Here is a 56,883-nt window from a genome sequence, read left to right as displayed (position 1 = left end):
GCGAGGTGCACCCGGCCCTGTCCTCGGGCGCACAGATCGAGCTGCACGCCGACGACGGTCCCGGAGTCTACGCGTTCGCCCGCGTGGACCGGACCGAGAAGACCGAGTACCTGGTCGCCGTGAACAACAGCACCGAGGAGCGCAGCGTCGAGCTGACCACCCTCACCCGCGACGCCTCCTACGCTCCGCTCCACGGCACCGACACCACCGTCGCCTCCGACGCCGCAGGGAAGGCGACGGTCACCGTCCCGGCCCTCGGCGCCGTCGTCCTCAAAGCGGACGCCGCCGTGACCGCGCAGGCCCTTGCCCCCGAGGTCGGCGTCCCCGCCGCCGGGGCCGGCGTCGAAGGGATGACCCCGGTCGCCGTCGATCTGGACGGTGCCGAGGAGTCCGCCGAGGCCGCAGGAGAGGGCTGGGCAGAGACCAGCTTCGCCTGGCGCGTGGCCGGCTCCACCGAGTGGGCGCCGCTGGGTACCGCCGAGGACACCACCCCGCGTGTCTTCCAGGACACCAGCGCGCTCGCCGACGGCACGCTCCTGGAGTACCGGGCCGTCGCCGTCAACGCGGCGGGGGAGCGGTACGCCGCCTCCACCTACGCCTCCGTCGGGAACAGCGTCTCCGGCACCGTGCCGGAGACGCCCGCCCCCGAGATCGACCTGGTCACCGTCCCGGGCAGCCACAACGCGGCGATGGGCTGCGCCGGCGACTGGGACCCCGCCTGCCAGGACGCCGCCCTGACCGAGCAGCCCGGCGGCGTCTACGCCGGCACGTTCGACCTGCCCGCCGGCGACTACGAGTACAAGGTCGCCGTCAACGGCTCCTGGGAGACCAACTACGGCGCCGACGGCGCCCCCGGCGGGGCGAACATCGCCTACTCGCACAGCGGGGGCCCGGTCACCTTCTACTTCGACCCGCGCACCAGCATCGCGCAGTCGGACGCAGAGGGGCCGATCGTCACCCTGTCCGGCAGCCTGCAGGACGAGCTCGGCTGCCCGGCCGACTGGGCGCCGGACTGCCTCGGGACCCTGATGGCAGACGGCGACCGCGACGGCGTCTACGAGTTCACCGCGAAGGGGTTGCCCGCCGGCTCCTATGAGGCGAAGGTTGCCCATGGGCTCTCCTGGGCGGAGAACTACGGGGTGGACGGCGCGCGTGACGGTGCGAACCACACCTTCACCGCCGCCGAGGGCACGCCCGTGACGTTCGCCTACACGCTGGAGACCCACATGCTGCAGATCTCCTCCGGGGACGACGCCGCCGATGAGCTCGCCGGGGTCGGCGAGGAGCGCGCCCACTGGATCGACGCGTCCACCCTGGCCGTCCCGGCGGACCTGGGCGGCGGCGACACGTTCGTGCTCCTCGCCTCCGCAGACGCCGCGCTCCGGCTGGAGGGCGGTGCCGTCACCGGGGCCGACCCCATCCCGCTGGCACCCGTCGAGGGCGGCCTGACCGAGGAGCAGCGCGAGCGCTTCCCGCACCTCGCCGACGCCCTGGCCCTCCGTCTCGAGACGGACGACGCCGCCACCCTCCTGCGCGGCCAGCTCGCCCTGGCGCGCTACGCCACCACCGAGGAGGCTGCGGGTGACGCCGCGGCGCAGCCGACCCTGACCGCCTTCACCGGGGTCCAGATCCCGGGCGCGGTGGACGACCTCTACGCGGAGGCGCTCGCCGACGTCGAACTCGGCGCCACGTTCACCGGCAAGAAGCCGACGTTCCGGCTCTGGGCGCCGACCGCCCAGACCGCCACCCTTCTCACCTGGCCGGCCGGCACCAGCGAGGGCGACGACTCCGCCGGGGTCGACCCGACCCGGCACGAGGCCGAGCTCGATCCCGCCAGCGGCACCTGGACCGTCCCCGGCCACCCGCGCCTCGCGGATGCCGAGTACCAGTGGGAGGTGCGCGTCTACGCGCCCGAGACCGGGCGGATCGAGACCAACCTGGTCACCGACCCGTACTCTGTGGCCCTGACCCTGAACTCCCAGCGGTCCGTCGCCGTCAGCGTGCAAAGCCCGCACCACCAGCCCAAGCAGTGGCGCAAGGAACGCGCGGAGCCGATCGAGAAGGACGTGGACAGGGCGATCTACGAGCTGCACATCCGCGACTTCTCCATTGGCGACGAGACCGTCGCCGAGGAACTGCGCGGCACCTACGGCGCCTTCGCTGCCGACAGCGCCGGCACCGACCAGCTCAAGCAGCTCGCGGACGCCGGCATCACCACCGTCCACCTGCTGCCAAGCTTCGATATCGCCACCATCGAGGAGGACCGCGCCGCCCAGGCCGTGCCGGACTGCGACCTCGAGACCTTCGGACCCGCCTCCAGCGAGCAGCAGGCCTGCATCGCCGCTGCGGCCGCCGGGGACGGTTTCAACTGGGGCTACGATCCGTACCACTTCATGGCCCCCGAGGGCTCCTACGCGGTGGAACCGGACGGGGCGAGCCGGGTCGAGGAGTTCCGGACCATGGTGGGTGCGCTGCACGGCATGGGACTTGAGGTCGTGCTGGACCAGGTCTTCAACCACACCGCCGCCTCCGGGCAGGCGGAGCGGAGCGTGCTGGACAAGATCGTTCCCGGCTACTACCACCGGCTCGACGCGGCCGGCGAGGTCGAGACCTCCACGTGCTGCCAGAACATCGCCACCGAGCACGCCGCGGCCGAGAAGCTCATGGTCGACGCCGTCGTCCACTGGGCGCGGGCGTACAAGGTCGACGGCTTCCGGTTCGATCTGATGGGACACCACTCCCGGGCCAACATGGAGGCCGTGCGCGCCGCACTCGATGAGCTCACCCTCGACGCCGACGGCGTCGAAGGATCGGCGATCTACTTCTACGGCGAAGGCTGGAACTTCGGCGAGGTCGCGGACAATGCGCTCTTCCACCAGGCTGCGCAGGGCCAGCTCGACGGCACCGGGATCGGCACCTTCAACGACCGGCTGCGCGACGCCGTGCACGGCGGCAGCCCCGTCGACTCGTCGTCGACCCTCAAGCAGGGCTTCGGCACCGGCCTCGGCACGGACCCGAACGGGAACCCGGTCAACGGCACCACCGAGGAGGCGCTCGCCGACCTCGCGCACCAGTCCGACCTGGTCCGGCTCGGCCTGGCCGGGAACCTGCGCGACTTCGAACTCCGCGCCTCCGACGGCGAGATCAGGAGTGGGGAAGACCTGGACTACCGCGGTTCCCCCGCCGGTTACGCGTCCCAGCCGGGCGAGGTCGTGAACTACGTGGACGCCCACGACAACGAGACCCTCTACGACCTGACGGCTCTCAAACTCCCGCGGGACACCAGCATGGCGGACCGCGTGCGCATGAACACGCTCTCGCAGGCGACTGTGATGTTCTCCCAGGGTGTGCCGTTCTGGCACGCCGGCACCGAGCTGCTGCGCTCCAAGTCCCTGGACCGCAACAGCTACGACTCCGGCGACTGGTTCAACCGCATCGACTGGACGGGCCGGGAGAACACCTTCGGCTCCGGCCTGCCGCCGGCGCCGGACAACGCGGACAAGTGGGGGCTCATGGCCCCGCTCCTCGAGGACCCGGCGCTCAAGCCGGACGCCGAGGCCATGGCCGACGCCGAGGCCGCCGCACTCGACCTGCTGACGGTGCGCCGGGACGTGGCGCTGCTCCGCCTCGGTTCCGCCGAGCTCATCCGCGAGAAGGTCGCGTTCCCGCTGAGCGGCCCGGAGGCGACGCCGGGGGTGATCGTCATGCACATCGACGACCTCGCCGGCGACGACGTCGACCCGGATCTCGACGGAGCGCTCGTGGTCTTCAACGCCTCGCCGCGGGAGTCGACGCAGACCGTCGACGCGCTCGCCGGCAGGGACTACGTCCTGGCGACCGCCCAGGCCGACGGAGCGGACGGCGTCGTCAAGGAGACCGCGTGGGACGCGGGGACCGGGTCCGTGACGATCCCGGCGCGCACCGCGGCGGTCCTCGTCGAGGGGCAGGGCTGACCCGCCCCGGCCGCGGGGCGCGCCTGACGTACATTGGTGGCGATGGGACCCGAAGATCAGGAGTGGGATATGACCGGGGCGACAGCCGCTGAAAGCACTACCGAGGACGACGTCGTCGCCCGCCTGGCCGGACGCGTCGCCGTGCGCGACGACGTCGTGCCGGGTCGCCACGGAGACATCCCCGTCCGGCGGTACTGCCCCGCGGGCAGCGAGTTCGGCGGGGCCGGGCACGCCCTCGTGTGGGCGCACGGGGGCGCCTTCTGCCGCGGCGGGCTCGACCAGTTCGAGTCGCACGCGGTGGCGGCCGCGCTCGCAGCGCACGGAATCGACGTCGTGGCACTCGACTACCGTCTCGTGCCCGCCTGGGACGGTCCCGACGCCGGCGGTGACGGGGGAGTCCGCTACCCGGTGCCCGTCGACGACGTCGTGGACGCCTACCGGCACGTGCGCGCCGAGCTCGGCCGCGCGACCGCTCTGGGCGGAGCCAGCGCCGGTGCGTGTCTCGCAGCGGCCGCGACGTGGTCGATGTCGCGGGGCTCCGGCCCCGGGCCGAGCGCCCTCGCGCTCGTCTACCCGACGCTGCACGCTCAGCTGCCGCCGCTCGGCGACGAGCTCGCCGCAGCGCTGCTCGGCCCCTGGGCCGAGGGCCAGTTCACGCCGGCGCGGGTGCACGCGATGAACAGGAACTACGCCGGCCGCGACGACGCTCTGGACGAGGCCTACGCCTTCCCAGGCGGACACGACGTGACGGGGTTTCCCCCGACGCTCGTGCTCGACGCCGAGCACGACTCCCTCCGTGCCTCCGGGGCGGCCTTCGTCGGCGAACTGCGGGCGGCCGGGGTCGCCACCGCGTACCGTGTGCAGGCCGGGGCGTCGCACGGATTCATGAACCATCCGGCGGAGACGGCATTCGGCGCGGGGGCGGACTGGATCGGGGGGTGGCTGGCCGACCGCTCAGCCGGGGGAGGAGGGCCGGGTGCCGGGGCCCGCGCAGATGACCGCCAGCTGTGAATTTCACCCGGTCTCCCACATTCGGGCGTGCATCAAGTGATAACGACATGATTAACTTGGGTTAGTCTGGAGGGACCAAACCTGACAGTTGGCGCGGAGCAGTGTTGCGGCGTTGAACTGAGGTTTTACAGTGTGATTGAGGAGGAGACGCCATGGGTGCTCAAGAGGGTCTGGGAGAGCCGACACAGACGCCAGCCGAGCGGGCGGCGCAAACGACGAACATCAGCCTGCCGCCGTCGCCGGAGGCTCCTGCGATCGATCACACCCTGTCGGCGGAAGAGCGTGATGCTGTCGCAGCGCTCCCCAGCGGATCTGCGCTGCTCATCGCGCACGAGGGACCGAACCGGGGCGCCCGCTTCCTGCTCGACGAGGAGGTGACGACCGCCGGTCGCCACCCGGAGGCAGACATCTTCCTCGACGACGTCACGGTCTCACGACGCCACGCCGAGTTCCGCCGCACGGAAGCGGGTTTCGACGTTGCCGACGCGGGAAGCCTCAACGGCACCTACGTCAACCACGACCGGGTCGACGCCGTAGCGCTGCGAACCGGTGCGGAGGTGCGGATCGGCAAGTTCCGGCTCACCTTCTACGCAGGCACTCAGGCTTCCCAGGGACTTTAGGACTTTCCACGTTGGTTTCATCCGCAAACGCACGCCGGCAGACCGCCGCCGGTGAGGCGGTGCGCCCGCAGGTGCTCAACATCGGCGAAGTGCTCTCCGAACTATCGGACGATTTCCCGCAGATCACCGCCTCCAAGATTCGCTTCCTGGAGGAGAAGGGGCTCATCACCCCGCAGCGCACGGCCGCCGGCTATCGCAAGTACAGCCCCGGCGACATCGACCGGCTCCGCTTCATCCTGGCCCTCCAGCGGGACCAGTACCTCCCGCTGAAGGTCATCAAGGACTACCTCGACGCCGTCGACCGGGGCGAGCGGCCGGAGCAGCTGCCCGGCGGCCTCAAGCTGGCGCCGCGCAGCGTCAGCGAGCAGCTGGCCCAGGAGCTCTCGGGCCACACACGCGACCTGACGCGCTCCGAGCTCATCGGCAGCAGTGGCGCCAGCGACGAGCTCATCGAGGAGCTGCTGGGCTTCGGACTGATCGAGGCGGACGACGACCGGTTCGACGAGCACGGCGCGCGCGTCGTCGCCTCCGCAGTGAAGCTCTCGGGCTTCGGCATCGAGCCGAGGCACCTGCGCGCGTTCCGGACGGCCGCCGACCGCGAGCTCGGCCTCGTCGAGCGGGCCATCGTGCCGGTGAGCTCCCGCAAGACCGTCTCGTCCCGCGCCCACGCCGCGGAGACGGCCCGGGAGATCAGCGACGCGTGCCTGGCGCTGCACACCGCTCTCGTGCAGGGTGCCATTTCGAAGCTGGATCACTAGTCTGGTAGTACCGGTCCGGCTCGCACCGGGCCGGTGCCGGGACATCGGCCACTGGACCGCTTCAGGGAGGCACGCATGATGGACATCGACGTCGTGGGGGTACGCATCGAGCTGCCCTCGAACCAACCGCTGATCCTCCTGAAGGAACACGAGGGCGAACGGCACCTCCCCATCTGGATCGGGGCCCCGGAAGCCTCGGCGATCGCCATGAGCCTGCAGGGGATCACGACGCCGCGGCCGATGACCCACGACCTGCTGGCCAAGGTCGTCGAGGCGGCGGGCCAGGAGGTCACGGAGATCAAGATCGTGGACGTCCGCGACGCCGTCTTCTACGCACGCATCGTCCTCTCCAACGGTGCGGAGGTGGATTCCAGAGCGTCCGACGCGGTCGCACTCGCCCTCCGCACGGGCTCGCCTCTGCGCTGCGCCGATCAGGTGATCGAGGAGGCGGGCGTCCTCATCTCCGGTGACGAGGGAGACGGCTCAGGCGACCAGAACGAGGAGCAGGTGCGGGAATTCCGCGAGTTCCTGGCCGACATAGAACCCGAGGATTTCGACAAGTAGCCGGAGGCCGCGACACGCCCTCAAGTTAAACTTGAAGGTCATTGACCGGACCCCCCTCGCCCCGTAGCGTCAGAGCTAAGGTTCTCATTGCCTCGGGCGGCGAAACGTCGGCACAATGGATGGAGGCGTCCACTGTGCCGGTGCCGTGCGAGCACTTCCCCACGGGGAGCCACGACAAGGAGGGTTCACGTGAGTCCGACCAGCGATCACCGCGCCGAGCCGGGCAGCCAGGCTGCTTCGGCAGCCAGCCATGCCCAAGGACTACTGTTCACGGAAGACCTGCCGGTTCTCGACGAGGACGCGGGCTACCGCGGGCCGATCGTCTGCAAGGCGGCCGGAATCACGTACCGTCAGCTCGACTACTGGGCCCGCACGGGCCTGGTCGAACCCGCTGTCCGCGGAGCACAGGGCTCCGGCAGCCAGCGGCTGTACAGTTTCCGCGACATTCTCGTGCTCAAGGTGGTCAAGCGCCTGCTCGACACGGGCGTCTCCCTGCAGCAGATCCGCACCGCCGTCGGACACCTGCGCGAACGCGGCGTCGAGGACCTGGCGCAGATCACCCTGATGTCCGACGGCGCCTCCGTCTACGAGTGCACCTCCGCCGACGAGGTCATCGACCTCGTCCAGGGCGGTCAGGGCGTCTTCGGGATCGCCGTCGGCCGCGTCTGGCGCGAGGTCGAGGGCAGCCTGTCGGAACTGCCCAGCGAGCATGCCGCGGAGGAGCACGAGTACCCCGAAGACGAGCTCAGCCGCCGTCGCGCCGCCAAGAAGCGCACCGCCAGCTAGAGAGCGCACGCCACGAAACGACGACGCCGGCACCCGGGTGGGTGCCGGCGTCGAATGTTTAAGGTCCGCCGGGTGCCGCGCGGCGGCACCGTGCCACGGGGCTAGGGAGCGGCTGCGCGGACCCGCGGGCGCTTGGCCGCGCCGGAAGTCCCGGTCAGGCTCTGGACGAGCTGGTCGAAATGACGGGCCGTGCTCCGCGCGGATTCGCCCGGCCACTGGTGCACGGAGTACGCGGCGCCCTGGATCTGCTGCCAGTCGGGCTGCTCCGGCAGGACCGGGTTCAGTAGTTGTGCACCGAACATGCGGCGCATCTCGGAGAGCCGGAAGCGCTGCTCGGTCGACGAGTCGCGGAACCGGTTGGCCACGACGCTGGTCGTGTTCAGGCTGGTGTTGAACTCGTTGCGGAACATCTCGAGGGCGCGCATCGTGCGCTCGGTTCCCGCAACGGAGAAGAGACTCGGCTCGGCGACCAGAACGGCCTGATTGCTGGCCGTCCAGGCCATCCGGGTCAGCCCGTTGAGCGAGGGTGGGCAGTCGATGAGGACCAGCTGGTACTTCGTAGTCTTCTCGAGCAGCGTCTTGAGGCGCCGGAGGTCGCGCGGACGCAGATCCGGACGATCGTAGACCGTGCCGAACGAACCGCCGACCGCGACGTCGAGGACCGGCCCCTGGGCCGATTTGTCCCGCTGCGTCCACGGGCTCACGGCCGCGTTGGCCTGGAGGTCTCCGCGGCGGCCCGCCTTGATCTGGCGGCCGACTTCCTGCTGGGGTCCGGAGAGGGCGACGCCGAGGCCGGTGCTGGCGTCCGCATGGGGGTCCAGATCAACGATGAGAGTGGGAATGCCGGCGGCCAGCGCCGCGGACGCCAGACCCAATGTTACGGACGTTTTCCCGACTCCGCCCTTGAGACTGCTGATGCTCACAACCTGCACGGAACCGACCACTTCCCCTTCTGTGTCTTGATGTCCGCAACCTACCCGGTCAATCATACGGGGCTTTGCCCGGCAGACCCCAACGCCACCCTGAGGCGCGGGCGGAGACTTCGGGAGACAACAATTGTGGCAGGTGCGATGCGTCACGGTAGCCTTGTCGAAGTTGTCAGACACGATGATGTGTCTGAGGCCGAGGTGCGTCGCCGACCCCGGCGCTCTCGTGTCTTGCCCCGATGGAATCAGGAGCATTATGTTCAAGAAGGTATTGGTCGCCAACCGCGGCGAGATCGCGATCCGGGCCTTCCGTGCCGGCTACGAGCTGGGCGCGAAGACCGTCGCCGTCTACCCGTACGAGGATCGCGGTTCGATCCACCGCCAGAAGGCGGACGAGGCTTACCAGATCGGCGAGGAGGGGCACCCGGTCCGGGCCTACCTCGACGTCGACGAAGTCATCCGCGTGGCGACCGAGTCGGGTGTGGATGCCATCTACCCGGGGTACGGATTCATGTCCGAGAACCCGGATCTGGCTCGCGCCGCACGCGACGCCGGGATCACGTTCGTGGGCCCGCCGCCCGAGGTCCTGGAACTGGCCGGCAACAAGGTCGAGGCCCTGCGCGCGGCTCGCAGTGCGGGCATCCCAGTGCTGGAGTCCTCTGAGCCGAGCAACGACGAGGACTACCTGTTCGCCGAGGCCGACCGGATCGGATTCCCGATCTTCGTCAAGGCGGTCGCCGGAGGCGGCGGTCGCGGCATGCGCCGCGTGGACAAGCGCGAGGACCTGGCGGAGCTCCTCGGCGCGGCGATGCGTGAGGCGGGAACCGCCTTCGGCGATTCGACCGTGTTCCTCGAGCAGGCCGTGCTGCGCCCGCGCCACATCGAGGTGCAGATCCTGGCCGACGGCGAGGGCAACGTCGTCCACCTCTTCGAGCGTGACTGCTCGCTCCAGCGCCGGCACCAGAAGGTCATCGAGATGGCCCCTGCCCCCAACCTGGACGAGGACATCCGTCAGGCCCTGTACGCGGACGCCGTGAAGTTCGCGAAGGCCCTGAACTACCAGAACGCGGGCACGGTCGAGTTCCTCGTCGACACGGTCGGCGACCGGGCCGGCGAGCACGTGTTCATCGAAATGAACCCGCGCATCCAGGTCGAGCACACGGTCACCGAGGAGATCACCGACGTCGACCTGGTCTCGGCCCAGATGCGGATCGCGGCGGGGGAGACCCTGGAGCAGCTGGAGATCCGCCAGGAGGAGCTGGCGATCCGCGGCGCGGCGATGCAGTGCCGGATCACCACCGAGGACCCGTCCAACGGTTTCCGCCCCGACGTCGGCACGATCAGCGTCTACCGGTCGGCGGGCGGGTCGGGGGTCAGGCTCGACGGCGGCACGATCTACACCGGCGCCGAGGTGTCCCCGCACTTCGACTCGATGCTGGTGAAGCTCACCTGCCGCGGCCGGGACTACGAGATGGCCGTGCGCCGTGCCCGGCGCGCCCTGGCCGAGTTCCGCATCCGCGGCGTGGCCACGAACATCCCCTTCCTCATGAACGTACTGGACGATCCGCAGTTCATCGCGGGCGACGTCGCCACCGACTTCATCGATTCGCGACCGGACCTCCTGGTCGGCAACCGGAGCCAGGACCGCGGCACGAAGGCACTCACGTACCTGGCCGACACGACCGTGAACAAGCCCAACGGCGAACGCGTCGACGGGATCGACCCGCGGGCGAAGCTGCCCTACTACCCGGGGGACAAGTCGGAACAGCCCGAGCGCAGCCCGTTCGACGGGCCGGCCCCCGGCGTGACGCCGCCGGACGGCTGGCGGCAGGTGCTGCTCGAGAAGGGCCCGGAGGGCTTCGCCGCCGAACTGCGCTCGCGTACGGCCGTCGGCATCACCGACACCACCTTCCGGGACGCGCACCAGTCGCTCCTGGCAACGCGCGTCCGGACCCGGGACCTCCTTGCCGCGGCCCCGGCCATGGCGCACACCCTGCCGCAGCTGTTCTCCATGGAGGTCTGGGGCGGGGCGACCTACGACGTCTCCCTGCGCTTCCTCGGCGAGGACCCGTGGAAGCGGCTCGAACTGCTGCGGGCCGAGCTGCCGAACATCCCGCTGCAGATGCTGCTGCGCGGGCGGAACACGGTCGGCTACACGCCGTACCCGACCGAGGTGACGGACGCGTTCGTCGCGGAGGCCGCCGCGACGGGCATCGACATCTTCCGCATCTTCGACGCACTGAACGACGTCTCGCAGATGGCCCCGGCCATCGAGGCCGTGCGCAAGACTGGGACGGCCGTCGCCGAGGTGGCCCTGTGCTACACGGGCAACCTGCTGGACCCGGCCGAGGATCTCTACACGCTGGAGTACTACCTCGAGCTCGCCGGCCGGATCGTCGACGCCGGTGCGCACATCCTGGCCATCAAGGACATGGCGGGCCTGCTGCGCCCGGCCGCGGCCGCGAAACTCGTCCGTGCTCTGCGCGAACGATTCGACGTGCCGGTGCACCTGCACACGCACGACACCGCGGGAGGCCAGCTGGCCACCATCATGGCCGCAGTCGAGGCGGGCGTCGACGCGGTCGACGTCGCGGTCGCGTCCATGGCCGGCACCACGAGCCAGCCGGCGATGTCGGCGACCGTCGCCGCTCTGGCCCACACCGAGCGCGACACCGGGATCGACTTGGAGGCCGCCGCCGGCATGGAGCCGTACTGGGAGGCCGTGCGCACCATGTACGCGCCGTTCGAGTCGGGTCTCTCCGGGCCGACAGGCCGGGTCTACCGGCACGAGATCCCGGGCGGACAGCTGTCCAACCTGCGCCAGCAGGCCATCGCCCTGGGGCTCGGCGAGCGTTTCGAGGCCATCGAAGACATGTACACGGCGGCCAACGCGATGCTCGGCCGCCTCGTCAAGGTGACCCCGTCGTCGAAGGTCGTCGGCGACCTGGCCCTGCAGCTCGTCGGCATGGGCGTCGATCCGGCGGAGTTCGAGGCGAACCCCAACGCGTTCGACATCCCGGAATCGGTCATCCAGTTCCTCTCCGGCGAGCTGGGCGACCCGCCCGGTGGCTGGCCCGAGCCCTTCCGTTCCAAGGCGCTCGAGGGCCGCACGGTCAAGACCCGCGTGGAGTCCTTGTCGGAGGAGGAGCAGGCGGGGCTCGACGCGGATTCGGCGACCCGCCGGTCGACCCTGAACCGGCTGCTGTTCCCGGGCCCGACGCGCGACTTCGAGGCCACTATCGCCTCGTACGGCAATGTGTCCGTGCTCGGCACGCGCGACTACCTATACGGCCTCAAGCCGGGGGCCGAGCACGTGATCTCGCTCGGCAAGGGCGTCCGCCTGCTCGCCACGCTGCAGGCGATCAGCGAACCCGACGAGAAGGGCATGCGCACGGTGATGTGCACGCTGAACGGCCAGATGCGCCAGATCGTCGTCCGCGACCGCTCCGTGGAATCCACGGTCAAGGCCGCGGAGAAGGCGGACACGGGCAACTCCGGCCACGTGCCGGCTCCCTTCGCCGGCGCGGTCACGGCGGCGGTCGCCGCCGGCGACGTCGTCGAGGCCGGGGACACGGTGGCGACCATCGAGGCCATGAAGATGGAGGCGGCCATCACGACGACGGTGGGCGGCAAGGTCTCCCGCGTCGCCATCAGCGGGACCGCCCAGGTCGACGGCGGCGACCTGCTGCTCGTCATCGATCCGGCCTGATCCGACCGGGCGCAGGGGAGATCACGCCCGGGCGCCCGCCGGGCCGGCACCACCACGGTGCCGGCCCGGCGGGCGCTCCCGTCTGTGGGTTAGGGTGTGTGCTGAGTGTGTGGCCGACAGGGCGACGACCCATGAGTGAGAGGGCGACATGAGCCAGAAGTCGCAGAATCAGCGTCCCGACGAACAGCCGGAGGAGCCGAAGGCGGACGACGTCGCCGATTCGTCCGGGACGCGGGCAGCAGAGCCGGCACCCGCGCAGGATGAGGCGGCCGACGAGGTCGCGCCCGCAGACGCGGCGACAGTGCCGACCGGGACGGACGGGCCCGTGGAAGGACCCGGAACAGCGGATGGCGCCCCGGGCGACCGGGACCCGGCGGGCCGGGACGCGCTGGACCGCGCGTTGACGGACGACATGAACTTCCGCACACCGGACGAGATCCGCTCCGGCGACGCGACGCAGTACCCGGCGCACGAGGCATCGGCAGCCCCCGAGGACGACCGGCCCTCCGCGGAGGCGCCGCCGGAACCGGATGCCGCACGCGACCGGGAGCCGGAGACCGCGGCGTCCCTGACGGCCGACCGCCTGCTCGATGCGCGCGACCGAGCCCCCGTCGCCGGGTGGCGGCGCTGGCTCTACCGGGCGACCCTCGGACGGGTGAACGTGGGGGACTCGGACGCGGTGCGGCTGCGGCGCCTCCGTGAGAACTCCATCAAGACCCCGCTGACCGGCGGCACCCGGTATGTCACCGTGCTCTCCCGGAAAGGAGGCGTCGGCAAGACGACGGCGACCACGCTGTTGGGAATGGCCCTGGCCGAGGTTCGTGAGGACCGGGTCGCCGCCCTCGACGCGAACCCGGACCGGGGCACGCTGAGCGACCGTTCCCCGGGGCAGACGCGGTACACGGCGCGGCAGCTGGTGCAGAACCGGTACCTCGTGGATTCATTCGCCAAGATCTCGCAGTACGCCTCTCGGCAGGGTTCGCGCCTGCACGTGCTCGCCTCGGACACCGATCCGCACGTGGCCGAAGCGTTCGACGACGCGGACTACCGTGCCGTCACGGACCTGATGGGCAAGTTCTACTCGATCGTGCTCACGGATTCGGGCACGGGCATGGTTCACTCGGTGATGCAGGGGTCGCTGGAGAAGTCGGACGTCGTCGTCCTGGTCTCGGGTGCGAGCGTCGACGAGGCACGGTTGGCGTCCGAGACGCTGTCGTGGCTCGAGGCCCACGGGCGCCAGGATCTGGCCCGAAACGCCATCGTCGTGATCAACCAGTCCGCCGGGCTGGCCCGCGGCGTGAACGTCGACGAGATCGAAGCGCACTTCTCGAGCCGGGTCGATTCGGTGGTGCGCCTGCCCTACGACGCCCACCTGGCGGAGGGCTCCGAGGTGTCTCTCGACCGGCTGCGGCCGGCGACCCGCGAAGCCGTCATGGAACTGGCCTCACTCGTCGTGGACGAGCTGCGCGGCACCCGGTAGGAGGTGCCGCGCGGCCCGCGCTACGCCGAGTAGATGTCGTCGATGATGCCGGCGAAGTCCTTGATCACCTGGGCGCGCTTGATCTTCATCGACGGCGTCAGGTGGCCGGAATCCTCCGTGAAGTCGGAGGGGACGATCCGGAACTGCTTGATGGCCTCCGCCTTGGAGACCTGCTCGTTGGCCTGTTCGACGATCTGCTCGATCTCCGCGCGCAACTGGGGCAGTTCCGCCGCCTCCGCCACCGTGGCCGACCCCAAGTGGTGGCGTTGGAGCCAGCCCGGAAGCGCCTCCTCGTCGATCGTGACGAGGGCGGAGATGAATGGGCGCTGATCGCCGATCACGACGCACTGCGAGACGATCGCATGCGAGCGGATCCGGTCCTCGAGCTGCGCCGGGATGACGTTCTTCCCGCCGGCGGTCACGAGGATCTCCTTCTTGCGGCCCGTGATCTTGAGGCAGCCGTCCTCGTCGAGTGCGCCGATGTCCCCGGTGTGGAACCAGCCGTCGCGGATGGCCTCGGCGGTGAGGTCGTCCCGCTTGTAGTAGCCGCGCATGACGCAGACTCCCTTCGCGAGGATCTCGCCGTCGTCCGCGATCTTCACGGCGTTGCCGGGCAGCGGCGGCCCGACGGTTCCGACCTTGTTCGTGGTGGGGGTGTTCACCGTGATCGGCGCCGTCGTCTCCGTCAGGCCGTAGCCTTCGAGGATGGTCACGCCCATGCCGCGGAAGAAGTGGCCGAGGCGGTCGCCGAGCGGCGCGCCGCCCGAGACGGCGTGGGTCACCTTGCCGCCCATCGCCGCGCGGATCTTGCTGTAGAGGAGCTTGTCGAACAGCTTGTGCTTGAGGTTGAGCGGCAGTGATGGACCGCCGTTCTCCTGAGCCTCCGACCAGGCGATCGCGGTGTCGGCAGCAGCGTGGAAGATCTTGCCTTTGCCGGCGTCCTCCGCCTTCAGCATCGAGTTGTTGTAGACCTTCTCGAACACCCGCGGCACGGCCAGCAGGAACGTCGGCGCGAAGCTCTGCAGGTCCGGCAGCAGGTTCTTGACGTCGGGAGTGTGCCCGACGCGCGATCCGGCGGCGACGGCCAGGACCGAGATGAAGCGGGCGAAAACGTGGGCCAGCGGCAGGAACATGACGGTCGACGATCCCGGGTAGACGACCGATTTCAGCGAGGCGACGCCGTTCTCGGCCAACTCGACGAAGTTCGAGTGGGTCAGTTCGCATCCCTTGGGGCGCCCAGTGGTCCCCGACGTGTAGATGATGGTCGCCAGCGACTCCAGGCCCAGGGACGAGCGCCGGGCCTCCAGGTCGTCGTCGGAGACGTCTGCGCCGGCTTCGCGCAGGGCGTCCAGACCGTCGCCCTCGAGCTGCCACACGTGCTCGACGGCCAGCTGCTCCTGTTGCGCGGCCGACCGGACGACGTTCTCGTGCCGCCCGGACTCCACGAACGCGGCCGTGGCCTCGGAGTCGCCGAGGATCCATCCGACCTGGGACGGGGACGAGGTCTCGTAGACGGGTACCGAGACGCACCCGGCGAACCAGATCGCGAAGTCGACCAGTACCCACTCGTAGCGCGTGCGCGACATGATGCCGATGCGGGCTCCCGGTTCGAGGCCGGAGCCGATCAGGCCCTTGGCGATGCTGCGGACGTCTGCACCGAAGTCGCGGGCGGAGACGTCGCGCCATGCCTCCGTCTCCGTGGGTACGGAGAACAGGGGCAGGTTCTCGGGATTCTCCTCCTGCCGCAAGACGAAATCGGTGGCGTTGGTGTCCGTCGGGCTGACGATCAGTGGGGCGACGCTCTTCTCGCGCACGGGACCCTCCCTAGAGTTGTCGTGTTCTCGATGATACGCCACGAGCGTGGCCCGCATCACAGTTCTACTGAATAGTAACAAGTTTCCCGGCAGGTCAGACGCCGCTGGTCGTTGCCGGGTCGAAGAACCGCAGCGTCTCGGTGAAGATCGTGTCGGCGTCGTGGTCCAACGTCGCCACGTGGAAGCTGTTCTCCAGGCTCACGAAGCGCCGGAGGCCCGCCGGCGTCCCGAGTCGGCGGTCCAGGACGGCGATGCTCGTGTCCGGGACCACGTGGTCCGTGGTCGACCGGAAGACGATCGTCGGCGCGCTCACGCCGGGCAGTGACGCGGCGGCCTGCCTCATGATGCGTCCCAGCTGTTCGACCGCCGCCACGGGTGTGCGCGTGTAGGCGTGCTCGTCCTGTCCCTGCCGCGAGATGTCGTTGGCAATGGCGGCGACCGACGGCACGGCCAGCTTGAGGGCGCCGGCGACATGCGCCGTCGGATTCGCGAAGGTCAGGGCCGGATTCACCAGGGCCAGCGCGGCCGGCGCCCGGCGTGCGGCCAGGTCGAGGGCCAGCGCGCCTCCCATCGACAGACCGCAGACGTAGACCCGCGCGTGGTTGCGCTGGAGCTCGTCGTAGGCGGTCGTCACGGCGGTGCGCCATGCGGTCCACGGCGTGCGGGCCAGGTCCTGCCAGCTGGTGCAGTGCCCGGGCAGCACCGGCAGGCTCACCGTGTAGCCGTCCTCCAGCAGAGCTTCGGCCCATGGCCGCATGCTGGCCGGTGACGAGGTGAAACCGTGGATGACGAGGACGGCCGCCCCGGGGCGTCGCGAAGACACCGCCGCGGGGCGGGACAGGAAGCCGGCGGCCGGCGACGAGGGCAGGCGCGGGAGACGACGGCGGGGCGGGGTGCCGTCGTCGTGTCCGGTGCTTGCGGGCGCGGGGTCCGAAGTTGCACTCATGAGGCTCCTGGTACGGAAGCAGATCGACCGCAGGAGGCACCTGCGGCCCGGTTGTGCCTAAAGTAGAGCGTAGACGACTGCCGCTCGTCACCCGGTCTGCGCCGGGCCGAGGGCCACACGAATATCAGGTGGAAGGCGACCCCCGTGTTCTATTGGGTGATGAAGCGGCTCTTGATCGGACCGTTGGTGAAGATGCTGTTCAGGCCTTGGGTGAAGGGGCTCGACAACATCCCGACTGATGGCGGTGCGATCCTCGCCAGCAATCACATGTCCGTCTCGGACTCCGTCTTCCTCCCGGTCGAGGTGGACCGGCCGGTCGTGTTCCTCGCGAAGAGCGAGTACTTCACGGGGCGAGGACTGAAGGGAAAGGTCACTGCGGCCTTCTTCCGCATGACGAACCAGCTGCCGATGGACCGGTCCGGCGGGCGGGCTTCGGAGCAGTCGCTGGGCGCCGGGGAGAAGACGCTGCTCGACGGCAATCTCCTGGGCATCTACCCGGAGGGCACGCGCAGCCCGGACGGGCGGCTCTACCGGGGAAAGCTCGGCGTCGCCAAGCTTTCCCTGGCGACGGGAGTGCCCGTGGTGCCGGTGGCGATGATCGGCACGGACAAGGTGCAGCCGATCGGGAAGACCGTCCCCAACATCCGGCGCGTCGGCATGATCATCGGCGAGCCCCTGGACTTCTCGCGATACGCCGGCCTGGAGGAAGACCGGTTCGTTCAGCGTTCCGTGACGGACGAGATCATGTACGCGATCATGCGGCTGTCGGGGCAGGAGTACGCGGACGTCTACGCCGCCACGGTCAAAGACCAGCTCGTGGCCGAGCGGAAAGCGGCCGGGGCGAAGGGGGCCAGAGCCGCCGGTGGTTCCGACGAAAGCGGTCCTGCGCCGGATGGGCGCTGACCCGCGGGGCGTGACCATATTACGGACCGGAATGCGGGTCGTGGCCGATTCGGTTCTACTCTGGTAGGTGTGAGCGAGATTGGAACCGAATCCGCGCCGTTGACGGCGCCTGTCCCTGGCCCTGCAACCGACCCCGGGCTCGATGCGTGGCGTGAGCTGCCGATCAAGCAGCAGCCGAGTTGGAGCGGCACCGACGAGCACCGCCGCGCCGTCGACGAGCTGGCGGCCCTGCCCCCGCTGGTCTTCGCCGGCGAGGTCGACATCCTGCGCCAACGCCTGGCGGAAGCGGCGAAGGGACGCGCGTTCCTCCTGCAGGGCGGCGACTGCGCCGAGACCTTCGAGGGGGCGACGGCCGACAAGATCAGCGCCCGCGTCAAGACGATCCTGCAGATGTCGGTGGTTCTGACCTACGGCGCGTCGATGCCCGTGATCAAGATGGGCCGCATGGCCGGGCAGTTCGCCAAGCCCCGCTCGTCGGACATGGAGACGCGCGACGGCGTCACGCTGCCCGCCTTCCGGGGCGACATCGTCAACGGCTACGACTTCACCGAGGAGTCCCGCCGGCACGATCCGGCGCGCATGGTGCAGGCATACCACACCTCGGCGTCCACGCTGAACCTGATCCGGGCCTTCACACAGGGCGGCTTCGCCGACCTCCGCGCCGTGCACCAGTGGAACCAGGGCTTCCGCGCCAACCCGGCCTACAAGCAGTACGAGTCCCTCGCGGCGGAGATCGACCGCGCCGTGCGGTTCATGGAGGCGTGCGGCGCCGACTTCGAACCCATGAAGCGGACCGAGTTCTTCGCTGCGCACGAAGCGCTGCTGCTCGACTACGAGCGCTCCCTGACGCGCACCGATTCGCGGACCGGGCTGCCCTACGACACCTCGGGGCACTTCCTGTGGATCGGAGAGCGGACCCGCGACCTCGACAGCGCCCACGTCGATTTCCTCTCGCGCGTGCGCAACCCGATCGGCGTCAAGCTCGGCCCGACCACGACCCCGGACGACGCGCTGGCCCTGATCGACAAGCTGGACCCGAACCGCGAGCCGGGCCGCCTGACCTTCATCTCGCGCATGGGTGCGCCGAACATCCGCGAGAAGCTGCCGAACCTCGTCGAGAAGGTCACGGCCTCCGGCGCCGAGGTGGTCTGGGTGACGGACCCGATGCACGGGAACACGGTCACGAGCGCCAACGGCTACAAGACGCGCCGCTTCGACGACGTCATGGACGAGGTCCGCGGCTTCTTCGAGGTCCACGATTCGCTCGGCACGGTGGCGGGCGGTCTGCACGTCGAGATGACCGGCGACGACGTGGCCGAGTGCCTCGGCGGCGCGGACCCGATCCGCGAGGAGCAGTTCGACGACCTGTACGAGTCCCTCTGCGACCCGCGCCTCAACCACAGGCAGTCCCTCGAGATGGCGTTCCTGGTCTCGGGCGCGCTGGCGGCGCGCGGACCGCGCGCCTAGCGCGTTCACCGGCGGGTACGACGGCGTCCGGCGGCTCCCGGCAGCGGGAGCCGCCGGACGCCGTCGTCGTAGGGTGTGAACATGTACCTGGATGTCGACTACTTCACCCCGATGATCTTCATCGCCGTGGCGCTGGTGTGTCTGCTGGCCGCCCTCCCGCTGGTCCTGCACGCGCTCGGTCGCTGGCTGCGGTTCCGCCGCGGCCGGCCCGGCTACCGCACCTACGCGCACAAGCGGAGCATCCGGACTGAGGCCATCGTGGGCGGCGTGCTGATCGTTGCGACGGCGGCTCTGGCCGGGTCGGGGGTGGCGGGACTGGCGACGGCCCGCGAGAACTTCCAGGCGAACATCCTGCGGGCGTACCCCGAGGTCGAATCGATCGAGGCCTACGCCTGGAACGGCTCGTGGGCGACCGTCGACGTCGTCATGACATCGGGGGAGCGCCATACCGGCCGTCAGGCGACGGTTCTAGAGGACGGCTCTCCCCGCCTGGATCTTCCGGAGACCTCCGGCGGCTCAGACGACGGTGATGGTGATGGTTGACCCCTCGGCCGCGCGTTCGCCCGCCGGGTCCTGGTCGCGCACGGTGCCGAAGTAGCCGCCCAGAACCTTCTCGACCCGCACCTCGAAGCCCAGTTCCTCGAGCGCTGCTTCGGCGTCCTCCGCCTGCTGGCCCACGAAGCTGGGGACATCGATCATGCGCGGTCCCTTGGACACCACGTAGGAGACGGTGCCTCCGCGCTCGAGTTTGCCGCCGGCCGGGTCCTGCGAGACGACGCCGCCCTCCGGCACGGACGTGCTGAACTCCTCGCCGGCCGCCTGTCCTGCCAGTCCGGCCCCGGTCAGCCGTTCTTCGGCAGCCTCCGCGGTCTCGCCGGTGACGTCCGGGACGTCGACGGGCGCCGGACCCAGCGAGACGACGAAGGAGACCTCTGTTCCGCGCCGTACCTCCTCGTCGGCCACCGGGTCCTGCGAGAGGATCTCTCCGGCCGGGAGCGATTCGTCGTAGGACTCGTCGACCTCGCCCGTGCCGAGTTGAGCCTGCGCGATCACGTTTTCGGCGTTCTCCTGCGTTCGACCCCGGACGTTGGGGACGGGGAATAGCTCGGGCCCTCGGGAGACGAGGACGTCGACGTCCTGGAACCGTCGGATCGTGACGTCCGCGGACGGGTCCGTGCCGACGACCAGTCCCTCGTCGATGGTCTCGTCGTAGACCTCCGATTGCTCCCAGTCGACGCCGAGGGCTGCCAGCTCGGCCGAGGCCTCCGAGGCGGGGCGGCCCTGCAAGGTCGGCACCGTCACCTGGGCGCCCGGGCCCATGCCGAAGAACCAGCCGGCGGTTCCGAGGGCGGCGGCCAGAATGAAGACGAGAATCGCCCAGAGCCATCCCCGTCGCTTCGGGTGCGCCTCGAGGGACTCCAGAGGGATCTGGGCGTCCTTCTTCCACTGCCTGCGTTCGCGTTTGGCCGTTCGCCGGGCTTGGCGCGGAGACTTCTCCTCTGCCGCGGCGGGAGCCTCGGGGCCCGCCTCCGGTGTCCGCGGCAGGGCGCGGGTTGCCGCCTGACCCGCGGGGATCACCGTGGTCGCATCGCGGTGCGCCGGGATGACCTCGGTGGCACCGGAGTTCGCGGCGGGCACGTTCGATGCCGCCGCGGCCGGCGGGGCATCCGGGTCCAGGCCGAGGTCCAGCTGCCCGTCGGTCAGGGAACCCGTGATGTGCCGGATCTCGCCCAGCAGCGCACCGGCGTCGTGCGGACGGTTCTCCGGGTCCCGCGCCGTGCACCACTCGACAAGCTCGTCGAGATCGGCGGCAAGCCCCGGTACCACGGTGGAGGGTGCGGGGACGGGGTCGTTGACGTGCTTGAACGCGACGTTGATGGGCAGTTCCGCGGTGAAGGGCTGACGCCCCGTGAGGAGCTCGAACAGCATGATCCCGACGGCGTAGATGTCGCTGCGCTCATCGGCCGGATCGCCCGTCACGAGCTCGGGGGAGATGTAGGCGACGGTTCCCACCAGCGTCCCCGACGAGGTGTTGTTGCTCGCCGCGCGGGCCAGCCCGAAGTCGGCCACCTTCACCCGGCCGTCCGGCGTGAGCAGCACGTTCTCCGGTTTCATGTCCCGGTGGACGAGCCCGGCATCGTGGGCGGCGGAAAGGCCCTCGACGATGGCATCCAACAGCTGGAGCGCGTGCCGGGGTGTGACCCTTCCCTGGTCGCGAAGCACCTGGCGGAGGGTGTTTCCGCGGACGTATTCCATGACCAGGTAGGCGTTCTCGCCGTCGACGCCCTGGTCGAGGACGTTCACCACGTGCGGGTGGGAGAGTTTGGCCGCGTTGATGGCCTCGTTCTCGAAGCGGTCGACGGTCTTCGGGTCCTGGGCCAGATGCGGCGACAGGACCTTGAGCGCGACCTGGCGGTGCAGGCGCTGATCTGTGGCCAGGTACACGGTGGACATGCCGCCGTGGGCCAGACGGGACTCCACCCGGTACCGGCCGTCGATCGTTGCCCCGAAGAGGGGGTCGTTTCCCTGTACTGCCACGTTCCGATGGTAGCGACCCGTCGTCGCGTTTCGTTGGATCAACGCGGACCTACGGCGGTCCGGGGATGCTGCTGGGGTCCTTTAACGACGGCGGGGCCGCTCCCGTGAGACGGGAACGGCCCCTGCGCTGGCAGGCCGGTCTGCTCAGGAGGCTCGTCGTGCGCGGGCGGCGCGACGCTTCAAGGCGCGGCGCTCGTCCTCGCTCATGCCGCCCCAGACGCCGGCGTCCTGACCGCTTTCGATGGCCCACTGCAGGCAGGTGTCGACCACCTCGCAGGAGCGGCATACGCTCTTGGCCTCTTCGATCTGGAGCAGGGCAGGGCCGGTGTTCCCGACGGGGAAGAAAAGCTCCGGGTCCTTGTCCAGGCAGGCCGCGCGACTACGCCAATCCATGCTTGATGATGCTCCTTGGTGTGGGGTGAAGTATGGGTCGGGGCCCTGCAGAGAATGGACTGGAGGATTCCCGAGAGAGCGGCGCGCGAATTTGAGCACAAAAGGCTATATCCTAGCGCCGCCAATCTAGGTTTTCACGTTACGGATACGTAAACAAGGGTCTAACAAGAGAAAATGGCGCGATACGCTGAGGCCTTCATCACAACCATGGCATAGGATGACCGCCCAATGGAAGCCCAATGGAAGGGGTGCCGTTGAGTGCGCTGAGCGGGTCGGTAGGCTGTTCGGCATGAATGATTCCCCAGACGCCGGAGGGTCCTCGCGCGCGGGCCGGCGGCGCGTGTCCGTCCCTGTGGCAGCAGTGGTGGCGATCCTCGCACTGGAAGCCCTGGCCCTCGTCGGCATTGCGATCGGCTATGCGGCGCAGCTGGGTCAGCCCGGGCCGGTAGGACTGCCCGGCCGCCTCTTCCTGCTCGCGGTGATGCTCGGGGCCGCGGCCTGGCAGGGATGGGTCGGCTGGAGCTTCGCTGGGGGCAAGGCCTGGACCCGGGCTGCCATCGTGGTGTGGCAGATCTTCCAGATCATCTTGGCGGTGCCCCTGATTAGTCCAGCGAATGATGGTATGACCGCGGCCTTCGGCTGGGCTCTGCTGGTGCCGGCGGCTGCGGGAATCCTGCTGGTCTTCAGTGGATCGACCATGCGGCACCTGGCGGCCACCGAGAAGCTCCGGCGCGAGTAGCGAGTCCAATCCGGCCTGCTGCGCCGGGCTGGCGGTGGACGTGCGCCAACCGGCGCCCCGGGTGTGACGGAAGCTCCAGTGGTCTTCTTTCCGTGCTGCTGCGGAGAGGCGGGGCTACCCCGGGTGGGATTTCTCCGGCCGCGACGGAAGGGGCCGATTCGGTGTCGACCGCCTGATCAGCGCCCTGTCGGGTGAAGGCCTCTCGGCCCCTGTCCGGATGGGATCGGGGTTCTCGTGCAGCCAGCGCGACCCGCCCGCTGCGTTGGGCCGCCCCGCCGGGGTGCCGCCGCAGGTGAAGAAAGTTATCCACAATTTCCAAGATCCGGTTGGTAATGACCGCCCATGCTGGCTAGCCTCAGTTATGCCTAATTGGTTGCTATTTCCACTCGGGCTGACAGAGCGCAGGGTAGCTGAAGGGGAGTCACGCGGTGGACGGTGTCCGAATTGTCGAGGAAGAGGTCCGCGAAGTCATTCGCATGCGCGGTCTCGACCCGGCGCGGGAGAGCAACGAGGTCCGTCGCATCGTCTACGACGCGGTGCGGGACTACGACGAACGGTCGATGCGCGGGACCCTGCCGCGGTTGGGTGCACTTGACGAGGTCAATCGCGAGGTGTTCGACGCGGTAGCGGGATTCGGCCCGCTCCAGCCCCTGCTGGACGATCCGACCATCGAGGAGATCTGGATCAACAGCCCGACCCAGGTGTTCTGTGCCCGCGGCGGTACGAGCGAACTGACGTCCATCAGGCTCTCCGACGAACAGGTCGAGACTCTCGTCGAGCGAATGCTCAAACCCTCCGGTCGCCGGCTGGACCTGTCGTCGCCCTTCGTGGACGCGGCGCTGCCGGACGGTTCCCGTCTCCACGTGGTGATCCCGGACATCACTCGCCGTCACTGGTCGGTGAACATCCGCAAGTTCGTCGCCCGCGCACAGCGGATCGACCAGCTGGTGGAGCTGGGATCGTTGAGTCCCGCCGCTGCCCGGTACCTGCAGGCTGCCATCTCGAGCGGGATGAACGTCCTCGTCTCCGGAGCGACGCAGGCCGGCAAGACGACGATGCTGAACTGCCTGACGTCGGCCATCGGCGTACGCGAACGAGTCGTGACCATCGAGGAGATCTTCGAGCTCCAGGTGAACCGCCGCGACGTGGTCTCGATGCAGTGCCGGCAGGCCAACTTGGAAGGCGGCGGCGAGATCACGATGCGCCGCCTCGTCAAGGAGGCGCTGCGCATGCGCCCTGATCGCGTCATCATCGGCGAGGTCCGCGAAGCCGAGTCCCTCGACATGCTGATCGCGATGAATGCCGGTCTTCCCGCCATGGCCAGTATCCACGCGAACAGCGCGCGCGACGCCATCACCAAGATCTGCACGCTTCCGCTGCTGGCCGGTGAGAACATCACCCCGCACTTCGTCGTGCCCACGGTGGCGACCAGCATCGACCTGGTCGTGCACTGCGAACGCATGCCGGGCGGCCACCGGCAGGTGTCCGAAATCGTCAAGCTCGGGCAGCGGGTGGAGAACGGCGTCATCGAGAGTTCGCAGCTCTTCACGCGGATCGGCGGCGAACTCGTGGTCAACAACAATGCGGAACTGGTCCACGACAAGCTCGAACGGGCCGGTGTCGATCTCGCCGAACTTGCTGAGGTCGTTGCGTGAGCCTCCTGCTCGGCCTCACGCTCGGGATGGGGCTCTTCCTCGTCTGGCGTTCGGCCTGGGTTGTTCCGGCGACACCGAATACGGCGCGGACGTCCAGCCGCGTCGAGCGGCTGATCCTCCGCTCCGGGATCCAGAACCTCTCGCAGCGCGGCTTCATCACCGCGTCCATCATCTGCGGTGTCGTCTGCGCATTCGTCGTCCTGCTCGCGACGACGGCCCCGATCATGGCGGTGCTCTTCGGATCGTTCGGATCCGCGATTCCGTGGGCGGTGCTCCGGTGGCGGGCTGCCAAGCGTGCCGCAGCCCTGCGCGAGCAATGGCCCGAGGTGGTCGACCACCTGCGCTCCGCGATCCGCGCGGGGCTGCCCCTCCCGGACGCACTGGCCCAGTTGAGCACGCAGGGACCCAGCGACCTGCAGCTGCACTTCCGGGAATTCGCCCTCGACTACCGCGCCAGCGGTCGTTTCAACGACGCCGCCGAACGGCTCCGCTACCGCCTCGCGGACCCGGTTGCGGACAAGATCATCACCGCCCTGCGCATCACCCGCGAGGTCGGCGGTTCTGATCTGGGGCAGATGCTGGCGACGTTGAGCACGTTCCTGCGGGAGAGCGCCCGCACGCGCGGCGAGCTCGAGGCCAGGCAGTCCTGGACGGTCAACGCCGCCCGTCTGGCTGTCGGCGCTCCGTGGGCGATCCTCCTGCTGCTGTCGATGCAACCGCAGGCCGTCGCGGCCTACTCGACGTGGACAGGGGCCGGCGTCCTGCTCGGCGGTCTGCTCGTTTCGCTCATCTGCTACCGGGTCATGCTGCGCATCGGGTCCCTGCCGGAAGAAGAGCGGGTGATCAAGTGAGCCCGATCATGACGTGGTCCCTCGCTGTCGGCTGCGCACTCGGAGCCGGTCTCTGGCTGGTCTTCGTCCGGTTGCCCGCCATGCGTGCTGTCTCCTTCGCGGACCGGGTCGCGCCTCAACTGCGTTCCCGAGTGGTCAGGTCCCGTCTTCTCGGTGGAGGGGAACCGCGGGATGCCGCCCTCGGACCCATCAGCACCCTGTTCGGCCCCATCCTCGCGGACGTCACGGTCTGGGTGAACCGGATCAACCCCATCAGCGGCCACCTTCAGGCCCGCTTGCGGAAGGCCGGGCTCCGGATGACTACGACCGAGTTCAGGGCCTCCCAGCTCGGCTGGGCCGGTGTCGGGCTGCTCCTGTCGCTGGTCTGGGCGGTCTTCGGGACATTCGCCGGGTCGACGCACTGGCTGGTCGCGACGATACTGGTGATCGTCTCGACCGTCTCCGGGTTCCTGCTGCGCGAGTGGTACCTCGGAGAGCAGATCCAGCGCCGGAGCCGGCGAATCCTGAGCCAGTTCCCCAGCGTCGCCGAACTACTCGCACTCACTGTCGCGGCGGGGGAGAGCACCACCGGCGCCATCGAGCGGATCTCGCGCATCGTCGAGGGCGACCTCGCGGAGGAGTTCCAACTCACGCTGGCCGACCTCCACGCCGGGACGCCGTTGACGACAGCGCTGAACCGCATGGCGGATCGCGTCGAGCTCTCGGCGATGACCCGGTTCGTGGACGCACTGACGGTCGCCGTCGAACGCGGAACACCCATTGCCGAGGTCGTGCGCGCCCAGGCGCAGGACGTCCGCGACGCGGCGAAGCGGGAACTCATGGAGACGGCCGGCAAGAAGGAGATCGGGATGATGGTTCCCGTCGTCTTCGGCGTCCTGCCCCTGACCATCATCTTCGCCGTCTACCCGGGCCTGTCCCTGATCGATCTCAACCTCTAGAACAAGCAATCACCAATCGCACCAGGAGCGAAACCATGAAGAACCTCATCAAGCACGGCGGCCTCGGCCACGCGCTTCTCATCAGCACGATGTCCCTCGTGATCGGCCTGGCGGACCGGGTCCGCCGCGACGAACGGGGCGACGTCCCGGGTTGGGTCATGATCACCCTCATGTCCGCCGTGCTCGTCGCCGCGCTGCTGGCCGTTGCCGGTCCGCGTCTGAGCGACCTCTTCGAGCAGGCGATCAACCGCGTTTCCGGGCTCGGCTAGACACGCGGTCTCAGCGCACTATGACAATCAACGACGCGGCAGGGGAGCAGGCGGTCGAGCCCTCGCGCCGAAGAAACCCCGCATCCGGTGAATCCGGTGCCGCCGTCGCCGAATTCGTCATGGTGGTCGCGCTCCTGACCGCAGTCTTCATCTCCGTGCTGCAGCTCGCCCTCGTCCTGCACGTCCGCAACACGTTGATGGACGCGGCCGCTGCCGGTGCCCGCTACGGCGCGCTGGCGGACCGGACGGCGGAGGACGGCGCGCAGCGGACCCGGGGGATCGTCGCGGAGTCCCTCTCACCGCGATTCGCCGAGAACGTCTCGGCGGCGACATTCAGGGTGGCTGACGCGAACGGGGTGCGGGTTGTCATCGAGACCAGCTTCCCGTTGATGGGATTCCTGCCCGTTGCAGGGGACCTGACGGTCAGCGGTGAGGCTCTCGGCTATGACTGACTCGAAACAGCGGCGCGTCCTCCCCGCCGGCCCGAGCGGACGGAGTCGGCTTTTCGAGTCCCGTGCGATGCGGGCCCTCGCCTCCGACGAGTCCGGCTCGGCAGTCGTCGAATTCATCATGCTCGGGGTTGTCCTCCTCGTTCCTCTGGTCTACCTGATCCTCACGGCGGGGCAGATCCAGGCCGCAAGCTACGCCGCCGTCGGCGCGGCCGACCACGCCGCACATGCCTTCGCCAATGCGCGGGACGAGTCCAGTGGGGCCGCCAGAGCGCACGACGCCGCGACGCGCGCCGGCGAGAACATGGGCTTCTCCGCCGAATCGGTGACGATCGACTACTCGTGCACGCCTGGATGCATGCAGCGGGACGGGACGGTCACCGTCGCGGTGTCCATCGACATCGAACTGCCACTCATGCCCCCGGGCGTCGACGCCGGGGTCGGCGCGGTCGACGCCGACGCGACCCGGATCTTCGGGGGTCTCTAGTGGCGCATCCACGCCGGCAGGCAGGAGCCGGCCTCAGAGGCCATGTCGAGGACGAAACCGGCCAGTCGATGATCCTCATCATCGGCTACGTGGTGATCGCCCTCCTCGCCATCAGCGCCATGCTCGCCGCGACATCGGTCAATCTGGAGGCACGCCGCCTCCAGTCCGTCGCCGACGGGGTCGCCGACGCGGCCGCCAACGGTGCCGCCCTCGGCGGCGGAGCTGTGCGCCTGTCCGACAGCTCGGTCCGGGCGCGGAGCGAGACACACCTCGGGCGGACCAACGCCTCGGCGCGCTTCCAGGCCTTGAATCTGGCCGGAGCGAGAGCCTCGGCGGACGGGGGAACGGCCTATGTCGTCCTCGAAGCGCAAGTCGACCCCCCGATCGTCGGCTGGTTCGTCCCCAGCGGCATTCCGATTCGGGTCGAGGCCGACGCGCGGTCGGCGATGAATCAATGACGTAGGCTTGAGGGCACCATGGCTTCAACTGATTTTTCCGAAGAAATCCGCGCCCTTCGCGCGACCTACTCCTCGATCGAGGCCGTCAGCGACATCGAGGCGATTCGCGTCGATGTCGCAGACCTCTCGGAGCAGGCCGGCGCCCCCGATCTCTGGGATGATCCCGCCGAGGCGCAGAAGGTGACTTCGAAGCTCTCGCATCGTCAGGCCGAGCTCAAGCGGCTCGAGAGCATCGTCTCGCGAATCGACGACCTCGAGGTCATGGTCGAACTGGCGGCCGACGAAGCCGACGCCGACATGCTGGCCGACGCGGACCGCGAACTGGTTAGCCTGCAGAAGGCGCTGCAGGATCTCGAAGTCATCACCCTGCTTTCCGGGGAGTACGACGAGCGGGCCGCTGTGGTCACCATCAGATCGGGAGCCGGCGGCGATGACGCGACGGACTTCGCCGAGATACTGCTGCGCATGTACCTTCGCTGGGCGGAACGGCAGGGGTACTCGACCAAGGTGATGGACACTTCCTACGCCGAAGGCGCCGGCATCAAGTCGGCCACGTTCGAAGTCGAGGCACCGTACGCGTACGGGACGCTGTCCGTCGAAGCCGGCACCCACCGGCTCGCGCGCATCAGCCCGTTCGGGTCCGCCGACAAGCGCCAGACGAGCTTCGCCGCGGTCGAAGTCATCCCCCTGATGGAGGAGGCGCAGCAAGTCGACATCCCGGAGAACGACATCCGCATCGACGTCTTCCGCTCCTCGGGTCCGGGCGGCCAGTCGGTCAACACCACCGACTCGGCGGTACGCATGACCCACCTGCCGACCGGAATCGTCGTGTCGATGCAGAACGAGAAGTCGCAGATCCAGAACCGGGCGGCAGCCATGCGCGTCCTGCAGACGCGGCTGCTGCTGCAGCAGCGGGAGGAAGCGGCAGCGAAGAAGAAGGAACTCGCCGGCAACATCACGGCGAGCTGGGGCGACCAGATCCGCTCCTACTTCCTCTACGGCCAGCAGTTGGTCAAAGACCTGCGCACCGGCCACGAGGAGACGCAGCCGGACGCCGTGTTCGACGGAGCCATCGACGGCTTCATCGACGCGGGCATCCGCTGGCGGGCGGGGCAGCGCGCGCAAGCCTGACGGGCCTGATCGCCGAACCTGATGTTAATGGTCCTTAACTTGAGCCGATTTTGTGGCTAGGATCATAGTGGCGCAGCAGGGACGCTGCGCCTGAATCAGGCTGGAGGGTCGATGACTATCGATAAAACGGTCGGAACCGCCAACGAAGCGGTAGCCGACATCCCCGATGGCGCCTCGCTCGCCGTCAGCGGTTTCGGGCTGTCGGGGAACCCGATCGCCCTGATCGAGGCGCTCCTCGCGCAGGGTGCCGGCGATCTGTCGGTGGTTTCCAACAACTGCGGCGTCGACGGCTGGGGGCTGGGAGTCCTGCTCGAGGCCGGACGCATCCGCAAGATGACGTCGTCGTACGTCGGCGAGAACAAGGAATTCGCGCGCCGCTACCTCAGCGGGGAACTCGAACTGGAGCTCACGCCCCAGGGAACCCTGGCCGAGAAACTGCGGGCCGGTGGATCCGGCATCGCCGCCTTCTACACACGCTCGGGCGTCGGAACCCAGGTGGCCGACGGCGGCCTCCCGCAGAAGTACGACGCCGAGGGCGCCGTCGTGCAGGCCTCCAAACGCAAAGAAGTGCGTCCGTTCGCGCCCGGAGGGGCCGAGAACGACTACGTCCTCGAAGAATCGATCGTGACCGACTACGCCCTCGTCCATGCGCTCCGGGGCGACCGGCACGGAAACCTCGTCTTCAACAAGGCCGCCCGTCAGTTCGGACCTCCGGCCGCGATGGCCGGCAGGGTCTGCATCGCCCAGGTCGAGGAACTGGTCGAACCCGGCGAGATCGACCCGGACCAGGTGCACCTGCCCGGCGTCTATGTACACCGCCTCGTCGAGGTGGGCACTGGAATCGAGAAGCGCATCGAGAAGCGAACCGTCCGATCCGCAGAGAAGGCCTAGGGGAGCGACCATGGCACTGACACGTGAAGAGATGGCGCAGCGCGCCGCGGCTGAACTGCACGATGGCAACTACGTCAACCTCGGCATCGGCCTTCCCACGCTGGTCCCGAACTACGTTGCCGACGACGTGACCGTCGTCCTGCAGTCCGAGAATGGGATTCTGGGCGTGGGCCCCTATCCCGACGAGGACGCCGTCGATCCAGACCTCATCAACGCCGGCAAGGAAACGGTGACGGTCAACCCCGGTGCCAGCTACTTCGACTCTGCCACCAGCTTCGGAATGATCCGTGGTGGCAAGATCAACGCGGCGATCCTCGGGGCGATGCAGGTGTCCGCCACCGGAGATCTCGCCAACTGGATGATCCCCGGAAAAATGGTCAAGGGGCCGGGGGGCGCGATGGACCTGGTCCACGGAGCCGAGCGGGTTGTCATCCTCATGGAGCACGTCACGAAGGCCGGCGAGGCGAAGATTCTCGAGGAATGTACGCTCCCCCTCACGGGCAAGGGGGTCGTGGATCGGATCATCACCGACCTCGCGGTCATCGACGTCACCGAGCACGGCTTGGTCCTCGTCGAGACCGCACCGGGTGTGTCGACCGACGACGTGGTCGCAGCGACCGGTGCGCCCCTGACGATCGCTCCGCGGGCCTAGACCCGCACCGGCGGCGCGGCCCGAGAACAACGATGTCTCGGTCCGCGCCGCCGTCGTGTTTCCGGATCGAATCACGAATGGTCCTGACGGTCGATAACAGACTGGTAACGACACGCGCAGGGTCTTGCGGCGGGTATCGCCCGCAGGCAGCTAAAGTGCAAGTGCCGGTGCTGTACCTTCCCCCAGCAAAGTCCCGCGCGCGTAACCTATTACCGGTGGTTGGCGTGGGCAGAACCGTCATGATCAGATTCGAAAACGTCACCAAGGTGTACGACCAGAAGTCGCGCCCTGCTCTGGACGGTATTGACCTCGAGATCGACCGGGGGGACTTCACGTTCCTCGTCGGACCGTCCGGATCCGGCAAATCGACCTTCCTCCGTCTCGTCCTGCGCGAAGAGCGCTCCTCGAGCGGTGACGTCTACGTGGCCGGCAAGAACGTCGCGCGTGTCCCGTCGTGGCGTGTACCGAGGTTGCGGAGGGGTATCGGCGTCGTTTTCCAGGACTTCCGGCTCCTGCCCAACAAGGACGTGTTCGGCAACGTGGCCTTCGCGATGCAGGTCATCGGCAAGAGCCGCTACCTGATCCGGGAGACCGTGCCCGAGGTGATCAAGCTGGTGGGGCTCGAGGGCAAGGAGCACCGCATGCCGCACGAGCTTTCCGGCGGGGAGCAGCAGCGCGTGGCGATCGCCCGCGCGATCGTGAACAAGCCCGGGATCCTGCTGGCCGACGAGCCCACCGGAAATCTCGATCCGGCCACAAGCGTCGGCATCATGAACATCCTGGACAAGGTCAATCAGAACGGCACGACCGTCGTCATGGCCACACACGACGACGACATCGTCAACAGCATGCGCCGACGTGTCATCGAGCTGGCGGATGGGCGCGTCGTCCGCGATGAGAAGTCCGGCGAATACACGGCCATGATCCCCGTCGTCAATGCCGACGGAACCCGCGAGCTCAAGCCGGCCGGGGAAGTCCGTGTCGCGTCAGCGGCCGGAAGCCAGGCTATTGCCCCGTTCGATTCCGAGGAGGACGAGCTGTGAGGCTTGCATTCATCCTGAGCGAGATCGGTTCCGGCCTGCGCCGCAACCTGTCGATGGTCGTCTCCGTCGTCCTGGTGACCTTCGTGTCCCTGTCCTTCATCGGCGGTGCGGCCCTGCTGCAGATGCAGATCAACCAGATGAAGGACTACTGGTACGACAAGGTCCAGGTTTCGATCTTCCTCTGCGCGGACAACTCGAGTTCGCAGACGTGCGCGGCAGGTGCAGTGACGGACGAGCAGCGCGCCGACATCGAGTCGAAGATGGAGTCGCCCGCCGTCGCGCAGTACGTTGAGAGCTACCAGCACGAGACCCAGGATGAGGCGCTCACGCACTTCCAGGACCAGTTCGAGAACTCTCCGATCGTCGATACCGTCACCGCGGATCAGCTTCCGGAGTCCTTCCGCGTCCGACTTGTCGATCCGGAGAAGTACGAGGTCATCAACGAGCTCTTCTCGTCCATGACCGGCGTCGACGTCGTCGTGGACCAACGGGAGCTCCTCGAGCAGATCTTCTCCATCATGAATGTCGCGTCGCTGGTTTCGCTCGGCATTGCAGGTGTGATGATCGTCTGCGCTGTGCTCCTGGTTGCCACGACGATCAGGTTGTCGGCGTTCAGCCGGCGTCGGGAAACCGGCATCATGCGGCTCGTCGGCGCATCCAAGCTGGTCATCCAGCTGCCGTTCGTCCTCGAAGGCGTCATCGCGGCCGTGATCGGTGCGATGCTGGCCAGCGGTGCCCTGTGGGCCGTTGCACGATTCTTCATCGAGGGCCAGCTGGCCCAGCAGTATCCGGGCACCGCGTTCATCGCGAGTTCTCAGGTCTGGGTGATCGCGCCGGTACTGGTGATTTTGGGGGCACTACTCGCGGGTATCTCCTCAATGTTAACGTTGAGGCGTTACCTTAAAGTTTGACCTCTCGATTCGATAACGGTCTACTTGAAGTGTTCGGCCATTGACGGCGGAACGATCTACTGGAAGGAAAGTCCTTGGCAGAGCGACAGAGCTGCGTTTGGCCCCGGGCCGTACTGAGTGGTGCGCTCGCCGCTGCTCTGGCAGTCGGGCTGGGAGTTGCCGGCGCCGCAGCCGACGAACTCGACGACCTCAAACAGCAGATTGAGGACCAGGGCGAACAGAAGAATCGGATCGAAGGCAAGATCGACGGGCTGGAGACGGACCTGGAATTCCTGGACAAGGACATCCAGGAGACTGCTGCCGAGCTCCAGGACTACCAGTCGCGGCTCCCGGGTGCCCGCCAGGCTCTGGCCGAGGCCGAGGGGCGTGTGCAGTCAGCGGCTCAAGAAGTCGCATCACTCGGACAGCGTGTGTCGGCAGCGGAGCAGACCCGCGATGATCTGACCCGGGATCTTGAACAGGATCAGGAGAAGATCGACGAGACGCGCGAGGTGATCGGGCAGATTGCGACGCAGGCATACAAGCGTGGCGGGGTGTCGAGCAACCTGAGCCTGATGCTGGACGCAGGGGAGAAGGGCAATCTTGCTGACGGTCTGGATCTCGCAGGTCAGGCACTTCGCAGTCAGAATGCCGTCCTCAGCGATCTCAGCCAGAAGGCGGCGACGGAACGCAACGCGGAGGCTCGGCTCGAAGCCGTGGAGCAGGAGATCCGCGACCTCAAGGCCGAGGCCGAGGCGGCACTCGCCCGTGAGCAGACGGCGCGTGATGACGCGGCTGCGAAGAAGCGCGAGGTCGACAATCTGATCAGCGAGGCGGCGAGTCTCAGCCGCCAGCTCGAAGCCAAACGCCCTGAGATCAAGAACCAGATCGCCCAGCACGAAGAACAGCAGCAGCAGGTCATCTCCAACATCGCCGAGCGGCAGGAGGAGCTCAAGCGCGAAGTCGAGGAACGTCGTCGCAAGGCGGAAGAGGAGGCCAGGCGGAAGGCCGAAGCGGCTCGAGAGGCGCGCGAAGCGGCCCGTGAGGCGCGCGAAGCAGCGGAGCGCGAGCGGGCCAATCAGGAGAAGCAGCGTCAGGCCGAACAGGCCGAACGAGAGGCCGCGGATGCCGAGCGCGAGGCGGCCCGCGAGTCCAGTTCCGGCGGGTCGAGCAATTCGGGCTCGGCCAGCAGCGGCAGCAGCAGCGGATGGGGTCTGCGGAGCCCTGCGGCTGCCGGCGCCTACCTGACGTCCGGATTCGGTTGGCGCCCGACCCCCGCGGGAACAATCGACTACGGGGGAGCCGGCGGCTACGTCCACGCTGGAATCGACTACGGATTCGGAGGCGCCTGCGGCCGTCCGGTCTACGCTGCGGCGAGTGGCGAGGTCTGGTTCGCCGGCTGGGGCGGCGGCTCGGGAAACAAGGTCACGGTCAGCCACGGTGTGGTGCGTGGCAGCGCGCTCGCGACGAACTACCACCACATGTCCTCGATCGCCGTCGGCAACGGACAGAACGTCTCCAAGGGCCAGGTCATCGGCTATGTCGGAACGACGGGCAACTCGACCGGCTGCCACCTGCACTTCGAGACGATTTTGAATGGTCAGGCGGTCAACCCGCTGGGCCTGCTCTGACCCGGTCTACCGCCCCGTAGCGTAGGATGGTTGTTCTGCCGTGTGTGGAACCCGATGCTGGAAGGGGAGGTTTCCGTGGCCAAAAAGAAGATCGACAAAGACCCGTCGAACCGTGTGATTGCGTCCAACCGCAAGGCGCGCCATGATTTCACGCTGCTCGACACGTTCGAAGCCGGCATGGTCCTCACCGGGACCGAAGTCAAGTCTTTGCGCGAGGGGAAGGCCTCCCTGGTGGACGGGTTCGCACAGTTCTACGGTGACGAGCTCTTCATCGAGCATGTCTACATCCCGGAGTACCTCAATGGATCGTGGACGAATCACACGGCGCGGCGCCGGCGGAAGCTGCTGCTGCACCGGCAGGAGCTGACGAAGATCCAGCGGGAACTGCAGGACGGCGGCAATACGATCGTGCCTTTGCAGCTCTACTTCAAGGACGGCCGGGTCAAGATCGAGATCTCGGTCGCCCGCGGCAAACGCGAGTTCGACAAGCGGCAGACGCTGCGCGAGAAGCAGGACAACCGCGAGGCGCTGCGTGCCATGCGTGAGCGCAACCGGCGCAGTGCCTAGGGAATGAAATTCGTCCTGTAGTGCGTTAGACTAGATACTTCCGGGGTTTCGGCTTCGGGGTTGTGGTGGGAGACCATCATTGACAACAACATACGGGGATGATCGGTTTCGACGGTGTGAGTCGCGTCAGGAGAAGCGGGCCGAGGATGCAGAGTTATCTCGTAAACGCCCTCTGCAAACCAATAAGTGCCGAATCTAAGCGCACTGACTTCGCTCTCGCTGCCTAAGTAGCCAGACAGTCCGTCAGCCAGGGGATGCTATCGCCCCTGGACCTGGCGTCGATTAGATAGCCACTGCTGAGTACATTCGTCGCTGATGTACTCGGAACTTTTAGGCGACTGTGCCCAGGGATGCAAGCCGCATGTTTGCGAGTCGGCTTATGGGGCAGAGAAATCCCACAGCAAACTGCGCCCGGAGAAGACCAGGCAACACCTCATCGGACGCGGGTTCAATTCCCGCCATCTCCACGAACAACCCGCTCCGGCATCGCGCCCGGGCGGGTTTTTTGTTGCCTGTCGTACTTCGTGCGCGCACCAAGGCGGCCCGTCCGATCCGGCGGCAGCGTCGGCGCCGGGCACGGCTTCTGAGGCCGCGCGGCATTCGTCGAGCGCGGTTCGTGGATAGAATGTCATCACGTGTCCAACGAATATCGTGTGGGGAAGGACCGCTCTTCGAATGACCAAGGCTGCCAATGCGCTTTCGTTCCTGCTCGAAGTCGCCCTGATCGGCGCAGTCGTCATGTGGGCCATCGCAATATGGGACCTGGCGCCCATGCTCGCCGTGGCCATGGCCGGAGTGCCCGCCGCCGTGCTGACCGCCGTCTTCATCACCTCGAATTCGAAGTGGCGACTGATGTGGCCCGTCCGCCCTGTGGTGGCCCACGGCCTCTTCATCGCCGGCGCGATCGTGCTCATCGGCTTGGAGCACCTGTCCTTCGGCTGGATCTTCTTGGTTCTCGCATTCGTCAGCATCGGGCTGACGTGGCGCCTCCGCGGCTCCATGCGCAGAACCGACGAGGAAATGCGCAGACTGCGAGGCGCCGAGGCCGTGGACAGCGGGGACGATTCCCGGCAGCGTCCGACCGGGCGGCGCGCGGCCAGGTAGCCGCCCACTCGGATCCTTCCGCGTCGGCCGGGTGCTTCATCCGGTCAGAGCCGCGTAGGCCAGCCATCCCGCGGCGGCGGCAGCGTACCCCAAGGCGAGATTGGCTATCGCGTTGAGTCCGGCCAGGGCATAGCGTCCGGCGAGCCACTCCTTCATCGTCGCTACGCCGAACGAGCTGTAGGTGCTCAACCCGCCGCAGAGGCCCACGGTCAGGATGGTTTGGACCTCGTGGTCGAGCCCGGAGGCGAGCGAAGCAGCCAGGACGGCGCCGAGAATCAACGAGCCGGCCGCATTGGCTCCCAGGGTCCCCAGCGGCACTCCGTCCGGGCCGCGTCGTTGAAGCAGAAGGTCCAACCAGACGCGGGTGACGGCGCCGGCGGACCCCGCTGCGGCTACAGCCAGGGCGAGTAGCAGTCCGCTCATCATTCCGCCTCATTCCGGGGATGGTCGCGGTGATCCAGCTCCGGACGTGCCTTGAATTCCATCGAACGGCCGAGAACCAGGCCGGACGCCGCCGCCACCAGGCAGGACAGGGCCGTCAGCCCAGTGAAGAACCACAGCAGGGGGGTGTCTCCGGAGCCAGCCAGGCCGGAGAGCGGCGCGGCGACGGCGACGGCGGAGAACGAGGTGAACGAGCCGAGCAACCCGCTGGAGGCAGCCAATCGCACAGTGCCCGACCCGGAGGCGTGCAGGCGCCCTGCTGCGTCCCACCAGCCGGTGAGGAGGCCGAGTACGAGGCAGCCCAGGACGTTTGCGGCGAATGTGCCCCACCCCAGCGACGCCGGATCGGAGGCCAGCGGGCCGCCGGGATCGTCGAAGGCCAGCCCGAGCAGGTAGCGGAGCAGGGTGCCGGCGAATCCGGCAGCAGCCACGGCGCCTACGGCGCGCGCCGGGAAGAGCGGGGAGCGGCTCGTAGGTGTCACCCCTCGTCCAGGAGGGTGGTGGGCCGGACCCACACGGCCGCCGCGTCATCGTCCGTCAGCCCGTGACCGCGGGTGTGCAGCGCTGCCCCCGGCACGATGCCCTTGGCGGCGCAGGTCCGCAAGACGTCGGGATCGGCGTCGCTGATGCGGACGACGACGGCGGTCTCCGCCGGGGCGTGGTCGAGCCTCGTCGCGTTCGGCAGGCGGGAGTCGCCGTCTGCGGTCGGGATCGGGTCTCCGTGGGGGTCGCCCTCCGGGTGGCCCAGAAGAGCGTCGATGCGGTCGATGAACCGCTCCGACACGGTGTGCTCGAGGATCTCGGCCTCGTCGTGCACCTCGTCCCAGGTGTAGTCCAGCTGGTCGACGAGGAAGGTCTCGATGAGGCGGTGGCGGCGGATGACCTTGAGCGCCGCGGACCGGCCTGATTCCGTGAGTCCGACCGAACCGTAGGGAGGGTGCACCATGAAGCCGCGCGAGACGAGCTTTGCGACCATGGCCGACGCGGAGGCGGGGGAGACAGCGAGCTTGGCGGCGAGCCGGCCGGTCGTCACCTTCTGCGGATCCCACTCGCGGAGGCCGTAGACGACCTTGAGGTAGTTCTCCTCACTCGGGCTGAACTCGGCATCGGGGGCGTGCGTCCCGGGCGACATCAGGCGGCTCCACGGAGTCGCGCGCGGGCGATCATGCCCTGCTCCGGGGCGGCGAGGTATGTCACCGCGAAGAAGGAGGCCTGGGCGAGGACGATGGCGGCACTGGCGGACACATCCAGATAGTAGCTGACGTACAGGCCGCACACTGCGGAGGCGACGCCGAGGCCCGCCGCCAGCATCAGCATGCGCCCGAAGCTGCGGGTCCAGAGGAACGCGGTCGCGCCGGGAATGATCAACATGGCGACGACCAGGATGATGCCCATGGCCTGCAGGCTGGTGACGACCGTCAGAGCCAGAAGGCCGAGGAGCAGGAAGTTGAGGGCACGGGTGTTGATTCCGAGTGCGTGGGCGTGGACCTTGTCGAAGGCCAGCAGCATGAGGTCCTTGCGCAGGTAGAGGAGGACGCTCAGCGTCAGGACGGCGAGGACGCACACCTGGACGAGGTCCGGCATGGTGACGCCGAGGACGTTGCCGAAGAGGATGTGGCCCAGGTCCACTTCGCTCGGTGTCTTCGAGACGATCGCGAGGCCGAGGGCGAAGAGGGCTGTGAAGACCACGCCGATCGCGGTGTCGGACTTCAACGACGTCGTACTCCTGAGTGCGCCGATGAGGAACACCGCGCCGAGGCCGAAGGCGAGGGCGCCCACGGCGAAGGGGACTCCCACCAGATAGGAGATCGCGACGCCCGGAAGCACTGCGTGCGAGATGGCGTCGCCCATGAGCGCCCATCCCATGAGGACCAACCAGCAGGAAAGCACAGAGCAGACGAGTGCGGCGGCGAGCGCCACCGTCAGGGCATTGCTCATGAAACCGTAGGCGAACGGCTCCGTGAGCCAGGTCAGGATGTTCATTTCTCCTCCTGCCGTGGGCCGCCGAAGGCCTGCGCGAGATTGGACTCCGTCAGGACGGCGGCGGGAGCCCCCGAGGCGAGGACGCTGTGGTGCAACAGGATGGCCTGCGTGCAGAACGTGGGGACGCCGGCGAGGTCGTGCGTTGACATCAGGATCGTCCGGCCTTCGGTGGTGAGCGTCGTCAGCAGATTCATGATCAGCTTCTCCGAGGTCACGTCGACACCGGCGAACGGCTCGTCGAGCAGCATCAGCTCCGCTTCCTGGGCAATGCCGCGGGCGACGAACGTCCGCTTCTTCTGGCCGCCCGACAACTGGCCGATCTGCCGATGCGCCAGATCGGTGAGGGCGACGCGCTCGAGTGCGTCGTCGACGGCGGCTCGGTCGGCGGCGGCGGGGCGCCGGGAACGGCCCATGTGGCCGTAGCGTCCCATCATGACGACGTCCCGGACGCTCACCGGGAATGTCCAGTCGACGTCCTCGGCCTGGGGAACGTAGGTGATCAGACCCTGCTTCCGTGCCCGCAGCTGGTCGTGGCCGAACAGGCGGACAGAACCCCGCTTCGGGCTGACGAGGCCCATCAGGGATTTGAACAGCGTCGACTTGCCGCTGCCGTTCACGCCCACCAGCCCACACAGTTCGCCGGCGTCGACCGAGAAATCCACGCCGTCCAGTGCCTTGAGCGCCCCATAGGAGACCGTCAGGTCCTGGACTTGGATGACGCTCATTCGGCATCCCCGGGATCCGGGCCATCGCCGAGCCCCGCCGAGATCACGTCGAGGTCGTGGCTGATCAGGGAGAGGAAATCCGGGACCGGGCCGTCCTGCTCGGACAGGGAGTCCACGTAGAGGGGACCGAGCAGTTCGGCGCCCGTGGCGGCGGCGACCTGCTGCTGTGCGCCGTCGTTCACGGTCGATTCGCAGAAGACTGCGGGGACATCGTTGTCCTTGACGAATTCGATCTGGGAGCGGATCTGCTGCGGGGTTCCCTCGACGTCCGAGTTCACCGGCCACAGCGAGTGCTCCTGCAGCCCGAGGTCCCGGGCCAGGTAGGAGAACGCGCCCTCGCAGGTCACCAGGGCGGCACCGTCGTCGGGCAGCTCGGCGGCCGTCCGCTCGGCCAACTCGTCCAGCTCCGCCTTGAAGGCCTGCCCGTTGGCGGCGAAGTACTCGGCGTCCTCGGGGCTCAGATCCGAGAGGGCGGCGACCGCGTTGTCGACGTAGACCTTGGCGGCCGTGGGCGACATCCACGCGTGCGGGTTGGGGCGGCCCGAGTATTCGCCGGAGACGATGTCGATCGGTTCGATGCCTTCGGAGAGGACGACGTGGGGGACATCGACGTCCGCGACGAAGCGTTTGAACCACCGTTCGAGTCCGAGCCCGTTGTCCATCACGAGGTCGGCCTCGTGAACCCGCACCAGATCCGAGGGGGTCGGCTCGTAGCCGTGGATCTCCACACCCGGTTTGGTCAGCGACAGGACCTCCGCACGATCGCCGGCGACCTGGCGGACGAGATCGGCGATGACGCTGAAGGTCGTCAGTACTATCGGTCCGTCCGTCGCCGCGGGTTCACCGGTGGTGGCGGGCGCGCTTGCGGGTGCGCCGCAACCCGTCAGGGCGAGGCCGATGGCGAGGGTGGCAGCGGTCGCGGCCGCGCGCGGGGTGCGGAGTCGACGATGCGCGTCTCTCCGTGCCCCGGGTGACTGCGAGCCGACTGCTGTGCGGGCGCGTCCTCGGGCCTGCACCGGATCAGTTTTTTTAGCCATGCCTAAATCTTGCCTCTTCGAAGCCTGGGACACAATTCAGGCCAGACAGAATTAAGGGCGGCCCGTCATGATGGCGACATCATGACGGGCCGCCCTGGCGGGCTGGTGGCCGGCTCAGGTCCTGCTGAGCACTCGGAGCGCCTCGTCGTGAAGGAGCCCGTTGGTGGCGAGCGAGTTGCCCCCGAAGCAGCCGTCTTCTCCGTCGAGCGAGGTGAAGCGTCCGCCCGCTTCCTGAACGATGGGGACGAGAGCGGCCATGTCGTGCAGGCCGAGCTCGGGCTCGGTCGCGATGTCCACGGAACCCTCCGCCAGAAGGCAGTAGGACCAGAAGTCGCCGTAGGCGCGGGTGCGCCAGACCTCGTCGTGGAGCGCGAGCATGCCGTCGAGCTGGCCGCGCTCCTTCCAGCCAGTGAGGCTGGAGTAGGACAGGGAGGCGTCGGCGAGCTTGTTGACCCGTGAGACGCTGAGCGTCGTGGCACGCGAGAGGGATTTGCCGGCGTAGGCGCCCATGGCCTCAGCGGCCCACCAGCGGCGGCCCAGAGCCGGTGCCGAGACGAGGCCGACGACCGGGCGGCCTTCGTCGACGAGGGCGATGAGCGTGGCCCACACGGGCACGCCGCGGACGAAGTTCTTGGTGCCGTCGATCGGGTCGATGATCCAGCGCCGGGGGCCGTGGCCCGTGCTGCCGAATTCCTCGCCGAGGATGGCATCGCGCGGACGCGAACGGCGCAACTGGCCGCGGATGGCCTCCTCGGCGGAGCGGTCCGCGTCGGTGACCGGCGTGAGGTCGGGCTTGGTGTCGATGGCCAGGTCGAGCGCCTTGAAGCGTCCCATGGTCAGCGAGTCGACGGAATCCGCCATGACATGGGCCAAGCGGAGATCGTCGTTGTAGGTCATCACGTCGGTGGTCATACTTTCCAACCTACCTCAGCGCTAGTACGAACCGAGTTCTTTGGCCTCCACCTCGTCCTCCGCGCCGAGCAGCCGGCGGAACGATGAGAGCCGGCCCGGGCCGGAGTCGCCGGCCCGCCCGGATCGGACCCAGGCGTCGAGTCCGCAGCCGGGTTCCCCGGAGTGGTGCGTGCAGCCGCGGGAGCAGTCCTGCGCGCCGGGGGCGATGTCCGGGAATGCGCCGAGGATGTTGTCCGGTTCGACGAGTGCCAGCCCGAAGGAGCGGATGCCGGGCGTGTCGATAATCCAGGTGCCGGGTTCGGCATCCGCGATGCGCAGCGCCAGGGCGGACGAAGAGGTGTGGCGGCCGCGACCGGTGACGGCGTTGACGCCGCCGGTCGCGCGCTGGGATCCGGCCAGGGCGTTGACGAGCGTGGATTTGCCCACGCCGGAGTGGCCGAGGACGACACTCACCTTGCCGTCGAGCAGCTCGTGCAGGCGCGTCAGGGCCGCCGAATCAAGCCGGGCCGACTCGCCGTCGGCGGAGCGCGCGTCGGTACCGCTGGCGGCGTCGCCTGTGCTGCGGCTGATGACGACGTCGAGGTCGACGTGGGAGTAGTTGGCCAGCAGACCCGTCGGCTCCTTCACGTCCGCCTTCGTGACGCAGAGGATGGGGTGGATGCCGGCGTCGTACGCGGCGACGAGTGCCCGGTCGATGAATCCGGTGCGCGGCTCGGGATTGGCGGCAGCGACGACGATGACGAGCTGGTCCGCGTTGGCGACGACGACCCGCTCCACCGGATCCGTGTCGTCGGCGCTGCGGCGCAGCAGCGTGTGCCGGTCCTCGATGCGTACGAGTCGAGCGAGCGTATCGGGCTTGCCGGAGGAGTCGCCGACGAGGCCGACGAAATCGCCGGGGACGACCGGCTTGCGGTTGAGTTCCCGCGCACGGGCGGCGATGACGAGGCGTTCCTCAGGTGTTCCCTCGTCGACGATCGCGGTGTAGCGTCCCCGGTCGACGGTGATGATGCGCCCCTTGACGGCGTCGGCGTGTTTCGGCCGCTCCTTCGTCCGGGGGCGTGTGCCGCGTTTGTTGGGGCGGACGCGGACGTCGGACTCGTCCCAGTCGTATCGGTTCCCGGCCATCAGGAGCCCCCGGCGGAGTCCACCATCCGCTCCCAGAGCGCGGGGAATTCGGGCATGGTCTTGTCGGTCGTGCCGATGTCCTCGACCCGGACGCCGTCGACCGCGAGGCCCAGTACGGCCCCGAAGGTGGCCATCCGGTGATCGGCGTAGCTGTCGACGACCCCGGCGTGCAGCGGCCGCGGGCGGACGACGATCCCGTCGTCGATCTCCTCGGCGTCGCCGCCGAGCCGCGTGATCTCCGTGACGAGGGCCGCCAGACGGTTCGTCTCGTGGCCGCGGAGGTGGGCGATGCCCGTCAGTCGGGATTCGTCCGCGGCGACCGCGCAGAGTGCGGCCACCGTCGGGGCGAGTTCCGAGGCATCGGCGAGGTCGATCCCCCGGATCTGGTCCGGTCCCGAAACGGTGAGCGTGCCCTCGGTCAACTGGACTCGGCCGCCCATCCGGGGGAGGATCTCCCGCCACAAGTCGCCGACCTGCGTGGTCGGCGTCGGCCAGTCCGGGATGCGCACCGTCCCTCCGGTCACCATGGCGGCCGCCAGGAACGGGCCGGCATTGGAGAGGTCCTGCTCGATCAGGGTGTCGAACGCCCGGACCGTCCCTTCGTCAACCTTCCACGAGGTCTTGCTGGTCGTGAGCACGTCGACGCCGACGTCGCGGAGGACATCGATCGTCATGTTGATGTGGTCCAGGCTGGGGATCGTCTGACCGACGTGTTCGACGACGAGGCCGCCCGGGACCCGGCAACCCACGAGGAGCAGTGCCGAGACGAACTGCGAGGACATGCCCGCGTCGATGCGGACGTGCGCCGGGCTCTCGGACCGGGGAGCCGCGGGGCCCGAAGTGACGGTGAACGGGAGGGCGGCCAGGCCGTCGTCGTGCACGGCGAAGCCGAGCTGGCGCAGAGCGTCGATGACGGTGTCCATCGGGCGCGTGCGCGCATGCGGATCGCCGTCGAATCGCGCTGGGCGCCCCGCGAGAGCCGCGATCGGCGGCACGAACCGCATGACCGTGCCGGCCAGGCCGCAATCGATGTCGACCAGCGGTGCGTCAGCCGCGTCGGGGCCCGCGGGAGCCAGTGGCGTCACGCGCAGGTCGGGACCGTAGACTCCCGTCCCCTCGACCCGTTCGATCCGTGCGCCGAGGGCCTCGAGCGCGGCGATCATCAGTGCGGAATCCCGCGAGTGCAGGGGATGGCGCAGGACCGACGGGCCGTCGGCGATGGCGGCGAGGACCAGATACCGGTTGGTCAGTGATTTCGATCCCGGGACGCGGACAGTCGCGTCGATGGGGGAGGAGGCGAAGGGGGCCGGCCAGGTCGGGGCGGCGACAGGATCTGCGGGGTTCATCTGATCAGCGGCCGAGAACGTCCTCGGCGGACTTCGCAGCATCTTCCGCTTTCCGCTTCACGGCGCGGGTGACGTCCTTGTTGGCCCGGGTGAGCTGCTTGCGGGCCTCCTTGCTCAGGTGCTGGGCGCGCCAGGCCAACGACGGCTGCCCCGCCGTGTCGACGCTGGCCAGGAGGACGCCGCCGGCCAGGGAGGCCGACTTGAGCTTGTCGCCGAGCGAGGAATCGGCGTAGTCGTCCGCGGCTGCGACGAGCGACGACAGGACCAGCGTTGCCGCGGAGAACCGCGGTGCCTTGCCCGCGGCGAAGAGGAGACCGGCGACGATCTGGGTGCCGCCGATCGCGCGGGCGAGCAGTTCCGGACGGTCGGCGACGACGGCGGCCTGCGGGCACTTGTCGGCGACCTTGTCCAGGACGCGGCGCAGCCGGGCCGCGGTCTGCTGCGGCTTGGACAACCGTTCGACGCCTGTCCAGATGTAACTGGACGCGAGCAGTGGACGGGCGAGCAAACGGACTGCGGACATTCTTCCTCCAACGGTCAAGCCGACTTGTCAGTCTCTAGTCTTGCATTTTTTGTCGCGCGCGCGGGGAACGCCCCGCCTTCGCGGACTTCGGGGCGCGGGGGAATACGCGGCCCGGGGGTCCCGTTGAACCTAAGTGACAAGCAGCAGGAGATGGAGGTGGGCCGTGGGTGGTACCGAAGGCGCCGTCATGGAACGGCCGGCGTGCGTAGACTGGGCGGTGATGACCGATTCAAACAACCGCACGGAAACCGTTGAGGCAGAGGCCGAGACGACTGAGCAGCGTCGCGCGCGATTCGAGCGCGACGCGCTCCAGTACGTCGACCAGCTGTACTCGGCTGCGCTGCGCATGGCGCGCAATCCCAGCGACGCCGAGGATCTGGTGCAGGAGGCCTACGCCAAGGCCTACTCTGCGTTCCACCAGTACAAGCCGGGGACGAACCTCAAGGCCTGGCTCTACCGGATCCTGACGAACACCTACATCAACCTGTACCGCAAGAGGCAGCGCGAGCCGCAACGGTCCAGCACCGAGACCGTGGAAGATTGGCAGATGGCGGAGGCCGCGGAACACACCTCGTCGGGCCTGCGGTCCGCGGAGGCCGAGGCGCTGGACCACCTGCCCGACTCGGATGTGAAGACGGCACTCGCGTCGATTCCGGAGGAGTTCCGGCTCGCCGTCTACTTCGCGGACGTCGAGGGCTACTCCTACAAGGAGGTCGCCGAGATCCTCAGCATCCCCATGGGAACGGTGATGTCCCGGTTGCATCGCGGACGCAAGCAGCTTCGTGAGTTGCTCGCCGACTACGCAGCCGACCGCGGTATCGGAAAAAAGGGCGCTGATCGCACATCAGCGGCGAAGAAGCAGGAGAAGAAGTAATGGGCGACTGCCAATCGCTGGGCGACTGCGAAGACTCGCGGATCGCCCGGCTCTACGAATACCTCGACGGGGCGCTGTCGGTGGACGACCTGAACGACGTCAAGAAGCACTTGGAGCACTGCAACGAGTGTGCTCAGGAGTACGACCTCGAATGCATCATCCGTTCGGTCGTGAAGCGCTCGTGCAGCGAGCAGGCTCCCGATGCGCTCAAGTCGCGGATCATGACGCGGATCAGCGAGATCCGCGTGGAGATCGGACACGGATAGTACCGCCGTGGAGTTAAACGCCGGAGGCCGGCACCCGCATGGGTGCCGGCCTCCTTCGCTCTGTGAAGAGCACGCTACCTAGCTGTTGGGGCGCTTGCCGTGGTTGGCGCCGCCGCGCTTGCGGTCTTTACGCTTGCGTGCACGCTTGCTGCTCATGGTGACTCCTTCTTTTGTTCGTCAAAGGATGAATCATCCCAAAAGGACTGCGTACCAGTGTCCCACATCAGGGGCCCCCGTCCTAACCGGCGGTGGGCTCCGGCATATTCAACCACTGGTACCAGCCCCGGTGGAGGACGAGCCAGGCGATGAGCCCGTGGCCCGCCTGTCCCGGCGCGCCGTCGTTGGCCGCGAGATCGCTGCGCCACTGCTCGTGGTGCTGCAGCGGAGCAAACGTGTCGACGAAGGCGTGGTGCCGGCGGCTGGTGACGTCTGCGAAGGCATTCGACAGTTCTGCCAAGCGGGCGTTGCGTTGGGTGTCGAGACCCGGTGGCGGCCCTACGACGAGTGCCTTGATGCTCGACTGGGAGGCCGCGTCGAGGATGTTCGCCAGGTTCAATCGGCTGCGCGCCGTCGACAGGTCCTCATCGAGGTCGGCGTCCGAGAGCGAGATGACGACACGGTTCTCCGCCGTCTCGGAGAAGCGCGGCGAGGCCTCGCCGAACCAGCGTTGCGCGAGGGATTCGGTTCCCTCCCGCGGGGCGGCCAACTGGAAGCTCTGGAGCGACACCTCCGGGCTCTGCGTGCGGGCGAGGACTCGTCCGTACCAGCCCAGGGCACGTGGATCTCCGTGACCAGCCAAGAGTTCGTCGCCGACGGCCACCAAGCGAATGATGCGTTGTTGCACGAAGGTCCTTTCTGCGGGCAGTGATACCACCCTAGCAAGGGTCGGCTTAAAGAACGGGGGCGGACACGTTGGTGTCCGCCCCCGTCGTCTTGTGCGATTAATCGCGGTTGAACACCTGCTGCAGCAGAGCCGCCTGCTCGCCGTCGTGGCGCTTGTGCGAACCGGTGGCGGTCGCCGCCGAGGCGGCCCGCGCGGCCAGGCGGACCGGACGGTCGAGCTCGGGCGGAAGGTTCAGCCCGATGAACGGCCACGGTCCCTGGTTGGCCGGTTCGTCCTGCGCCCAGACGACGTCGGCATTCGGGTACTTTTCCAGCTCGGCGCGGATCTCCTCGACCGGCAGCGGGTAGAGCTGCTCGACCCGGACGATCGCCGTCTTGGAGTCATCGGCCTTCTTCCGAGCTGCCACCAGATCGTAGTAGAGGCGACCGGAGACGAGAACGACGCGGTCGACCTCTGACGCGGTCAGCGAGGCGCTGTCGCCGATGACCGTCTGGAACGAGCCCTGGATGAAGTCCTCGACGGGGGAGGCTGCGGCCTTCAGTCGCAAGAGCTGCTTCGGCGTGAAGATGACCAGCGGCTTGCGCGGACGGCTGTACGCCTGGCGCCGGAGCAGGTGGAAGTGGTTGGCACCCGAGGACGGGTTCGCGACGACGATGTTGTTCTCCGCGCACATCTGCAGGAACCGCTCGATGCGTGCTGAGGAGTGGTCCGGTCCCTGGCCCTCGTACCCGTGCGGCAGCATCAGGACGACGGAGGAGCGCTGGCCCCACTTCTGCTCGGCGGAGGAGATGAATTCATCGATGACGGTCTGGGCGCCGTTGACGAAATCGCCGAACTGCGCCTCCCAGAGCACCAGGGCGTCCGGGCGCTCGACGGAGTAGCCGTACTCGAAGCCCATCGCCGCGTATTCGCTCAGCAGCGAATCGTAGATCCAGATCTTCGACTGGTCGTCGGACAGGTGCTGCAGCGGCATCCACTCGTCGCCGTTGCTGCGGTCGTGGAAGACCGCGTGGCGCTGCACGAACGTGCCACGGCGCGAGTCCTGGCCGGCGAGGCGGACCGGGACGCCCTCCATGGAGAGCGAACCGAAAGCCGCGATCTCCGCGAAGCCCCAGTCGATGCCGCCCTCGGTGGACATCTTGGCGCGGCGGTCGAGCAGCGCCTTGAGCTTCGGGTGCACCGTGAAGTTCTCCGGGATCTCCGTGTGGGCCCGGCCGATGTGTGCCAGGGTCTCGGCGGAGATCGCCGTCGTCGTCGGCGCATTGACGTCGTCGCTGACCTGGGCCGTGGGGAGCTCCAGGTCGTTGACCGCGCCGTCGGAGCTGACCACCGGGATCGGCGAGGTCTGGGCCGCGTGTGTCTCGGCGAAGACCCGCTCGAGGCGGTCCTGGTAGTCGCGCAGCGCCTGGTCTGCTTCCTCCTGCGTGATATCACCACGGCCGACGAGGGCCTCGGTGTAGAGCTTGCGGGTGGAGCGCTTGGCCTCGATGAGGTTGTACATCATCGGCTGCGTCATCGACGGATCGTCGCCTTCGTTGTGGCCACGGCGGCGGTAGCACACCATGTCGATGACGACGTCCTTGTTGAACTTCTGGCGGTACTTGAAGGCGAACTGGGCCACGCGGACCACGGCCTCTGGATCGTCGCCGTTGACGTGGAACACCGGCGCCTGGATCATCTTCGCCACGTCGGTGGAGTACACCGACGAGCGCGACGCCGTCGGCGCCGTCGTGAACCCGACCTGGTTGTTGACGACCACGTGGACGGTGCCGCCGGTGCGGTACCCGCGCAGCTGGGACAGGTTGAGCGTCTCGGCCACCACGCCCTGGCCGGCGAAGGCCGCGTCGCCGTGGACGAGGATCGGCAGGACGGAGAAGCCATCCGTCCCGCGGTCGAGGCGGTCCTGCTTGGCGCGGGCGATGCCCTCGAGCACGGGATCCACGGCTTCCAGGTGCGACGGGTTGGCCGCCAGGTACACCTTGGTCTCGTTGCCGTGGTCGGAGACGTACTTGCCCTCTGTACCGAGGTGGTACTTGACGTCGCCGGAACCCTGCACCGAGCGCGGGTCCTGCGTCCCCTCGAACTCGCGGAACACCTGTGCGTAGGTCTTGCCGGCGATGTTGGTCAGCACATTCAGCCGGCCGCGGTGGGCCATGCCGATCGTGACTTCGTCCATGCGCTGGTCGGCCGCGTCGGAGATGATGGCGTCGAGCAGGGGGATCAGCGATTCGCCGCCCTCGAGCGAGAAACGCTTCTGACCGACGAACTTGGTCTGCAGGAACGTCTCGAAGGCCTCGGCGGCGTTCAGCCGTCCGAGGACGCGGAGCTGCTCCTCCCGGGTCGGCTTCGAGTACTCGTGCTCCAGTTCGGACTGGAACCACTCGCGCTCCTCCGGGTCCTGGATGTGCATGTACTCGATGCCGGTGGTGCGGCAGTAGGTGTCGCGCAGGACGCCCAGGATCTTGCGCAGGGGAAGTCGCTGCTTGCCGCCGAATCCGCCGGTGACCCACTCCCGGTCCAGGTCCCACAGCGTCAAACCGTAGGTCTGGATGTCCAGGTCCGGGTGCCGGCGCTGGACGTACTCGAGAGGGTTCGTGTCCGCCATCAGGTGTCCGCGCACACGGTAGGCATGGATCAGCTGCTGGATGCGGGCGATCTTGTTGACCTCGAGGTCGACGTCGACCTGGTTGTCCTTGACCCAGCGGACCGGCTCGTAGGGGATGCGCAGTGCTTCGAAGATCTCATCGTAGAAGCCCTGCTCGCCGAGGAGGAGCTGCTCGACGATGCGCAGGAACTCGCCCGAGCCCGCGCCCTGGATGACACGGTGGTCGTACGTCGAGGTCAGGGTGATGATCTTGCCCACGCCGGCACGGGCGATGGTCTTGTCGCTGGCACCGCGGTATTCGGCCGGGTACTCGAGGGCGCCGACGCCGACGATGGTGGCCTGCCCCTTGGACAGGCGCGGAACGGAGTGGACCGTGCCGATGCCGCCCGGGTTGGTCAGCGACACCGTGGTCTTGGCGTAGTCGTCGGCGGTCAGCTTGTTGTTGCGTGCGCGGCGGATCAGGTCTTCGTAGGCGTTCCAGTAGTCCGAGAAGTTCAGCGTCTCGGCCTTCTTGATGTTCGGGACGGCCAGCATGCGGGAGCCGTCCGGCTTCGGCAGATCGATGGCGATGCCGAAGTTCACGTGTGCCGGCTGTACCGCCGCCGGCTTGCCGTCGACCACGTCGTAGGTCACGTTCTGCGAGGGGAAGAGCTTGAGCGCGCGGACCACCGCGTAGCCGATGAGGTGCGTGAACGAGACCTTGCCGCCGCGGGCGCGGGCCAGGTGGTTGTTGATGACGACGCGGTTGTCGATGAGAGCCTTGGCCGCGACGGCGCGAACGGTCGTCGCCGTCGGGACGGTGAGCGACGTCTCCATGTTGGTGGCGATGGCCTTCGACGGGCCGCGCAGGGGCTTGACCACGTCTTCCTCGGTGGGTGCCTCGCCGTTCTGGGACTTCGGGAGCTCGGCCGGGATCGGCGCAGACTTCGGGGCGGGCTTCTGCTTCGTCTTGTCGGGTGCGGGGTCGGCGGGGATGCGTTCCTGGCTGGATCCGGTCGAGGACTCGCTCGAGGAGCCGGCGGTGGTCCCGGTCGTGTCGACCACCCGGGCGTGCGTGGCTGGGCGCGGTGCGGCCTTGGTGGTGGGCTCGGTGCCGTTGTCGGACTCGGCGTCCGGCGACTTCGCCGACGGGGCCTCGGCAGCGCTGCCGTCGTCCTCGAAGGACTCGAAGATGTCCCACCACTTCTTGTCAACGGAGTTCTTGTCCTGGCGGTACTGCTGGTACAGCTCGTCGACGAGCCACTCATTACCGCCGAATTCTTCTGTCAGCCGGTGATGCGGTTGATCTGGCACGTTTATACGCCTCTTCTTCCTTGAATTGCCTCGCCGCGTTGAACCCCGCGGCAGAACCGCGCGGTCAGTCATAGACCTCGGGCCAGTCTAGTGACTTTTCGCGGTGCGTTGCGAATCAATCGGGATGCATGTCGCCAGCGTGCGTCCGTCTGCGGCAAGCGGTCGGCACAGCCCGCGTTCCGATCTCGTCGCGGGTTGCGTAGACTGGGGATTCTTATGGACAGTCACTCTCTGAGCCGGCCTGCCGTGCGCATTCGCAGCGCGGCATCTGGTGCCGGCAAATCTCTGGTCTCTCCGTCCGACAACCCCCCGTCCTCGCCATCCGCCTGCGCGGATCCGGCCAGTGCGGAGCCTTCTAGACCGGCCGTGTCGATACGCCCGGTGCCGACGTCCGGATCGAGCTGCTGAATGGAGTGGCTCTTCCTGGCTCTCGGCTTGCTGCTCATTTTCGGTACCGGTTTCTTCGTCGCCGTCGAGTTCTCGCTGGTGGCCCTCGACCAGACGACTGTCCGCGCGGCAATCAACGCCGGTGACAAGGGTGCCCGTCCGCTTTTGCGGTGCCTCAGGTCCCTGTCGACGCAATTGTCGTCGTGCCAGTTGGGAATCACCCTCACGACCCTGCTGACCGGGTACGTCATGGAACCCTCGGTAGGCCGTCTCCTGACGCCCGTCTTGGAGGGCTGGGGGCTCGGTACGGCGGCGGCGCCCGTCTCCCTCGTGGTGGCGATGGTGCTGGCGACTCTGCTCTCGATGCTGATCGGCGAGTTGGTACCGAAGAACCTCGCCATCGCCAAGGCCTTCGCCGTCGGGCGTGCCCTCGCGCGACCGCAACTCGTCTTCACGGCCGTGTTCAAGCCGGCGATCGTGGTCCTGAACGGCTTCTCCAACCGCGTCCTGCACCTCGTCGGGCTCGAGGCGAAGGAGGAGCTCTCCAGTGCGCGGAATCCGGAAGAGCTGGCCTCCCTCGTGCGCCGGTCCGCCGACTTGGGCACCCTCGACAGGGAAACCGCCAACTTCCTCTCGCGGTCGCTGCGCTTCTCCGAGCGTTCGGCGGCGGACGTCATGACGCCCCGTATCCGCATGGAATCGGTGCGCGACGAGGACCCGCTCACGTCGATCATCACGGCGGCGCGGCGAACCGGCTACTCGCGGTTTCCCGTCATCGGAGAGTCCCCGGACGACGTCCTCGGGGTCTGCCACGTGAAGAAGGCCGTGGCCGTCCCGCGCGAGAAGCGCGAGGGCCTGGTCGCGGCGAACATCATGTCCGACATCATCTCGGTCCCGGAGACCGTGCATCTCGATTCGCTGCTCTCCGATCTCCGCGAGGCGAACCTCCAGGTGGCGATGGTGCTCGACGAGTACGGCGGCACCGCCGGCATGGTCACACTGGAGGACCTCGTCGAGGAGATCGTCGGTGAGGTAGCCGACGAGCACGACCGCACCATGCCGGGCGTCCTGCAGGCGGCCAGCGGCGACTGGTACTTCCCGGCGCTCCTGAGGCCCGACGAGGTCGGCGATCTCATCGCGGGGCTCTCCGTCCCGGACGACGCCGCCTACGAGACGGTCGGCGGTTTCATCATGAGTGAACTCGGCCGGATCCCGGCCCCGGGCGACACGGTCCTGACAGAACACGGCGAGTTGATCGTCGTGAGCATGGAGGGGCGTCGCGTCGAACGGCTGCGGTACGTCCCGTCGCCGGCAGCGAACGACAACGGAGGCAGGGAATGAGCGACTGGATGGGAATCGTCTGGCTGGTCGTCCTCTTGATCGGCAACGCGTTCTTCGTCGGCGCCGAGTTCGCCGTCATGACGGCGCGGCGTAGCCAGATCGAGCCGAGAGCGAGGGAAGGAAGTGCTCCGGCACGCACGGCGCTGTACGCGATGGAGCACGTCTCGCTCATGCTGGCGGTCGCGCAGCTGGGCATCACGGTCTGCTCGCTGCTGATCCTGAACATCGCAGAGCCCGCGATCCACCACCTGGTGGCGGAGCCGCTGCACGCGCTGGGCGTCCCGGACGGCATCGCGGGTCCGGCGTCGTTCGTCTTCGCGTTGCTGCTGGTCACCTTCCTGCATGTGACGTTCGGCGAGATGGTGCCGAAGAACATCTCCGTCTCGGTGGCCGACCGCTCGGTTCTGGTGCTCGCGCCGCCTCTGGTGGCGCTGTCGAAGTTGATCTACCCGGTCGTGGTCAGTCTCAACTGGGTGGCGAACCACGTCCTGCGGGCGATGCGCGTCGAACCAAAGGACGAGGTCACCTCGAGTTTCACACTGGAGGAGGTCCAGAACATCGTCGAGGAGTCCCGGAGGGAGGGGCTGGTCGACGACGAGTCGGGCGTCATCTCGGGTGCCCTCGAGTTCTCGGAGTACACGGCGGGCACGCTGATGGTGCCATTGGGCGAACTGGTCAGCCTTCCTCCGACCACGACCCCGAGCGAATTCGAGCGTGCCGTCGGCCGGACCGGGTTCTCCCGATTCGTCATGCAGGACGACGACCAGGCCCTGGCCGGCTACCTGCACCTGAAGGACGTCATGAGCATCCCGCCGCACCGGTCCGACGAGCCGATTCCGGTGACGCGGTTGAGGACGCTGGCGAACCTGGCAGCGCACACCGAGGTCGAGGACGCGCTGTCGGTCATGCAGCGCACGGGGTCGCACCTGGCCCGCGTGATCGATGCGGACGGAATGACCCGTGGCATCCTCTTCCTCGAGGATGTGATCGAGGTCCTCGTCGGCGAGATCAGGGACGCGACGCAGCAGCAGGGGGTGCGCCGCCGGAACGGGGCCGGGAACGCCGCCTCGGCGATCACCCCTTCATAATGCTAACGATTCGCATTTAGGGTAGGGTGGGGGTGCGCAACGTCGCGCCCCCACCTCCTAATTCATGTCCCCGGCCGGTGCCGGGTCGTAGCCCTCCCCGAAAGGTTGGCCTCCTGTGGCTCGTCATCTCACCCGCCTTGCTCTGGCACCCGCTGTCGTCGTCGGCGCGCTGGTGCTCACCAGCTGCGGCGGTGCGGCCTCGACGGCCGCCTCGGAACAGGCGGCGAACGACGGCGTCACGACGGTGGTCGCCTCGACCAGTGTCTACGGCGACTTGGCCGAGACGATCGGCGGCGACGAGGTCGAGGTCAGCTCGATCGTCTCGACCACGGCGCAGGACCCGCACTCCTACGAGGCCACCGCGCAGGACAAGCTCGCCGTCACCAAGGCCGATCTGGTGGTCGGCAACGGCGGGGGATACGACTTCTTCCTGGAGCAGCTCGTCGGCGACCTCGAGCTGGACGACGATTCGATCCTCTACGCCGTCGACTACTTCGAGGAGTCGCACGAGGACGAGACCGCCGAGGAACACGCCGGGCACGGAGACGAGACCGCTGAGGAGCACGCCGATCACGGAGACGAAACTGCCGACGAGCACGCCGGCCACGGCCACGGCGACGTCAACGAGCACGTCTGGTACGACCTGCACACCGTGAGCGAGCTCGCACACGAGATCGCCGAGAGTCTGGGCGAGCTCGACCCGGAGAACAGCGGCCTCTTCCACGAGCGCTACGAGGCACTCGCCGCGGACCTCGACGAGCTGTCCGAGCGCCAGCAGGCGCTGGCCGGCGGCGGGGAGTCCTACGCCATGACCGAGCCGGTCCCGTACTACCTCCTGGAGGAGGCCGGCCTGGAGAACGTCACTCCGACCGGGTACAGCGAGGCCATCGAACACGGCGAGGACGTGGCACCGCTGATCCAGAAGGAACTGGTGGACGTGCTGGACGGGGGCGACGCCGTCGTGCTCGCCTACAACCCGCAGACCGAGAGCCCGCAGACCGAGGCGGCCCGCACGGCAGCCGAGGACGCCGGCGTCGCCGTCGTGGAGTTCACCGAGACCCTCCCCGAGGGGGAGGACTATGCTGGTTGGATGTCCGCCAACATCTCTGCCCTGGAGGAAGCACTTGACCGCTAGCTCACCAGTGACGCCGGCGGTGCGCCTGCGGAACGCGAGCATGGCCTTCGGCGACCGCGTCCTCTGGGACGGGCTCGACCTCGATGTGGCCCCCGGCGAGTTCCTCGCCGTGCTTGGACCCAACGGTTCCGGGAAATCGACGTTCCTGAACGTTCTGCTCGGGCTGAAGGAGCTCTCCGGGGGCGCTGTCGAGGTCGGCGGACAGCCGGTCACGTCCGGTTCCCGCCGGATCGGATCGATTCCCCAGCAGAAGTCGTTCCCCGAGGACACCCCGCTTCGGGCCCGCGATCTCGTCGCCCTCGGCATCGACGGGCACCGCTGGGGACCCCGGCTGTTCGGCCGCAAGAAGTTGAACGAACGGGTCGACACCCTGCTGGAGAAGGTCGGCGCGACACGATACGCCGACCAGCCGCTCGGCATCCTCTCCGGCGGCGAGCAGCAGCGGCTGCGGGCCGCCCAGGCCTTGGCCGACAACCCCGACCTGCTGCTGTGCGACGAGCCGCTGCTGTCCCTGGACCTGCACCACCAGCGGGCGGTGTCGTCGCTGATCCACCGCCAGGCCTGCGACCACGGCGCGGCCGTGATCTTCGTGACCCACGAGATCAACCCGATCCTGCAGAATGTCGACCGGGTCCTCTACCTGGCCGGCGGTCGGTTCCACATCGGCACAGTCGACGAGGTCATGACCAGCGACGTGCTCTCCGACCTGTACGGCAGCCCGATCGAAGTGTTCCGCAGCAAGGGGCGCATCGTCGTCGTCGGCATCCCCGAGTCCGTCGAGCACCCCCACGGGGCGGGGCACACGGACGCTTTGATGGCGGGGGAGTAGATGGATACCACCGACCTCTTCTCGACGATCTTCAGCTTCGAGAACTACGCCGAACTGCTCCCGCTGGTCTCCAACTCCATCGTCGCCGGCGCCCTGCTGGGCCTCGTCGGCGGCCTCGTCGGCGTGTTCGTCATGATGCGCGACATGGCGTTCGCCGTGCACGGGATCGCCGAGCTCAGCTTCGCCGGGGCGGCCTTCGCGCTGCTCATCGGGGCGAACGTGGTCGGCGGCTCGATCGTCGGCTCGATCCTCGCGTCCCTGGTGCTGGGCCTCATGGGCGCCCGGGCCAAGGACCGCAACTCGATCATCGGCGTCATGATGCCGTTCGGCCTCGGCCTCGGGATCCTGTTCCTCGCGCTCTACCAGGGGCGCAGCGCCAACAAGTTCGGTCTGCTGACGGGCCAGATCGTGGCCGTCGACGACGTGCAGCTCGGATTGCTGGCCGTGTGCTCGGTGGTCGTGATCGTCGGCCTGGCCCTGTTGTGGCGGCCCCTGACGTTCGTCAGCGTCGATCCCGCCGTCGCCGCCGCGCGCGGCGTGCCGGCCGGATGGCTTTCCGCCGCGTTCATGGTGCTGCTGGGTCTGGCGGTCGCCCTGTCGATCCAGATCGTGGGTGCCCTGCTCGTGCTCAGCCTGCTGATCACGCCGGCGGCCGCCGCGCTGAAGGTGACTGCGCGCCCGGTGCTGACAGTCGTCCTGTCGGTCTCCTTCGCGATGGTCTCCGTCGTCGGAGGCATCATGCTGGCGCTGGCGGGGAGGCTGCCCATCAGCCCCTACGTCACGACGATCTCGTTCCTGATCTACGTCGTGTGCCGCGTCATCGCGTGGCAGCGCATGCGCGTCCGGCACAACCGGGACGCGGCTGAGGCGGCGGTCGCGAGCTAGCCGGCGTCGAGCGCGGCCGAGCACTCGGCGCACAGGCCGAAGATCTCGATCGTGTGGCCCGGCTGGGTGAACCCGTGCTGGGCTGCGATCTGCCGGGTCCACTCCTCGATCGACGGCGCCTCGATCTCCACGGCCTTGCCGCAGTTCCGGCAGACGATGTGGTGGTGGTGCTCGGCGACCTCGCACTGCCGGTACACCGACTCGCCGTCGTTGGAGCGCAAGACGTCCACGAGGCCGTCGTCCGCCATCGACTGCAGGATGCGGTAGACCGTCGCCAGGGAGACCTTCTGCCCGCGGTCGTGCAGCCACCGGTACAGCTCCTGTGCGCTGACGAAGTCCGTCAGCTCGTCGAGGGCGCCGCTGACGGCCAGCCGCTGCTTGGTGACGCGAGGGGCGACATCGCGGTTGGCGCCGGAACCGGCATCCGTGCTGTTCATGTAGGCAGACTCCCGAGCAGCTCGTTGTTGAGAACTGTTCCAGCCTATCAGCGGGCCCCGGGAATCAGCCCCCGATGCGCCACGTTCCGCTCTCGAGGAACTCCTCGATCACGCCCGTGTACGGCGCGGGATCGATGCCGCGGGCCGCGAGCCACTCGGGATCGCGGTGGCTCCTGCCGTACCGGTCTCCGCTGTCGCACAGCAGGGTCACGACGCTGCCGGATTCGCCGCGCTCGACCATGCCGGCGATGAGCTGCCATGTGAGCCAGAGATTCGTCCCCGTCGAGGGCCCGGCGCTCAACCCGGCCCAGTCGGCGAGGTGCCGCATCGCGGCGATCGAGGCGCCGTCGGGCACGCGCGTCACCTGGTCGATCACGGACGGGACGAAGCTCGGCTCGGGCCGGGCCCGCCCGATCCCTTCGATGCGGCTGGCGGACCCCACGACGGCGGCCGGGTAGCCGCCGTCGTGCCAGGCCTCCCATGCGGGCAGGAAGGCCGACCCCTCCGGATCGCCGACGGCCAGCCGGGTGCCGAAGCGGTGGTAGCGCACGTACCGGCCGATCGTCGCGCTCGTGCCGCCCGTGCCCGCGCCGACGACGACCCAGGCGGGGACCGGGTGGGTCTCCGCCGCGAGCTGTTCGAAGATCGACTCGGCGATGTTGTTGTTCCCGCGCCAGTCGGTGGCCCGCTCCGCGTACGTGAACTGGTCCATGTAGTGGCCGCCGGTCTCGGCGGTGATGCGCTCGGCCTCGGCGTAGACCGAGCCGGGGTCGTCGACGAGATGGCACGTGCCGCCGAAGCGCTCGATCAGGTCGATCTTCTCGGCGCTGGTCGTCGCGGCCATCACGGCGACGAAGTCGAGCCCGAGCAGCTGCGCGTAGTAGGCCTCGGAGACGGCCGTGCTGCCGCTGGACGCCTCGACGATCGTGGTGCCCTCGGTGATCCAGCCGTTGACGAGGCCGTAGAGGAACAGGGACCGGGCCAGCCGGTGCTTGAGGCTGCCGGTGCGGTGCGTGGATTCGTCCTTGAGGTAGAGGTCGATGCCCCACTCCGCCGGCAGGCTCAGGCGGTGCAGGTGCGTGTCTGCGCTGCGGGTGGCGTCGGCCTCGATCTGCCGGACGGCGTTGTCGACCCACGTGCGTTCGGATGCTGGGCGTCGGGATGCTGTGTTCACCTGCCTAGCT

At 68.2% G+C, this 56,883-nt stretch carries 54 protein-coding genes and 1 other RNA gene (1 of these 55 cut by a window edge); 35 read left to right on the top strand and 20 right to left on the bottom strand.

Annotated elements, in window-relative coordinates; genetic code table 11:
- The 6 genes from pulA to IE069_RS10605 all read left to right on the top strand — a co-directional run.
- Positions 1-3,953: the 3' portion of a pullulanase-type alpha-1,6-glucosidase gene (gene pulA / locus IE069_RS10630; RefSeq protein WP_189350385.1), read on the top strand. It extends 1,876 nt beyond the left edge of the window; the window shows 3,953 of its 5,829 coding nt (coding positions 1,877-5,829); its start codon lies beyond the left edge, outside the window; its stop codon occupies positions 3,951-3,953.
- Positions 3,954-3,995: 42 nt separating this feature from the next.
- Entirely contained in the window at positions 3,996-4,964 is a 969-nt protein-coding gene (locus tag IE069_RS10625; protein ID WP_229791081.1) for an alpha/beta hydrolase fold domain-containing protein, read from the top strand.
- Positions 4,965-5,116: 152 nt separating this feature from the next.
- On the top strand, positions 5,117-5,584 hold the full coding sequence (locus tag IE069_RS10620) for an FHA domain-containing protein (protein WP_189350316.1): 468 nt from the start codon (positions 5,117-5,119) through the stop codon (positions 5,582-5,584).
- Between the two features lie 11 nt (positions 5,585-5,595).
- Entirely contained in the window at positions 5,596-6,342 is a 747-nt protein-coding gene (gene ftsR, locus IE069_RS10615; RefSeq protein WP_189350313.1) for a transcriptional regulator FtsR, read from the top strand.
- A 75-nt stretch (positions 6,343-6,417) separates the two neighbouring features.
- Complete coding sequence (locus IE069_RS10610; RefSeq protein ID WP_189350311.1) at positions 6,418-6,906, top strand: bifunctional nuclease family protein; 489 nt, start codon at positions 6,418-6,420, stop codon at positions 6,904-6,906.
- 189 nt (positions 6,907-7,095) lie between these two features.
- Positions 7,096-7,692 (top strand): MerR family transcriptional regulator, encoded by a 597-nt coding sequence (locus IE069_RS10605; protein WP_189350309.1) that lies wholly within the window; start codon positions 7,096-7,098, stop codon positions 7,690-7,692.
- Between the two features lie 101 nt (positions 7,693-7,793).
- Here IE069_RS10605 and IE069_RS10600 read toward each other — a convergent pair whose 3' ends face one another.
- Positions 7,794-8,624: a ParA family protein gene (locus IE069_RS10600; RefSeq protein ID WP_189350307.1), complete on the bottom strand. Its 831-nt coding sequence runs from the start codon at positions 8,622-8,624 to the stop codon at positions 7,794-7,796.
- Positions 8,625-8,874: 250 nt separating this feature from the next.
- Here IE069_RS10600 and IE069_RS10595 point away from each other — a divergent pair, with 250 nt between their 5' ends.
- The gene (locus IE069_RS10595; protein WP_189350305.1) at positions 8,875-12,327 is read left to right on the top strand and encodes a pyruvate carboxylase; all 3,453 of its coding nucleotides are present in this window, start codon (positions 8,875-8,877) and stop codon (positions 12,325-12,327) included.
- Between the two features lie 148 nt (positions 12,328-12,475).
- A complete protein-coding gene (locus IE069_RS10590; RefSeq protein ID WP_189350304.1) occupies positions 12,476-13,807 on the top strand; it encodes a MinD/ParA family ATP-binding protein in 1,332 nt (443 codons plus the stop codon).
- 20 nt (positions 13,808-13,827) lie between these two features.
- Here IE069_RS10590 and IE069_RS10585 read toward each other — a convergent pair whose 3' ends face one another.
- The gene (locus tag IE069_RS10585) at positions 13,828-15,621 is read right to left on the bottom strand and encodes an AMP-dependent synthetase/ligase (RefSeq protein ID WP_189350302.1); all 1,794 of its coding nucleotides are present in this window, start codon (positions 15,619-15,621) and stop codon (positions 13,828-13,830) included.
- Positions 15,622-15,715: 94 nt separating this feature from the next.
- Entirely contained in the window at positions 15,716-16,567 is an 852-nt protein-coding gene (locus IE069_RS10580) for an alpha/beta hydrolase (RefSeq protein WP_189350300.1), read from the bottom strand.
- Positions 16,568-16,711: 144 nt separating this feature from the next.
- Here IE069_RS10580 and IE069_RS10575 point away from each other — a divergent pair, with 144 nt between their 5' ends.
- The 3 genes from IE069_RS10575 to IE069_RS10565 all read left to right on the top strand — a co-directional run bounded on the left by IE069_RS10575 (position 16,712) and on the right by IE069_RS10565 (position 19,480).
- Positions 16,712-17,470, top strand: coding sequence for a lysophospholipid acyltransferase family protein (locus tag IE069_RS10575; RefSeq protein ID WP_189350298.1), 759 nt, complete (start codon positions 16,712-16,714; stop codon positions 17,468-17,470).
- Between the two features lie 78 nt (positions 17,471-17,548).
- Positions 17,549-18,937 (top strand): class II 3-deoxy-7-phosphoheptulonate synthase, encoded by a 1,389-nt coding sequence (locus IE069_RS10570; RefSeq protein WP_229791089.1) that lies wholly within the window; start codon positions 17,549-17,551, stop codon positions 18,935-18,937.
- A gap of 81 nt (positions 18,938-19,018) precedes the next feature.
- Entirely contained in the window at positions 19,019-19,480 is a 462-nt protein-coding gene (locus IE069_RS10565; protein ID WP_189350295.1) for a hypothetical protein, read from the top strand.
- On the opposite strand, the gene pknB is transcribed toward IE069_RS10565, so the two are convergent.
- Entirely contained in the window at positions 19,454-21,475 is a 2,022-nt protein-coding gene (gene pknB / locus IE069_RS10560; RefSeq protein WP_189350293.1) for a Stk1 family PASTA domain-containing Ser/Thr kinase, read from the bottom strand. The two genes, IE069_RS10565 and pknB, sit on opposite strands and share 27 nt — an antisense overlap.
- 144 nt (positions 21,476-21,619) lie before the next feature.
- A complete protein-coding gene (locus IE069_RS10555) occupies positions 21,620-21,868 on the bottom strand; it encodes a WhiB family transcriptional regulator (RefSeq protein ID WP_189350292.1) in 249 nt (82 codons plus the stop codon).
- A gap of 289 nt (positions 21,869-22,157) precedes the next feature.
- Here IE069_RS10555 and IE069_RS10550 point away from each other — a divergent pair, with 289 nt between their 5' ends.
- The 17 genes from IE069_RS10550 (at position 22,158) to IE069_RS10470 (ending at position 35,623) form a co-directional block, all read left to right on the top strand.
- Positions 22,158-22,607: a hypothetical protein gene (locus IE069_RS10550; protein ID WP_189350290.1), complete on the top strand. Its 450-nt coding sequence runs from the start codon at positions 22,158-22,160 to the stop codon at positions 22,605-22,607.
- A 428-nt stretch (positions 22,608-23,035) separates the two neighbouring features.
- Positions 23,036-24,262, top strand: a complete 1,227-nt coding sequence (locus tag IE069_RS10545) for a TadA family conjugal transfer-associated ATPase (RefSeq protein ID WP_189350288.1) — start codon at positions 23,036-23,038, stop codon at positions 24,260-24,262.
- On the top strand, positions 24,259-25,113 hold the full coding sequence (locus IE069_RS10540) for a type II secretion system F family protein (RefSeq protein ID WP_189350286.1): 855 nt from the start codon (positions 24,259-24,261) through the stop codon (positions 25,111-25,113). The genes IE069_RS10545 and IE069_RS10540 overlap by 4 nt, the downstream gene beginning before the upstream one ends.
- Before the next feature lie 8 nt (positions 25,114-25,121).
- Positions 25,122-26,051 carry a type II secretion system F family protein gene (locus IE069_RS10535; protein WP_189350284.1) on the top strand — a complete coding sequence of 310 codons (930 nt, stop codon included), beginning with the start codon at positions 25,122-25,124 and terminating at the stop codon, positions 26,049-26,051.
- Between the two features lie 89 nt (positions 26,052-26,140).
- Positions 26,141-26,320 (top strand): hypothetical protein, encoded by a 180-nt coding sequence (locus tag IE069_RS10530; protein WP_189350381.1) that lies wholly within the window; start codon positions 26,141-26,143, stop codon positions 26,318-26,320.
- Between the two features lie 20 nt (positions 26,321-26,340).
- Positions 26,341-26,772: a TadE/TadG family type IV pilus assembly protein gene (locus tag IE069_RS10525; RefSeq protein WP_189350282.1), complete on the top strand. Its 432-nt coding sequence runs from the start codon at positions 26,341-26,343 to the stop codon at positions 26,770-26,772.
- Complete coding sequence (locus IE069_RS10520; RefSeq protein WP_189350280.1) at positions 26,765-27,256, top strand: hypothetical protein; 492 nt, start codon at positions 26,765-26,767, stop codon at positions 27,254-27,256. Before IE069_RS10525 ends, IE069_RS10520 begins: the two co-directional genes overlap by 8 nt.
- A complete protein-coding gene (locus tag IE069_RS10515; RefSeq protein WP_189350279.1) occupies positions 27,256-27,714 on the top strand; it encodes a hypothetical protein in 459 nt (152 codons plus the stop codon). The genes IE069_RS10520 and IE069_RS10515 overlap by 1 nt, the downstream gene beginning before the upstream one ends.
- 18 nt (positions 27,715-27,732) lie before the next feature.
- Positions 27,733-28,845 (top strand): peptide chain release factor 2, encoded by a 1,113-nt coding sequence (prfB, locus tag IE069_RS10510; RefSeq protein WP_189350277.1) that lies wholly within the window; start codon positions 27,733-27,735, stop codon positions 28,843-28,845.
- A 111-nt stretch (positions 28,846-28,956) separates the two neighbouring features.
- The gene (locus IE069_RS10505) at positions 28,957-29,736 is read left to right on the top strand and encodes a CoA transferase subunit A (RefSeq protein ID WP_189350275.1); all 780 of its coding nucleotides are present in this window, start codon (positions 28,957-28,959) and stop codon (positions 29,734-29,736) included.
- Positions 29,737-29,746: 10 nt separating this feature from the next.
- Complete coding sequence (locus IE069_RS10500) at positions 29,747-30,388, top strand: 3-oxoacid CoA-transferase subunit B (RefSeq protein ID WP_189350273.1); 642 nt, start codon at positions 29,747-29,749, stop codon at positions 30,386-30,388.
- Between the two features lie 239 nt (positions 30,389-30,627).
- Positions 30,628-31,431, top strand: a complete 804-nt coding sequence (ftsE, locus tag IE069_RS10495) for a cell division ATP-binding protein FtsE (protein ID WP_189350267.1) — start codon at positions 30,628-30,630, stop codon at positions 31,429-31,431.
- On the top strand, positions 31,428-32,342 hold the full coding sequence (ftsX, locus tag IE069_RS10490; RefSeq protein ID WP_189350265.1) for a permease-like cell division protein FtsX: 915 nt from the start codon (positions 31,428-31,430) through the stop codon (positions 32,340-32,342). Before ftsE ends, ftsX begins: the two co-directional genes overlap by 4 nt.
- Before the next feature lie 74 nt (positions 32,343-32,416).
- Positions 32,417-33,952, top strand: coding sequence for a M23 family metallopeptidase (locus tag IE069_RS10485; RefSeq protein ID WP_189350263.1), 1,536 nt, complete (start codon positions 32,417-32,419; stop codon positions 33,950-33,952).
- Between the two features lie 54 nt (positions 33,953-34,006).
- Positions 34,007-34,519 (top strand): SsrA-binding protein SmpB, encoded by a 513-nt coding sequence (gene smpB / locus IE069_RS10480; RefSeq protein ID WP_189350261.1) that lies wholly within the window; start codon positions 34,007-34,009, stop codon positions 34,517-34,519.
- 94 nt (positions 34,520-34,613) lie between these two features.
- Positions 34,614-34,989: a transfer-messenger RNA gene (gene ssrA / locus IE069_RS10475) on the top strand.
- Between the two features lie 205 nt (positions 34,990-35,194).
- Entirely contained in the window at positions 35,195-35,623 is a 429-nt protein-coding gene (locus IE069_RS10470) for a DUF2568 domain-containing protein (RefSeq protein ID WP_189350259.1), read from the top strand.
- Positions 35,624-35,659: 36 nt separating this feature from the next.
- Here IE069_RS10470 and IE069_RS10465 read toward each other — a convergent pair whose 3' ends face one another.
- The 10 genes from IE069_RS10465 to IE069_RS10420 all read right to left on the bottom strand — a co-directional run bounded on the left by IE069_RS10465 (position 35,660) and on the right by IE069_RS10420 (position 43,715).
- Positions 35,660-36,046: a fluoride efflux transporter FluC gene (locus IE069_RS10465; protein WP_189350257.1), complete on the bottom strand. Its 387-nt coding sequence runs from the start codon at positions 36,044-36,046 to the stop codon at positions 35,660-35,662.
- Positions 36,046-36,495: a fluoride efflux transporter FluC gene (locus IE069_RS10460; protein ID WP_189350255.1), complete on the bottom strand. Its 450-nt coding sequence runs from the start codon at positions 36,493-36,495 to the stop codon at positions 36,046-36,048. Before IE069_RS10460 ends, IE069_RS10465 begins: the two co-directional genes overlap by 1 nt.
- A 47-nt stretch (positions 36,496-36,542) precedes the next feature.
- On the bottom strand, positions 36,543-37,196 hold the full coding sequence (locus IE069_RS10455; RefSeq protein ID WP_189350253.1) for a metal-dependent transcriptional regulator: 654 nt from the start codon (positions 37,194-37,196) through the stop codon (positions 36,543-36,545).
- Positions 37,196-38,047, bottom strand: a complete 852-nt coding sequence (locus tag IE069_RS10450; protein WP_189350251.1) for a metal ABC transporter permease — start codon at positions 38,045-38,047, stop codon at positions 37,196-37,198. Before IE069_RS10450 ends, IE069_RS10455 begins: the two co-directional genes overlap by 1 nt.
- Positions 38,044-38,772 (bottom strand): metal ABC transporter ATP-binding protein, encoded by a 729-nt coding sequence (locus IE069_RS10445; RefSeq protein WP_189350249.1) that lies wholly within the window; start codon positions 38,770-38,772, stop codon positions 38,044-38,046. Before IE069_RS10445 ends, IE069_RS10450 begins: the two co-directional genes overlap by 4 nt.
- Positions 38,769-39,809, bottom strand: a complete 1,041-nt coding sequence (locus IE069_RS10440; RefSeq protein WP_189350247.1) for a metal ABC transporter substrate-binding protein — start codon at positions 39,807-39,809, stop codon at positions 38,769-38,771. The genes IE069_RS10445 and IE069_RS10440 overlap by 4 nt, the downstream gene beginning before the upstream one ends.
- A gap of 114 nt (positions 39,810-39,923) precedes the next feature.
- Complete coding sequence (gene hisN / locus IE069_RS10435) at positions 39,924-40,721, bottom strand: histidinol-phosphatase (protein WP_189350245.1); 798 nt, start codon at positions 40,719-40,721, stop codon at positions 39,924-39,926.
- Positions 40,722-40,742: 21 nt separating this feature from the next.
- On the bottom strand, positions 40,743-41,846 hold the full coding sequence (gene rsgA, locus IE069_RS10430; RefSeq protein WP_189350243.1) for a ribosome small subunit-dependent GTPase A: 1,104 nt from the start codon (positions 41,844-41,846) through the stop codon (positions 40,743-40,745).
- A complete protein-coding gene (gene aroA / locus IE069_RS10425) occupies positions 41,846-43,192 on the bottom strand; it encodes a 3-phosphoshikimate 1-carboxyvinyltransferase (RefSeq protein ID WP_189350241.1) in 1,347 nt (448 codons plus the stop codon). The genes rsgA and aroA overlap by 1 nt, the downstream gene beginning before the upstream one ends.
- A 4-nt stretch (positions 43,193-43,196) precedes the next feature.
- A complete protein-coding gene (locus IE069_RS10420) occupies positions 43,197-43,715 on the bottom strand; it encodes a DoxX family protein (RefSeq protein WP_189350239.1) in 519 nt (172 codons plus the stop codon).
- 220 nt (positions 43,716-43,935) lie between these two features.
- Here IE069_RS10420 and IE069_RS10415 point away from each other — a divergent pair, with 220 nt between their 5' ends.
- Together IE069_RS10415 and rsrA are read left to right on the top strand one after the other, a co-directional pair.
- Positions 43,936-44,589 (top strand): sigma-70 family RNA polymerase sigma factor, encoded by a 654-nt coding sequence (locus IE069_RS10415; protein ID WP_189350237.1) that lies wholly within the window; start codon positions 43,936-43,938, stop codon positions 44,587-44,589.
- The gene (gene rsrA, locus IE069_RS10410; protein WP_189350235.1) at positions 44,589-44,855 is read left to right on the top strand and encodes a mycothiol system anti-sigma-R factor; all 267 of its coding nucleotides are present in this window, start codon (positions 44,589-44,591) and stop codon (positions 44,853-44,855) included. The genes IE069_RS10415 and rsrA overlap by 1 nt, the downstream gene beginning before the upstream one ends.
- Positions 44,856-44,933: 78 nt before the next feature.
- On the opposite strand, the gene IE069_RS15790 is transcribed toward rsrA, so the two are convergent.
- The 3 genes from IE069_RS15790 to IE069_RS10400 all read right to left on the bottom strand — a co-directional run bounded on the left by IE069_RS15790 (position 44,934) and on the right by IE069_RS10400 (position 49,597).
- A complete protein-coding gene (locus IE069_RS15790) occupies positions 44,934-45,011 on the bottom strand; it encodes a 50S ribosomal protein bL37 (protein WP_373278143.1) in 78 nt (25 codons plus the stop codon).
- A gap of 82 nt (positions 45,012-45,093) precedes the next feature.
- Positions 45,094-45,699 carry a GDSL-type esterase/lipase family protein gene (locus tag IE069_RS10405; RefSeq protein WP_189350233.1) on the bottom strand — a complete coding sequence of 202 codons (606 nt, stop codon included), beginning with the start codon at positions 45,697-45,699 and terminating at the stop codon, positions 45,094-45,096.
- Between the two features lie 97 nt (positions 45,700-45,796).
- Positions 45,797-49,597, bottom strand: coding sequence for a multifunctional oxoglutarate decarboxylase/oxoglutarate dehydrogenase thiamine pyrophosphate-binding subunit/dihydrolipoyllysine-residue succinyltransferase subunit (locus tag IE069_RS10400; protein WP_189350232.1), 3,801 nt, complete (start codon positions 49,595-49,597; stop codon positions 45,797-45,799).
- Positions 49,598-50,005: 408 nt separating this feature from the next.
- Between IE069_RS10400 and IE069_RS10395 the strand changes: the two genes are divergently transcribed.
- The 5 genes from IE069_RS10395 to IE069_RS10375 all read left to right on the top strand — a co-directional run bounded on the left by IE069_RS10395 (position 50,006) and on the right by IE069_RS10375 (position 55,262).
- The gene (locus IE069_RS10395; protein ID WP_189350230.1) at positions 50,006-51,325 is read left to right on the top strand and encodes a hemolysin family protein; all 1,320 of its coding nucleotides are present in this window, start codon (positions 50,006-50,008) and stop codon (positions 51,323-51,325) included.
- The gene (locus IE069_RS10390; protein WP_189350228.1) at positions 51,322-52,413 is read left to right on the top strand and encodes a hemolysin family protein; all 1,092 of its coding nucleotides are present in this window, start codon (positions 51,322-51,324) and stop codon (positions 52,411-52,413) included. Before IE069_RS10395 ends, IE069_RS10390 begins: the two co-directional genes overlap by 4 nt.
- A 115-nt stretch (positions 52,414-52,528) precedes the next feature.
- Positions 52,529-53,548 carry a metal ABC transporter solute-binding protein, Zn/Mn family gene (locus IE069_RS10385; protein WP_189350226.1) on the top strand — a complete coding sequence of 340 codons (1,020 nt, stop codon included), beginning with the start codon at positions 52,529-52,531 and terminating at the stop codon, positions 53,546-53,548.
- 40 nt (positions 53,549-53,588) lie between these two features.
- Positions 53,589-54,377, top strand: a complete 789-nt coding sequence (locus IE069_RS10380) for a metal ABC transporter ATP-binding protein (RefSeq protein ID WP_229791088.1) — start codon at positions 53,589-53,591, stop codon at positions 54,375-54,377.
- Entirely contained in the window at positions 54,378-55,262 is an 885-nt protein-coding gene (locus tag IE069_RS10375; RefSeq protein ID WP_189350223.1) for a metal ABC transporter permease, read from the top strand. It abuts the gene before it with no gap.
- On the opposite strand, the gene IE069_RS10370 is transcribed toward IE069_RS10375, so the two are convergent.
- Positions 55,259-55,699, bottom strand: a complete 441-nt coding sequence (locus IE069_RS10370; RefSeq protein ID WP_189350221.1) for a Fur family transcriptional regulator — start codon at positions 55,697-55,699, stop codon at positions 55,259-55,261. The genes IE069_RS10375 and IE069_RS10370 overlap by 4 nt on opposite strands.
- Positions 55,700-55,763: 64 nt before the next feature.
- A complete protein-coding gene (locus IE069_RS10365) occupies positions 55,764-56,873 on the bottom strand; it encodes a PLP-dependent cysteine synthase family protein (RefSeq protein ID WP_189350219.1) in 1,110 nt (369 codons plus the stop codon).
- Between the last annotated feature and the right edge of the window lie 10 nt (positions 56,874-56,883).

It is taken from the genome of Zhihengliuella salsuginis (assembly GCF_014651715.1).
Lineage (GTDB): Bacteria > Actinomycetota > Actinomycetes > Actinomycetales > Micrococcaceae > Zhihengliuella > Zhihengliuella salsuginis.
The sequence above is the reverse complement of the archived record's forward strand: the minus strand, read 5'-3'. Positions and strand labels throughout refer to the sequence as shown.

What these genes read in the sequence shown, in the direction of transcription:
- IE069_RS10555 (WP_189350292.1), bottom strand. Translation starts at nt 21,868, where the DNA reads ATGGATTGGCGTAGTCGCGCGGCCTGCCTGGACAAGGACCCGGAGCTT.
- IE069_RS10535 (WP_189350284.1), top strand. Translation starts at nt 25,122, where the DNA reads ATGACGTGGTCCCTCGCTGTCGGCTGCGCACTCGGAGCCGGTCTCTGG.
- aroA (WP_189350241.1), bottom strand. Translation starts at nt 43,192, where the DNA reads ATGAACCCCGCAGATCCTGTCGCCGCCCCGACCTGGCCGGCCCCCTTC.
- rsrA (WP_189350235.1), top strand. Translation starts at nt 44,589, where the DNA reads ATGGGCGACTGCCAATCGCTGGGCGACTGCGAAGACTCGCGGATCGCC.
- IE069_RS10415 (WP_189350237.1), top strand. Translation starts at nt 43,936, where the DNA reads ATGACCGATTCAAACAACCGCACGGAAACCGTTGAGGCAGAGGCCGAG.
- IE069_RS10550 (WP_189350290.1), top strand. Translation starts at nt 22,158, where the DNA reads ATGAATGATTCCCCAGACGCCGGAGGGTCCTCGCGCGCGGGCCGGCGG.
- IE069_RS10470 (WP_189350259.1), top strand. Translation starts at nt 35,195, where the DNA reads ATGACCAAGGCTGCCAATGCGCTTTCGTTCCTGCTCGAAGTCGCCCTG.
- IE069_RS10450 (WP_189350251.1), bottom strand. Translation starts at nt 38,047, where the DNA reads ATGAACATCCTGACCTGGCTCACGGAGCCGTTCGCCTACGGTTTCATG.
- ftsE (WP_189350267.1), top strand. Translation starts at nt 30,628, where the DNA reads ATGATCAGATTCGAAAACGTCACCAAGGTGTACGACCAGAAGTCGCGC.
- IE069_RS10445 (WP_189350249.1), bottom strand. Translation starts at nt 38,772, where the DNA reads ATGAGCGTCATCCAAGTCCAGGACCTGACGGTCTCCTATGGGGCGCTC.
- IE069_RS10595 (WP_189350305.1), top strand. Translation starts at nt 8,875, where the DNA reads ATGTTCAAGAAGGTATTGGTCGCCAACCGCGGCGAGATCGCGATCCGG.
- IE069_RS10455 (WP_189350253.1), bottom strand. Translation starts at nt 37,196, where the DNA reads ATGTCGCCCGGGACGCACGCCCCCGATGCCGAGTTCAGCCCGAGTGAG.
- IE069_RS10565 (WP_189350295.1), top strand. Translation starts at nt 19,019, where the DNA reads ATGTACCTGGATGTCGACTACTTCACCCCGATGATCTTCATCGCCGTG.
- IE069_RS10420 (WP_189350239.1), bottom strand. Translation starts at nt 43,715, where the DNA reads ATGTCCGCAGTCCGTTTGCTCGCCCGTCCACTGCTCGCGTCCAGTTAC.
- IE069_RS10380 (WP_229791088.1), top strand. Translation starts at nt 53,589, where the DNA reads ATGGCCTTCGGCGACCGCGTCCTCTGGGACGGGCTCGACCTCGATGTG.
- IE069_RS10390 (WP_189350228.1), top strand. Translation starts at nt 51,322, where the DNA reads ATGAGCGACTGGATGGGAATCGTCTGGCTGGTCGTCCTCTTGATCGGC.
- IE069_RS10530 (WP_189350381.1), top strand. Translation starts at nt 26,141, where the DNA reads ATGTCCCTCGTGATCGGCCTGGCGGACCGGGTCCGCCGCGACGAACGG.
- IE069_RS10525 (WP_189350282.1), top strand. Translation starts at nt 26,341, where the DNA reads ATGACAATCAACGACGCGGCAGGGGAGCAGGCGGTCGAGCCCTCGCGC.
- IE069_RS10465 (WP_189350257.1), bottom strand. Translation starts at nt 36,046, where the DNA reads ATGAGCGGACTGCTACTCGCCCTGGCTGTAGCCGCAGCGGGGTCCGCC.
- IE069_RS10580 (WP_189350300.1), bottom strand. Translation starts at nt 16,567, where the DNA reads ATGAGTGCAACTTCGGACCCCGCGCCCGCAAGCACCGGACACGACGAC.
- hisN (WP_189350245.1), bottom strand. Translation starts at nt 40,721, where the DNA reads ATGACCACCGACGTGATGACCTACAACGACGATCTCCGCTTGGCCCAT.
- IE069_RS10375 (WP_189350223.1), top strand. Translation starts at nt 54,378, where the DNA reads ATGGATACCACCGACCTCTTCTCGACGATCTTCAGCTTCGAGAACTAC.
- IE069_RS10625 (WP_229791081.1), top strand. Translation starts at nt 3,996, where the DNA reads ATGGGACCCGAAGATCAGGAGTGGGATATGACCGGGGCGACAGCCGCT.
- prfB (WP_189350277.1), top strand. Translation starts at nt 27,733, where the DNA reads ATGGCTTCAACTGATTTTTCCGAAGAAATCCGCGCCCTTCGCGCGACC.
- IE069_RS10590 (WP_189350304.1), top strand. Translation starts at nt 12,476, where the DNA reads ATGAGCCAGAAGTCGCAGAATCAGCGTCCCGACGAACAGCCGGAGGAG.
- IE069_RS15790 (WP_373278143.1), bottom strand. Translation starts at nt 45,011, where the DNA reads ATGAGCAGCAAGCGTGCACGCAAGCGTAAAGACCGCAAGCGCGGCGGC.
- IE069_RS10620 (WP_189350316.1), top strand. Translation starts at nt 5,117, where the DNA reads ATGGGTGCTCAAGAGGGTCTGGGAGAGCCGACACAGACGCCAGCCGAG.
- IE069_RS10440 (WP_189350247.1), bottom strand. Translation starts at nt 39,809, where the DNA reads ATGGCTAAAAAAACTGATCCGGTGCAGGCCCGAGGACGCGCCCGCACA.
- IE069_RS10370 (WP_189350221.1), bottom strand. Translation starts at nt 55,699, where the DNA reads ATGAACAGCACGGATGCCGGTTCCGGCGCCAACCGCGATGTCGCCCCT.
- IE069_RS10505 (WP_189350275.1), top strand. Translation starts at nt 28,957, where the DNA reads ATGACTATCGATAAAACGGTCGGAACCGCCAACGAAGCGGTAGCCGAC.
- IE069_RS10395 (WP_189350230.1), top strand. Translation starts at nt 50,006, where the DNA reads ATGGAGTGGCTCTTCCTGGCTCTCGGCTTGCTGCTCATTTTCGGTACC.
- IE069_RS10500 (WP_189350273.1), top strand. Translation starts at nt 29,747, where the DNA reads ATGGCACTGACACGTGAAGAGATGGCGCAGCGCGCCGCGGCTGAACTG.
- smpB (WP_189350261.1), top strand. Translation starts at nt 34,007, where the DNA reads ATGCTGGAAGGGGAGGTTTCCGTGGCCAAAAAGAAGATCGACAAAGAC.
- IE069_RS10610 (WP_189350311.1), top strand. Translation starts at nt 6,418, where the DNA reads ATGATGGACATCGACGTCGTGGGGGTACGCATCGAGCTGCCCTCGAAC.
- rsgA (WP_189350243.1), bottom strand. Translation starts at nt 41,846, where the DNA reads ATGGCCGGGAACCGATACGACTGGGACGAGTCCGACGTCCGCGTCCGC.
- IE069_RS10520 (WP_189350280.1), top strand. Translation starts at nt 26,765, where the DNA reads ATGACTGACTCGAAACAGCGGCGCGTCCTCCCCGCCGGCCCGAGCGGA.